Consider the following 50,530-nt stretch of genomic DNA (forward strand, 5'->3'; position numbering starts at 1 on the left):
AGTAATCCATCTCCACAACCAAACGGATCGCCTCCGCTTTTTCCTCAGATGTAACAACCCGATATCCCATGATGATTCCTAAAGTCGACGCTCCTACATCATGGTCCAAAAATATTCGACCACTACACGGCAGCTCCTACAGGTCTACGCGATCCCCTGTAGGAGCTGTCGAGTGAAACGAGGCTGCGATCTTTTGATGTTGCTTCTAATCCCGGGGCTTTTTCGCGATCCGCAATGACTTGGCCTTGGCTTCCACGATCAGGTACATCACCAGGGTAATCAGTAGCGGCAAGATGAAATAGATCGCCCGATAGGCCAGCAATCCGGCCACCAGGCTGCCTCGGGACACTTCATGTTGCAGCAGCGCCACGAACACCGCTTCAAGCACGCCAAGCCCGGCGGGAATGTGCGTAATGACCCCGGCAATCGCGCTGATCAGCAACACCCCAAGCACCAGCGGGTAATCCAGCTTGCTCGGCAGCAGGGTGAAAATCACCGCTGCCATCAGCGACCAGTTCAGCGCCCCGAGCGCCAGTTGCAGCACTGCCATGCGCAGGGACGGCAGGTCGATTTCCACCCCGCGTATCGCCCATTCCCGACGCTTGGAAAACTGACACGCCGCCAGATACCCCGCGCTCACCAGCAGCAACAACACCCCCACACCTTGCAACGCATCAGTGCTCAGCTTCCAGCCTGGCGGCATTCGCACCAGTCCGCTGCTGAACACCGCACCGGCAATCACCATGTAACCGAACCAGTTGGTCGCGAGGCTCAACCCGAGAATTTTCGCGATGTTGCCCTTGCTCACCCCGAGTCGCGAATACAGCCGATAACGCATGGCAATACCGCCGACCCAAGCGCTCAGATTGAGGTTGAAGGCATAGCTGATAATCCCCACCGGCAGGATCTGCTTCCACGTCAGGTCCTGGCGAATGTAGGTACGGCCGATCAAGTCGAAGCAGGCATAGACCAGAAAACTCACCAAGGTCAGACCGGACGCGATGATCAGTGTGCGCACCTTGAAATCTGCGAGGTTGTCGAACACTTCATCCCATTCGATGCGCTGGGCAAGCATCGTGAACAGCACGATCAGCGCCAGGAAGAACAGCATCGTCAGCGGCCGTTTCCAGCGGCTCCAGCGGGATTTGGGCGGTGTCTCGGCGTGGGTCGCCGGTTGTGTATCAGAGTGGCTCATCAGGTGTCACTCCCGGCGGAATGGGAAAAAGGTTTCAGGCGCGGTTTGTGCGCCGGCAGCCAACCGGCCCAGGCGGGGAAGTGCCGCAGGAAGTGAAACACCAGAAAACCGACGGTCATGTGCCAGACCCGCCCGCGCGGGGACTTGTCTGCGGACATGACCTTGCAATGGTTGTCACTCAGGTCTTCGAGGCGCTCGAACAGGTCGCGGTTGAAGGCGCGATCGCGGATCAACACATTGGCTTCCAGGTTCAAGGACAGGCTCAACGGGTCGAGGTTGCTCGAACCGACCGTGCTCCAGTCCTCATCCACCAGCGCGACTTTGCCGTGCAGCGGACGGTCGCAATATTCGTAAATCTGCACGCCGGATTTGAGCAGGTAGTCATAGGTCATGCGCGCCGCGAGTTTGGCCACCCGCATATCGGGCTGGCCTTGCAGGATCAGCCGTACATTGACGCCACGGCGTGCCGCGTTGCGGATCTCGCGCAGCAGGCGATAGCCCGGAAAGAAGTAGGCATTGGCGATCACCACTCGGCGCTGGGCACTGCGCAGCACCTGCCGGTAAACCTCTTCGATGTCGGTCGGGTGCTCGCCATTGTCGCGGTACACCAGACGAACCTGGCCGTCATGATCAGTGAACGCCAGCTCCGAGCGCCGTTGTCTGCGGCGTTGCCACCAGTATTTGGCGCGAGCCGGGCGACCGCATTGCAGCAAGGCGAAGTGATGGATGTCGGCCACCGCCGGTCCTTGCACTTCAACGGAATAATCCTGCTTGGCCTCAGGGCCGAAGTCGGCCAAATGGTCGGCCGAAAAGTTGATGCCGCCGATGAACGCAATCGTGCCATCGACCACCACGATCTTGCGGTGCAGGCGGCGGAACCAGTTAGTGCGGATGCCCAGATGTTTGGGTGCCGGGTCGAAAATCTGGATGCGCACGCCGGCCTCGCTCAGGACGGTGAGGTATCCCGTGCTCAGTTCACCGCAGCCAAAGCCATCGAGACTGGCGGTGATCCGCACGCCGCGTTGAGCGGCGGCGATCAGTACTTCCTGCAGCTCATCACCGACCTTGTCCTCGAACACAATGAAGGTTTCCAGCAGGATTTCAGTCTTGGCCTGACGCATGGCCTCGAACACCCGAGGGAAATACGCTTCGCCGTTTTCCAGCAGCTCTACGCGGTTGTTGCCCTGCCAGCCATATTCGACGTCGACCACGCCCGGCTCACGAATCGGCGGGGTTGGGGATAAGTGCTCCACGTTGGTTTTATCCATCGATGGGCTGCTCATAGCTCGATCTCCACCGACAGCGGTGCGTGGTCGGAAAGGTGTGACCAGGGTCGCGCGGCCAGCACTTGCGGCTGGCTGGCCTTGAGGTTGCGCACGTAGATGCGGTCAAGGCGCAGCGCGGGCAATCGCGCTGGAAAACTGCGCGCCGGTTTGCCATGGAGTTCGGCGAAAACCTCCCGTAAACCACTGGGTTTGAGCAGCGCGTCGGCACGCTGGCGCCAGTCGTTGAAGTCACCGGCAACGATCACCGGGGCATCGCTCGGCAGTTCTTCGAGGCGCTGGGCCAGCAACTTGAGTTGTTCGGTGCGGTGGGTTTCGCGAAGGCCCAGATGCACACAAATGGCATGCACTTCCTGGCCGTCACCGGGCAGGCGCAGCACGCAATGCAGGATGCCACGGTTCTCGTGACCGCTGATGGAAACGTCGAGGTTGTCGTGGCGAATGATCTGGAATTTAGACAGCAGCGCATTGCCGTGATCGCCCGCCGGATAGACCGCGTTGCGTCCATAGGCGAACTGCGGCCACAGGGTGTCGGCGAGAAATTCGTATTGCGGCATCGCCGGCCAATTGCTGTAGCGCTGGGGATGACGCTCGTGGGTGCCGTGGACTTCCTGCAAAAACACCACGTCGGCGGACACGCTGCGCACCGCTTCGCGCAATTCCGGCAGGATGAAACGCCGGTTGAGCGCGGTGAAACCCTTGTGCGTGTTGACCGTCAGCACGGTGAAACTGCGCACGGTGGTGATGATGGGTTGCTGTTCGTCGGTGGTGCCGACCGGTTCGGAAATGCTCATGACAGCACTCCTTCGGCGGCCAGTTCACCGGGACGGGTGGCAAGGTCTCTATCCAGATGAAAACGCTCCAGCAAGCGGCGGGCATCGAAGGGCGCGCGGACTTTGATGTCGTTGTCGAAATAGCAAAACACCTCACGGGACTTGCGCGCCTTGGGCTTTTGCCGCGGTGCGATCAGGTGCGGGTCGGGCGGTTGCTGGCCGTGGTACCAGGCCTCGATCCGGTCGCCCCAGCGTTTCAGCGCTTCGGGGGTATAACCGCTGGCATAAAGTTCTTCGGCACCGTGCAGGCGCAGGTAAACGAAGTCGCTGGTGAGGTCTTCGCGGTACGGCCATTTACCGGCGGTGTCGGCGATAACCAGCGCAGCATTGTGGCGTTTGAGCAGGCGGATGAAGGCGGGGTCAATGAAGCTCTCGTTTCTGATTTCTACGGCATGGCGCAAAGGCTTTTTCCCGTAGGCCTTCAGGCTGGCGTGACCGTTCACGTGCGAATCATGCTGGCGGGCGAGGGCGGCGGCCTCTTCGGTGTTGTGGGGCAACTGCTCCAGAAAGGTCTCGAACAGCTCGGCATCGAATTTGAAGTTGGGCGGGAATTGCCAGAGAATCGGGCCGAGCTTTTCTTTAAGTTCCAGCACCCCTGACGCAAAGAAATTCGCCAGGGGTTTATGGATCTCCCGCAGTCGCTTGATGTGGGTGATGAAGCGCGGGGCTTTGACGCTGAAAACGAAGCCCCTCGGGGTTTCGGCGTACCACTGGGCATAACGTTCAGGCCGTTGCAGGGCGTAAAACGATCCATTGATTTCGATGCTGTTGACCGCCCGTGAGGCGAATTGCAATTCGCGCTTGTGGGTCAGCCCCTTCGGGTAAAAATCCCCCCGCCAGGGCGTGTAGCGCCAGCCTGAAATACCGATGTGGATCGCCGCCATGTCGCCTCCCGTCTTATGGTCCTCGGACTGCCCTGTCTTCTGATGACTGCGGGGCGGGCGAGAAAGTTTCGACGGGACTACGGACGGTTAATGCTTAACAGACCAACACAAAATCAATGTGGGAGCGAGCCTGCTCGCGAATGCAGTGTGTCAGTCACATCGATGCTGGATGTGCTGCCGCCTTCGCGAGCAGGCTCGCACCCACAGGGGTTAGTGGCCGGTGACGATCCGTTGTGAGCCTTCAGCAGGTTCGGCGTACACCGGACCCAACCGATCAAGGCGACCGCTCCACGCGGTCAGTGCCAACGCAACCAATACCACCAGCCCACCAATCCATGCGGTGTGGATCAGGCCCATGTGAGCAACGATCAAGCCACCGCCCCACGCACCGCCGGCGATGCCGAGGTTGAACGCGGCGATGTTCAGGCCCGACGCCACATCCACCGCATGCGGGGTGTGATGTTCGGCCTGGCGCACTACATAAACCTGCAGCCCCGGCACGTTGCCGAACGCAACCGCGCCCCAGACCAGTACGGTGGCCAGGGCCAACCATGGATTGCCAGCGGTGAAGGTCAGTACGAACAACACCGCCGCGAGCAGGGCGAAGATGATTTTCAGGGCGCTGATCGGGCCGCGTTTGTCCGCCAGTTTGCCGCCCCAGATGTTACCGACGGCCACCGAGATGCCGTAGACCAGCAACACCAGGCTGACGGTGCTGGCGCTGAAGCCGGAAATGTCCTGGAGAATCGGTGCCAGAAAGGTGAACGCAATGAACGAGCCGCCGTAACCGACCGCGGTCATGGCGTACACCAGCAGCAGACGCGGCTGCTTAAGCACCTGCAATTGCTGCAACAGTGAAGCCGGTTTGCTGTGGGCAATGTTTTTTGGCACGTAAAGCAGGCTGCCGATGAACGCGATCACACCCAGCGCAGACACCGCGAGGAAGGTTTCACGCCAGCCGAAATGCTGGCCAATGAACGTCCCCAGTGGTACGCCGGTGACCAGCGCCACGGTCAGGCCGGTGAACATGATGGCGATTGCGCTGGCGGCTTTCTCTTTCGGCACGAGGCTGGTGGCGATGGTCGAGCCAATCGAGAAAAACACGCCGTGGGCCAGGCCGGTGACGATCCGCGCAATGATCAGCGATTCGTAGCTTGGCGCTTTCCAGGCCAGCAGGTTGCCGAGGGTAAACAGCACCATCAGTGACAACAGCAGCATTTTGCGCGGGACTTTGCCGGTGAGGGCGGTCAGCACCGGGGCGCCAATGGCAACGCCCAATGCGTAAAGGCTGACCAGCAGGCCGGCGGACGGCAGGCTGACGCCGAGGTCGGCGCCGATGGTGGGTAACAGGCCAACGATGACGAACTCGGTCGTCCCGATGGCGAAGGCGCTGAGGGTCAGCGCGAGCAAGGCAATGGGCATGGCTGCAACTCCGGTGGGATTGATTGATGGAGCGCAGTGTCCGGGTTTGGGTTATGCGGAAAAATACAGGGATGGGCATTTGATATTTGCCTTGCGCGCAAAGATCAAAAGCTACCCCCTCACCCCAGCCCTTTCCCCCAGGGGGGCGAGGGGGAAGGGAGCAGATTTCCATGCTCTTCAAACCTGAGTTCGACTCGATATTTCAGGTCGATGTAGCTCCAAGAGCACCTCGGTAGGCTCCCTCTCCCTCGGGGAGAGGGCTGGGGTGAGGGGTGGCCTTTGATTTCACCCAACCTGCAAGGACCGCTGGATGTGTTTGGTGTCGACAAGTTGGACCTTAACGGCGTGGTGCCGACAACATCAATGCCGGATCAGTTTGTTGTGCAGCTGGGTAGTCGATTGCGGATCCAGCTCCAGCCAGAAAATTTGCTTGTCGGCGATCTCGGCAGCGGCCGGCAGACCATCGCGATACACCAGCCGATTACTCGCCAATGCCGGTACTTTTGCACCCGGTAAAAGCGTCCCGGCGAGGTTCAGCGGATCAACCCCGCACACGGCAATCAAACTCCCGTCATGCGGCCGTCGCCGCACCTCGCGTAGTAATGGAATGGCTTCGGGCAACGCAAACTGTTCACCCGCCAAGCCACTGACAAACCGCCCGCCGCGAATCTCGCCGCGAGCTTCCAGCCGATGGAACGTGCGCAGCAATTCCCGCCAGCTCGGCAACCAATCCGCTTCACGTTCCAACAAGCGCCAGAACACCACGCCGTAGCGCCGGAGCAAGGTCATGGCGATATGTTCAAGGGTGTCGGTCGGCGTCGGTGCCGGACGTTTGTTCTCCACAACCGGAGCTTGCGCCCCGCGTCGCAGCAAGGCCCAGCGCCCGGCATCGTCCATCCCGCCGACAAATGCTCCGCGCCCGCGTCGGCTGCTGCGATTCTGGCGTTTGCTGGCCGGAGTAATCAGCGCTCGCAGACCGGCGAAGCTGTCGGCATTCACCAGCCCGGCGCCGACCAATTCCTGCAACGCGATTTCCAGTTCCGAGCGCAGCAGATGGGCTTCGTGAGTCAGCTCATCGAAAAACAGCGCGCCGTGTTGGCTCAGGGCTTCGTAGACTTTTTGCGTCTTGGGCGACAGTTCGCTGACTGGCGTCTGCTCGGTCAACCCGCTCCACAATCCGACCTGACTGCGCGGTAATAGCAGAATCGGCGTGCTGCGCAGCGCCGTGCTGGCGCTCTTGTTGCGCGCGGTCAGGCGAGTCCAGACCAGTTTGCCGCTGCGGCACAGGTCATCCAGCCAACTCGCTGAATAGTCTTTGATCCGCGCCGGCAAAATATCGCTGTCCCAGGCCGAAGCAGCGGCTGGGTAGCCTTCAAACTGACCGACAATCGCGGGCAACACTGCGCTGCCTTGTCCTTGTGTTGCGGCGGACAGGTGCTGCCAGTCGAACAGGAAACGCATGAAATCCTGCAACGCCACGGGCTCGATTTCCCGCCGCAGGCGCTTGACGGTGTAGCGGTGAATCCGCGCCAGCAGGTGCCGCTCGCACCATTCTTCCTCCGCTGTGCCGGGCGTGAATTGACCGCGTAGCACATAGCCTTCGCGTTCCAGTTGCGCCAACGCCTGGGTGACTTGAGTCGCCGGTAAACCGAGCGGTTCGGCAATCGCATTCAGCGGCAACGGACCGAACGCGCTGAGCCGCGCACGAATCACTTCCAGCACCGCTTCGTCCGGTGCCCAGACTTCATCGAACCCGGGCAACGCCTCCAACGGTGGCTGCAAAATCGCCTGTGGATAAATCGCCCGCAGGCAGGTCAGCCGCTCCAGTGCCAACCATAGCGCTTGCCCTGCATTGACTTGCAAGCGGCTGGCGCGACCACTGTCGGCCAGGGCGTTCAGCCAATCGAGCCAGTCTGGATGGGCCTGGGCCTCGACGTCGGTGATGCACGCGAGGCTCATCAACGCTTCATGCATTTCATCGACGCCAGTCGGCGTTGGCCAGGCTTCCTCGCGCACGGCTTGAATCGCGTCCGCATCCAGCGCACCGAGATCGTCGGTGGACTGCGGATCGCTCCAGCGGCGGTTGAGCACTGCTTGAGTGCGGCGCTCTTCCAGCGGCGCATCGTCGAGAAAGGTGTAGGGCCGGGCACTGAGAATTTCCGCTGCCAGCGGCGAGGGCGCCGGCAGGTCACGGCTGATCAGGCGGATGTCGCCACGTTCCATGCGCCGCAACAACGCCAGCCAGCCTTCGCTGTCCATGGCCTCGTGCAGGCAATCGTCGAGGGTTTGTTCCACCAGTGGATGGTCGGGAATTTCCCGTTCGCCAGCGAGGTTTTCCACACAGGCAATCTGGTCGGGAAACACGCTGGCGATCAGGTCTTCGCTTTTCATCCGCTGGATCTGCGGCGGGACTTTGCGTCCGCCACTGTAGCGCGGCAGCGCCAAAGCGACCCCGGCATTCCAGCGCCAGCGCACACCGAACAGCGGCGCGTCGAGCACGGCTTGAATCAGGGTGTGCTCGGCGCTGTTGCTGTGCAAATAGCGCCAGACATCATCGAGTTCGAAACTGTGGCTGGTCGACAGCGACAGGACGATGGCGTCTTCGCTGGCGGCAGCCTGCAATTCGAAGTTGAAGGTGCGGCAAAAACGCTTGCGCAGGGCCAGGCCCCAGGCGCGGTTGATACGGCTGCCGAACGGCGTGTGAATGATCAATTGCGTGCCGCCGGACTCGTCGAAAAACCGCTCCATCAGCAGCGTGTCTTGTGACGGCAGGGCGCCCAATGTCAGGCGCGCACGGGCGAGGTAATCGACCAATTGTTCGGCACTGGCGAGGCTTAGACCGAGTGTGTCAGTCAGCCAGTCTATCGCGGGCTGCAATTGACCGGGTGTGGCGCCGAGCAGTTCATCAAGTTGCGCTTGCAGGCGGGCCACGGCAAACGACAGTTCTGCGCTGCGCCCCGGCGCTTCGCCGAGCCAGAATGGAATGGTCGGCGGTTGGCCCTGAGCGTCTTCGACCCGGACCTTGCCGGTTTCGACCCGCAGGATTCGGTAGGAGGTGTTGCCCAGTTGGAAGACATCCCCGGCGATGCTTTCCACCGCAAAGTCTTCGTTGACGCTGCCGATGTTCAGCCCTTGGGGCTCGAGTAGAACGCTGTAGTCGGCGTTGTCCGGGATCGTCCCGCCGCTGGTCACAGCGGTCAGTTTTGCGCCCCGGCGACCGCGCAGGGTGCGGGTCACGGCGTCGCGGTGCAGGTAAGCGCTGCGGATGCCCAGGCGACCGTTGTAGCCTTCGGCGAGCATCTGCAGCAGCGCTTGGTAATGTTTGTCGTCGAGTTCGCGGTAGGGCGAGGCGTTGCGGAACATCTCCAGCAGCGCCTGTTCCTGCCATTCCTGGCAACTGACCTCGGCGATGATCTGCTGGGCCAGCACGTCCAGCGGTGCCTTGGGGATCAGCAAGGTGTCGAGTTCGCCACGCCGCACGCAGTCGAGCAGGGCGGCGCATTCGATCAGGTCGTCGCGGGTGGTGGCGAACAAACGGCCCTTGGGCGTGCCGCCGACCTGGTGCCCGGAGCGGCCGACCCGTTGCAGAAACCCGGCAATCGAACGCGGCGAGGCAATCTGGCAGACCAGGTCGACATCGCCGATATCGATCCCCAGTTCCAGGGACGCCGTGGCAATCAACACTTGCAGGTCGCCGCGCTTGAGCCGCTGTTCGGCGTCGAGACGAAACTCCTTGGCCAGACTGCCGTGGTGGGCGGCCACCGCGTCCTTGCCGAGGCGTTCGCTCAAGTGACGGCTCAGGCGTTCGGCGAGGCGTCGGGTGTTGACGAAAATCAGTGTGGTGCGGTGTTCGCGGGCGAGGGCGGCGAGGCGGTCGTAGACCAGTTCCCAGATGTCGTTGGCCATCACCGCCGACAACGGCACGGGCGGCACTTCGATGCCGAGATCCCGCGGGCGGGCGTGGCCGATGTCGATGATTTCGCACGCGCGATCACGGCCAACCAGAAACTGCGAGACGGCTTCGATGGGTTTTTGCGTGGCAGACAGGCCGATCCGCATCAGCGGTTGCGCGCATAACGCTTGCAGTCGCTCGAGGCTCAGGGCCAGGTGACTGCCGCGCTTGCTGGCGGCGATCGCGTGAATTTCGTCGACGATCACCGTGCGGGCGGTACTGAGCATTTGTCGGCCGGAGTCGGAGCCTAGGAGCACGTAAAGGGATTCCGGGGTGGTCACCAGAATGTGTGGGGCGGTTTTGCGCATCGCCGAGCGGTCTTTTTGCGGTGTGTCGCCGGTGCGCACGGCGGTGTTGATCTGCAATTGCGGCAGGCCCATCTCGCGTAACTGCTCGGTGATGCCGGCCAGCGGGTCTTGCAGGTTGATCTGTATGTCGTTGGACAAGGCTTTTAGCGGCGAAACGTAGACCACCAGGGTTTCATCCGGCAGATGGCCGCCGTTGGCCATTGCGCGGTGGACCAGGTCGTCGATGACCGCGAGGAACGCGGTGAGGGTCTTGCCAGAGCCGGTGGGTGCGGCGACCAGGGTCGAACGGTGCTGGCGGATCAACGGCCACGCCCGGGCCTGGGCGGCGGTGACCGTCGGGAAGGTGCTGCTGAACCAGGCGCTGACGGCGGGGTGGAAGCCTGCCAGGGCGCTGTCCGTCGGGATTGGCAGATTCATGTTCTGATTTATGCGGGTGAGTCGGGGAAGTTGCAAGTACCGTTCAAGACCTCTGGTGGTCATTAGGGCCCCTTCGCGAGCAAGCTCGCTCCCACAAGGGATCTGCGGCGTACACAAATCCAGTGTGGGAGCGAGCTTGCTCGCGATAGGGCCGAAACAGGCGCCGCCGTTCTCAGGTATCTACACTTTACGGATGACGGTTGCGCACTAAACCCGCAAAATGCAACGATTCCGGCAACTATCGACGGCATCGCCCGCGAGCGGTGTCGATAAAGCCATTGTTTCAATCAGACTGGGCCTGCTGACTCTATGCGAATGCGCCTTATGTTACTGGGCGGCGGAAATGCCCTTGGGCAGGCGCTGATTCGCCTCGGTGCGGAGGAAGACATCGGCTTCCTCGCCCCCCGCCCACCGCAAGACGGCTGGGACGCCGCGAGCCTGACGCAACTGCTCGACGACACCCGTCCAGACGCGTTGATCAACCTCGCCTATTACTTCGACTGGTTTCAGGCGGAGACGGTCAGCGAACAGCGTCTGGCCGGGCAGGAGCGGGCGATCGAGCGTCTGGCCGAACTGTGCCAGCATCACAACATCGTGCTGCTGCAACCGTCGAGCTATCGCGTGTTCGATGGCTCCCGGGCGACGGCCTACAGCGAAAAAGACGAACCGGTGCCCTTGGGCCTGCGCGGTCAGGCCTTGTGGCGGATCGAACAAAGCGTGCGCGCCACCTGCCCGCAACACGTGTTGCTGCGATTCGGCTGGCTGCTCGATGACAGCCCCGACGGCACCCTCGGGCGTTTCCTCGGCCGCGCCGAACTGCCTGAAGAATTGCTGATGGCCGACGACCGTCGGGGCAATCCGACGCCGGTGGATGACGCCGCCCGGGTGATCATCTCGGTCCTCAAGCAACTCGATTGCTCGGCGCCGCTGTGGGGCACCTACCATTACGCCGGGCATGAGGCGACCACGCCGCTGGCACTTGGGCAGGCGATCCTCACCGAAGCACGCGCGCTGCATCCGCTGGCCATCGAAGCGCCGACCGCCCAGGCTCACGCCGCCCGGCCCGACGCCGCCGAAGAGCCGCAACACGCGGTGCTGGCCTGCAAGAAAATTCTGCACACTTTCGGGATCAAGCCTCGCGCCTGGCGTGCGGCACTCCCGGGCTTACTGGATAGGTTTTATCGCCATGGCTGACGGCCCTGTTTTAATCACCGGCGGCGCCGGTTTCATCGGCTCGCACCTCACCGATGCCTTACTCGCCAAGGGCCATTCGGTGCGCATTCTCGATGACCTCTCCACCGGCAAGCGCAGCAATTTGCCGCTGGACAATCCTCGCGTCGAACTGATCGTGGGCGATGTCGCCGATGCCGCGCTGGTGGCGACTGCGATGATCGGTTGCAGCGCTGTGGCGCACCTGGCCGCGGTGGCGTCGGTGCAGGCGTCGGTGGATGATCCAGTGAAGACGCATCAGAGCAATTTCATTGGCTCGCTGAATGTCTGCGAAGCCATGCGCCAGACCGGCGTCCAACGGGTGCTGTACGCGTCTAGTGCAGCGGTCTACGGCAACAATGGCGAAGGCGAGTCGATCGACGAAGACACACCCAAGGCACCGTTGACGCCTTACGCTTCGGACAAATTGGCGAGCGAGCATTACTTTGATTTCTACCGTCGCCAGCATGGTCTGGAGCCGGTGATTTTTCGCTTCTTCAACATCTTCGGCCCACGCCAGGATCCGTCTTCGCCGTACTCCGGGGTGATCAGCATTTTCAGCGAGCGCGCGCAGAAGGGTCTGCCGATCACTGTGTTCGGTGACGGTGAGCAGACTCGCGATTTCGTCTACGTCGAAGACCTGGTCGACTTGCTGGTGCAAGCGATCGAGAAACCGCAGGTCGAAGTCGGAGCGGTGAACGTCGGCTGGAACCAGGCCACGACCCTCAAGCAAATGCTTGAAGCCCTTGAAGCGGTGGTCGGTCAATTGCCGCCGGTGAGCTATGGCCCGGCGCGCTCTGGTGACATCCGCCATTCGCGAGCGAACAATCAGCGTTTGCTGGAGCGCTTTACCTACCCGGAGCAGACACCGATGCGTGTCGGCCTGGCGCGGTTGTTGGGGCGCTGAGGTTTACGCAGTCATGAAAAAGGCGCCTTTCGAGGCGCCTTTTTTGTGTGGCAGTTTTAGAACTTGTAACCCAGACCAACCATGTAGATGAACGGGTCTACGTCCACATCGACTTTGGCGCGAGTGCCCGGCGCCACTGCGTTATTTTGCACCGTCGCGGTGGTGTCGATGTCGATGTAGCGCACCTGGGCGTTGATCATGATGTTGTCGGTCAGCATGTAGTCGGCGCCGACCTGGAACGCCATGCCCCAGGAGTTATCCGCCTTGAAGTTGCTGAAACCGTTGGCGCTGGCTTCGCTGCCAACGTGCTCGTCGTAGATCCAGGTGTAGTTGATACCGGCGCCGACATACGGCTGAAATACGGACTTCGCGTCCAGTGGGTAATACACAATGCTCAGCGTCGGAGGCAGGTGTTTCAGCGTACCGAGTTTGCCGTTGGCCGCGCCGAGGGCGGTGCCTTTGAGCTTCACGTCATGCTCGAACGGCGAGGCCGCCAGCAGCTCGATCCCCCAGTGGCTGTTGAGCATGTAAGCGAAGTTCAGACCCAGTTGCGTGTCGCTGCTCATGGTGGCCTTGCCGCCCAGATCGGCACCCTTCAGCGGACCCTGATCAACCTTGACGCTGGAGCTGTCGGCTTTCGGGTTGACGGTGATTGCACCGGCACGAACGATGATATCGCCGGCTTCGTGGGCGTAGGCTAGCGGTGCTGCAAGCGCGAGGGCAAACAGCGAAGCGCAGAGCTTGGACTTGTGCATGGATGGCTCCAAAGGACGTTAAAAATGTTCGATGTCCAATGGTACGGAGGCGTCTGGTACGGTCTTTTGACTCAGCTCAATGAAACAGTGATGGGGGACGTCAGTCACTCCGGCAGCTCATACACGTAAATCTTGTCTGCCTGCATCTGATACCCGGCATCCGCCAACTCGCTGGTCGACGCTTTAACCTGCAATGCCCCTTCGATCCAGTACGGCTGATACAACTCGTCGAGCTTCACACCCACCTCGCTTTTGACGTGCACGATCTGGTTCGACGGCGGTGGCGGCACGTGGATGCAGGCGCCGAAATAAGGCACCAGCAGAAACTCGGTGGTGCGACCTTCTTCACTCACTTCCAGCGGCACGATGTAGCCCGGCAACCGAATGTTCTGGCCGTCGAGGCTTTTCACCACCGGTGCATTGGGCATGTCTTGCTTGGCCGCGGGCGCCGATTCGGCGGCCAACGCGTTGCCCATCTGCGACAGGTCGTGCAGCGGCGTCATGTTCGGCACTTCCGGCGCGGCGTCCGGCGGGATCATTTCCGACCAGGTCAGGTCTTTCGGCTCGGCCGCCCACAGGGGCAAGGCGACCAGCATCAACAGCACAAGCGCAGCGCGGGGCATGTTCAACGTCCTCATAAACGGATCGACAGGCCATCGGCCAGGGATTGGCGGTACGCGCGCCAGGCCGGCACGCTGCCCATCAGCAATGCGGCGATCAGGATGCCACCGAGCAGCGTCCATTCATATTCGCTCGGCCAGGCCAGCGGCAGGTACAAGCCGTAATTTGATTGCACATAACCTTGGGCCAAGGCGATGCCCACATACAAAAGACCCACCCCGGCAATCACGCCCGACAGCGCCAGGGCAAACGCCTCCAGCACCAGCAACGTCGCGATGTGCCACGGCCGGGCACCCACCGAACGCAGAATCGCCATCTCCCGGCGGCGTTCGTTGAGACTGGTGAGGATCGCCGTGAGCATGCCGATCAACCCGGTCAGCACCACGAACAGCGACACCACGAACAAGGCTTTTTCCGCCGTGCTCATCAAACTCCACAGCTCTTGCAGCGCCACGCCCGGCAGGATCGCCAGCATCGGTTCACCCAGAAATTCGTTGATTTCACGCTGTAGCGCGAAGGTCGAAATCTTGCTGTTGAGGCCGAGCATGAACGCAGTGATCGCTTGCGGCGTCAGGTCCATGTTGCGCGCCTGATCGGCACTGATCCGACCGTTGCCGCGCGCCGGCACGCCGTTGTGCCAGTCGATGTGAATCGCTTCCATGCCGCCGAGACTGATGTGCAGCGTGCGGTCCACCGGAGTGCCGGTGCGTTTAAGAATGCCGACCACGGTGAACGGCTTGTCGTCGTGCTTGACCAGGCTGATCACTGCCACGCCGTGGGCCAGCACCAGTTTGTCGCCGAGTTTGTAGTGCAGCGCATCGGCCACTTCGGCGCCGAGTACCACTTCGAACGGGTCGGTGGCGAAGGCGCGGCCGTCGGCCAGTTCGAGGTGTTGCTGATGACCGTACTGATAGTGTTCGAAGTACGCCTCGGTAGTGCCCATCACCCGGTATCCGCGATGGGAGTCGCCGAGGGACATCGGGATTGCCCACTTCACTTTCGGGTTGTTGGCGAAGTGTTCGAAGCTGTCCCAGCGGATGTTATTGGTGGCGTTGCCGATGCGGAACACCGAGTACAGCAGCAGGTTCACCGAACCGGAGCGGGCGCCGACAATCAGGTCGGTACCGCTGATGGTGCTGGCGAAACTGGCCTTGGCTTCGGTGCGCACCCGTTCCACGGCCAACAGCAGGCAGACCGACAGGGCAATGGCGAACGCGGTGAGGATCGCGGTGAAGCGGCGGTTAGCCAGGCTGGCCATGGCTAGACGAAACAAATACATCTCAGACCTCGGACGGGGTGGCGGCGCGATTGAGATCGGCCAGCGACAAGTGGCGATCGAACAGCGGTGCCAGGCTCTGGTCATGGCTGACGAACAGCAGGCTCGACCCGGCTTCGCGGCATTCGGCGAACAACAAGCGAAGGAAGTTCTCGCGGGCGTCGTAATCCAGGGCCGAGGTCGGTTCGTCGGCAATCACCAATTCAGGCTGACCGATCAATGCGCGTGCAGCGGCAACCCGTTGCTGCTGGCCGATGGACAGTGAATCGGCGCGACGACTGAGGATGCTTTCATCCTTCAGACCCAAGTGGGCGAGCAGGGTGGCCGCCGCCTGATCGACGCTGCCGTGACGCTGGATCGCCCGTTCGGCACGCAGTTTGGAGAAGTGGCAGGGCAACTCGACGTTCTCGCGCACCGAGAGAAACGGCAGCAAGTTGAACTGCTGGAAGATGTAGCCGGTGTGATCGACCCGGAAGCGGTCGCGAGCGCCGGCCGAGAGTTCGGTCAGCTCCTGGCCCAGCAATCGAATGCTGCCGCGATCAGGCTTCTGCACACCACCGAGCAGGCCCAGCAGGGTGGTCTTGCCGCTGCCGCTGGGGCCTTTGAGGAACAGGGTTTCGCCAGGCATAAGGCGAAACGCCGGGATATCCAGCAGCGGCGGGTGACCGGGCCAGCTGAAGCCGAGGTCGGACAGTTCGATGAGTGCTTGGGTCATTTAACCGGTTTCATGAATGTTGATGCCAGGGGATCGGGGTGAATTTAGAATTTCAGGGCGGCAGCCTTGGCCGTCACTTCAACCCCTTGCTGCCCGCTCGGGCTGATCAGTTGTACCTGAATCTTCTGGGTCGCCGGGAAGGTGTTGAAGATGTTCGCCAAGTCCAGGGTTTTCAGCGCGCCCGGTGCCGAGCAGCTGAATTGATAATGAGCGTGGATTTCGCTGTGGTCGTGGTGATGCTCGTCCTTGCCTTCCTCGTCGTGATCATCATCGGCATCGGGTTTGTCGCCGAACAGCGGACTTTCCAGTTCCTGAGTCGCAACCACGCAGCCAGCGGCTTTCGGCAGGTTGAACAGCACCAGCGGTTTCTCTAGCTGCGCACGAACCGCGGCGACTTTGGCTTTGTCGGCGTCGGTGGTGGCGGTGTGTTCGAAACCCACCAGGTTCATCGCCGGGCTTTCCAGCTCCAGCTCCAGAGTCTGACCGTCCAGCGCTGCGTTCAGGCGTCCGACACCATGTTCGTGGGCACTGAGGCTGCCGTGCTCATGATCATGTTCATCGCCAGCGTGGGCGACGGCCAGCGGCAACAGGGCAAACGGCAGAGCGAGAAGCAGACGGCGCATGGAAGGTCTCCGAAAAGTAAAATGAAGAATTTGTTATGTAATCTTATAACGTAAGTGGCGAGAGTTTGACCGCCTGCTTGGCGTTGCACAAGTCCCATGGGAGCATGCAAGTCAGAAATGTGCAGGAGCAGACTTATGTTGCGTATACGCGGAAGCATCGGCGACTGGCCGGTGGATTTGACGCTGGAGATGGATGACGGCGACTGGGCACGGCTCGGTGCGCAGTTGCAGGTGGTGAAACCGGAGGCCAGTGCAGCGCCGGCAAAACCGATCAATCAGGATGATGCGCTGTGGCAGATCGCCAAGGATTTACTGCGCAAAGCCGGGCAATTGAGCGGGCCGGATTTGCTGGATCAGTTGGAAGGACTGACCGGCAGCGCGGCGTCGGGCAAACGCTTGCTGGTGCGTTTGCGCCACTGCTCTGATGTGAAGGTGACGAGCGGCGGGGATACGCCGCTCTACAGCTGGATCAACGCAGGTTAATACAGCGCAGCAAACAACTTGCGGCGGTACGTGGTCACCAGCGGGTGATCGTTGCCCAGCAGTTCGAACACCTGCAGCAAGGTCTTGTGCGGCAAACCTTCGCTGTAGCTGCGATTGCGCACGAACAGCTTGAGCAACGCATCCAGCGCCGCGTCGTACTGTTGGCGGGCCAGTTGCTGGATCGCCAGTTGATAAACCGCTTCATCGTCCTGCGGATTTTTCGCAAGGCGCGCTTTCAGGTCTGCCGCATCCGGCAAATCCTTGGCCTGGCCGAGAAACTGGATCTGCGCCTTGGCGCCGGCCAAGGCAGCTTTGTGCTCATCGCTCGTGACCGCATCGAGCACGATTTGCGCTTCACCCAGCTCGCCACGTTCAGTGAGGCAACGGGCGTAGAGGATCAGCGCCTTGGCATTGGTGTTGTCTTCGCCCAGCAGCACTTTCAGTATGGCTTCGGCATCGGCAAAGCGGTTGTCATCGAACAACGCCTGAGCTTGCTCAAACGGATCGGCAGCAGCTGGCGGCGGCATTTGCACGTGAGGCTCAAGCATCGCGCGCACCGCAGATTCCGGCTGTGCTCCGGCAAAACCATCCACCGGCTGACCGTCCTTGAACAGCACCACCGTCGGCAGGCTGCGAATGCCGAAGCGCGAAACGATGTCCGGCTCGACGTCGCAGTTGACCTTGGCCAGCAGCAACTCGCCCTGATAGCTCTCGGCGATGGTTTGCAGCATCGGCATCAAGGCCTTGCACGGCGCACACCATTCGGCCCAGAAATCCACCAGCACCGGTTTGTGGAAAGAGTTCTCGATCACCGACTGCTCGAAATCGGCAGTCGTGGCGTCGAAGATGTACGGCGTTTCCTGACTCATGGGGGATCTCGTAAAAGCGTGAATGGGGCAACTATACGACTTGGTGGGGGCTGGCCGGAAGCGGTGTGGTCGTTGGAGATGTGTTGGCTGACAGGGCGCCTTCGTCGGAACGCCGCCCGGAGCAAGCCCGCTCCCACAGGGGAATGCGGTCAACTGTGGGAGCGGGCTTGCTCGCGAAGCTTTTAGCCGCGCCGCGCGTGGTAGAGGCTCACATGCCGAAACTCTTCGGGCTCGGCCAGATCGGGCAAGGTCATCGCTTCCAGCATCTCGATACGTTGATAAAGCGGGTGCCTGAAATCCCTCACTCGGGAATCCGCCACCAACGCTTCCTGGCCGCGACTCAAGAATTCATCGAGCAACGGCAGATTCGCCCGGTCGTACAGCACGTCGGCCACCAGAATCAGATCAAACCGATCCGACTCGGCGAAAAAGTCCGTTGAGTAGTTGAGGTGTACGTCATTGAGTTCGGCATTCGCCCGACAGGCGGCAATCGCCAGCGGGTCGAGGTCACAGGCCACCACTTCCAGCGCTCCGGCCCTGACTGCTGCGATCCCCGCCACCCCGGAACCGGCTCCGAAATCCAGCACCCGTTTGCCTTTGACCCACTCAGGGAATTCGGCGAGATAGCGGGCGACCGCCAGACCACTGGCCCAGCAGAAACTCCAATAAGGCGGCTCATGCAGAATCCGCCGGGTTTCTTCCGGGCTGAACGCGCGGTCCATGTTGTCGCCGTCGATCAGCCAAAGCTTCAGATCGGTGTCCGGCAATTCACAGGCAACCAGTTGTGCGTCGCCGAGCAACTCACCCAGCGCTTGTTGAAGGTCGAGCGGTGCAATCATGGCGCTTTGACGAATTGCAGCTGACCCAGCGCTTGCGTCGTTGGCTGGCTGATGACCTGCGACGGCAGATGCAAAATCAGCTGGCCGGACTGGCTGGCGCGGCCACGCAGTTCAACGCGGGCGCCGACCGGAAAGGATTCCGGGTTGAAACGCAGGTGAAACGGCAAAATCTGATTGGTGCCGATCAGGCTGGAACTGGCCAGCAATTGTTGCGGGCGGTCCTTGTCGTCGATCACCAGCAGCGCCAGTTCGACTTCGGCACCGGCCGGCACGCCTTGCAAGGTGCCGCTCAATTCACGCTGATACGCGGGCAGCGGGCCGAGGTTGGCCGATTCCTTGGCTTTCTTCTGTGCCTGCTGTGGCGCGGGGCCTGGCGTCGGCGGCTGGGGCTTGGGCGCATCGCTGCTGCAGGCCACCAGCAGGCTGAAAAGACTGAGCAAAACGAGCGGTCTTAGGGACATTTTCGGCTCCAGCAAGGTGAAATCCATGGATCTAGCTCTATAGCCCGTCTGTATACCGCAAACCCTATGGCTTGTCTTGCCACGGGGATGCGCTACCATGGCCCTCCCTTTTTTTGTTGCCTGCCACCATGCACTGTCCCTTCTGCGGTGCCAACGACACCAAGGTCATCGACTCGCGTCTGGTCGCCGAGGGCGAACAGGTACGCCGCCGGCGTGAATGCCTGGCCTGCGGCGAGCGTTTCACGACGTTCGAGACGGCCGAACTGGTGTTGCCGCGCCTGATCAAAACCGACGGCAGCCGCCAGCCGTTCGACGAAGAAAAACTCCGCGCCGGCATGCAGCGTGCGCTGGAGAAGCGCCCGGTGAGTGTCGAGCGCCTGGAATCGTCGTTGGTGCACATCAAACACAAACTGCGCGCCACCGGTGAGCGAGAGGTTAAATCCCTTGTCGTCGGTGAACTGGTGATGGCCGAGCTGCAAAAGCTCGACGAAGTCGCCTACATTCGTTTCGCCTCCGTGTATCGGCGCTTCCAGGACCTCAACGAGTTCCGCGAAGAGATCGATCGCCTGGCCCGTGAGCCGGTGAAAGAATGACCACCTCTGCCGAACAAGCCATCCTCGACGCCCATTACATGGCTCGTGCCCTGGAACTGGCGCGCAAAGGTCATTACACGACACACCCCAACCCTCGGGTAGGCTGCGTGATCGTGCGGGACGGGCAGATTGTCGGCGAAGGCTGGCACGTGCGCACCGGCGAACCCCACGCCGAAGTCCACGCCCTGCGCGCCGCCGGCGATAAAGCTCGAGGCGCCACCGCTTACGTGACCCTCGAACCTTGCAGCCACCACGGACGTACGCCGCCCTGCGCCGATGCGCTGGTGAATGCGGGTGTGGCTCGGGTCGTCGCGGCGATGCAAGACCCCAACCCGTCGGTTGCAGGTCGTGGCATGCAGCGTCTGGCCCAGGCCGGCATTGCTACCGAAAGCGGCGTGCTGGAAGGCGAAGCGCGCAAGCTTAATGAAGGTTTCCTCAAGCGCATGGAGCACGGCTTGCCGTTCGTGCGGGTCAAGTTGGCCATGAGCCTCGACGGCCGTACGGCGATGGAAAGCGGCGAAAGCCAATGGATCACCGGTCCTGCGGCGCGTTCGGCGGTACAACGCCTGCGCGCTCAGGCCAGCGTAGTGTTGACCGGCGCCGACACGGTGCTGGCAGACAACGCCCGTCTCACTGTGCGTGCTGATGAACTAGGCCTGGATCCTGAGCAAACGGCCCTGGCCATGAGCCGTCCGCCGCTTCGCGTGCTGATTGATGGCCGCCTGCGGGTGCCGCTGGACGCACCGTTCTTCAAGGCCGGGCCTGCATTGGTCGCCACGTGCATGGCGATCGAGGAGCAATACGCCAATGGCCCAGAGTGCCTGATCGTGGCGGGCGAGGATGGCTTGGTCGACCTGCGTAAACTGCTGGTCGAACTGGCCGCCCGTGGGGTCAACGAAGTACTGGTCGAAGCGGGGCCGCGGCTGGCCGGGGCTTTCGCTCAGCAAGGCCTGGTCGACGAGTTCCAGATTTTCATCGCTGGCAAGTTTTTAGGTTCGTCTGCGCGTCCGTTGCTGGATTGGCCGCTCGCGCAAATGAAGGATGCGCCTGAACTCAAAATCACCGAAATTCGCGCGGTTGGCGATGACTGGCGAGTCATCGCCATTCCTTCGCCAGCGGCAAGCGTATAATTCCGGGCCTGCGCCACGCGACGGCCCTGTTCTCGAGGAGGACTCCATGTTTACCGGCATCATCGAATCCATCGGCAGTATTCGTGCATTGACCCCAAAAGGCGGAGATGTGCGGGTACACGTAGAAACCGGCAAGCTCGACCTGAGCGACGTCAAACTGGGCGACAGCATCGCAGTCAACGGCGTTTGCCTGACCGCGGTTGAGTTGCCAGGCAACGGCTTTGCGGCGGACGTCAGCCGCGAAACCCTCGACTGCACCGCCATGAATGATCTGAAAAGCGGCAGCCCGGTGAATCTGGAAAAAGCCCTGACCCCGACCACTCGCCTCGGCGGGCATCTGGTCAGCGGCCACGTCGATGGCGTGGGTGAAGTGGTTGCCCGTACCGAGAATGCTCGTGCGGTGGAGTTCCGCATCCGCGCGCCTGCCGATCTGGCCAAGTACATCGCCCATAAAGGCTCGATCACCGTCGACGGCACCAGCCTGACCGTGAACGCGGTCGATGGCGCCGAGTTCTTGCTGACGATCATTCCGCACACCCTGAGCGAAACCATCATGGCGTCTTACCAGCCAGGTCGCCGGGTGAATCTTGAAGTTGACTTGCTGGCACGTTATCTGGAACGCCTGTTGTTGGGCGACAAGGCCGCAGAGCCTACGTCCAGTAACATCACCGAAAGCTTTCTGGCCGCCAACGGCTACCTCAAATCCTGACCCAAGGGGGTGCCTTGTGGCGCTCAATAGCATCGAAGAACTGGTTGAAGACATCCGCCAAGGCAAGATGGTCATCCTCATGGATGACGAAGATCGCGAGAACGAAGGCGACCTGATCATGGCCGCCGAGTGCTGCCAGCCTGAACACATCAACTTCATGGCCAAGCACGCCCGTGGCCTGATCTGCATGCCGATGAGCCGCGAGCGCTGCGAACTGCTGAAGCTGCCCTTGATGGCGCCGCGTAACGGTTCCGGCTTCGGCACCAAGTTCACCGTGTCCATCGAAGCGGCCACCGGCGTGACCACCGGCATTTCCGCCGCCGACCGTGCGCGCACCGTGCAGGCCGCTGCCGCGAAAGACGCCAAGGCTGAAGACATCGTCAGCCCCGGCCACATCTTCCCGCTAATGGCTCAGGCCGGCGGAACGCTGGCTCGCGCCGGCCACACCGAAGCGGCGTGCGACCTGGCGCGCATGGCCGGTTTCGAGCCGAGCGGCGTGATCTGCGAAGTGATGAACGACGACGGCACCATGTCCCGCCGCGCGGAACTGGAAGCGTTTGCTGCCGAACACAACATCAAGATCGGCACCATCGCCGACCTGATTCACTACCGGATGATCCACGAACGTACCGTTCAGCGGATTGCCGAGCAGCCGCTGGACAGCGAACTGGGCCAATTCAACCTGGTGACCTATCGTGATTCCGTGGAAGGCGACGTGCACATGGCCCTGACCCTGGGCACCGTGTGCGCCGAAGAGCCGACCCTGGTTCGGGTGCACAACATGGACCCGCTGCGTGACCTGTTGATGGTCAAGCAGCCTGGCCGCTGGAGCCTGCGCGCCGCGATGGCCGCGGTTGCCGAGGCTGGCAGCGGTGTCGTGCTGTTGCTCGGTCACCCGCTCGATGGTGACGTGTTGCTGGCGCACATCCGCGAAACCGCGGAGCACGTACCGGCGAAAAAACCGACCACCTACAGCATCGTGGGTGCCGGTTCGCAGATCCTTCGGGACCTGGGCGTACGCAAAATGCGCCTGATGAGTGCACCAATGAAATTTAATGCGATATCCGGTTTCGATCTGGAAGTTGTAGAATACGTGCCCTCCGAATAATGACCGGTTGTTTCCAGTCCTTGATTCGCGGTTAACACATCACTGAGGGACGCGTAGAAAACGCGTCCCGGCTCTTTAAGAGATCTAACGAATGACCCTGAAGACCATCGAAGGTACCTTCATCGCCCCTAAAGGCCGCTACGCTTTGGTAGTAGGCCGTTTCAACAGTTTCGTCGTTGAAAGCCTGGTCAGCGGTGCAGTTGATGCCCTGGTTCGCCACGGCGTGAGCGAAAGCGACATCACCATCATCCGCGCACCTGGCGCCTTCGAAATCCCGCTGGTTGCGCAGAAAGTCGCTCAGAAGGGCGAATACGCGGCAATCATCGCCCTGGGCGCGGTCATTCGTGGCGGTACTCCGCACTTCGAATACGTGGCTGGCGAATGCACCAAGGGCCTGGCCCAGGTGTCCATGGAGTTCGGCGTTCCAGTCGCATTTGGCGTGCTGACCGTTGATTCCATCGAGCAAGCCATCGAACGTTCCGGCACCAAGGCCGGTAACAAAGGTGCTGAAGCTGCCCTGTCCGCTCTGGAAATGGTCAGCCTGCTGGCGCAGTTGGAGGCCAAGTGATTAGCGACGAAAGCGATCGTTTCAACCCGCGCGATCCAAAGCCTGCGGATGCCGGCAAGCCATCGAAAAGCGTCAAGCGTCGCGAAGCCCGTCAGCTCGCGACTCAGGCGCTGTACCAGTGGCACATGGCCAAGCAATCTTTGAACGAGATCGAAGCGCAGTTCCGGGTCGATAACGATTTCAGCGATGTCGATGCCGCTTACTTTCACGACATCCTGCACGGCGTTCCGGCTCACAAGCCTGAGATCGACGCTGCACTGACGCCGTGCCTGGACATCACGATCGAAGAGCTGGACCCGGTTGAACTGGCCGTCCTGCGCCTGTCGACCTGGGAACTGCTCAAGCGCGTCGACGTGCCGTACCGCGTTGTGATCAACGAAGGTATCGAGCTGGCGAAAGTCTTTGGTTCCACCGACGGCCACAAGTTCGTCAACGGTGTACTCGACAAGCTGGCCCCGCGTCTGCGTGAAGCTGAAGTGAAGGCGTTCAAGCGCTAATCGGCGCTTGAGTTGCTGCCAATGGGCGAGTTTGAGCTGATCCGCAATTTCTTCGCCGCCGCGCCCTGTGCGCAAGGCGGCGAAGGCGTTGCCCTTGGGATTGGCGATGACTGCGCCTTGCTGGCTGTTCCCCCCGGGGAGCAGTTGGCCATTTCCACCGACACGCTGGTTGCCGGTGTGCATTTCGCAGATCCTTGCGACCCGTTTCTGCTTGGTCAGCGCTCGCTGGCCGTGGCCGTCAGCGATCTGGCTGCCATGGGCGCCACTCCCGTTGCCTTTACCCTTGCCCTGACCTTGCCGACGGTGACCGCCGATTGGCTGGACGCCTACGCCCGTGGTTTGAACATCATGGCGCAGCGCTGTGGTGTGGCGCTGGTGGGCGGTGATACCACCCGTGGACCATTGAGCCTGACAATGACCGTGTTCGGTCGTGTGCCGGCAGGTTTGGCGTTGACCCGCAGCGGTGCGCAGCCAGGCGACTTGCTGTGCGTTGGCGGTGAACTTGGCAACGCGGCGGGGGCATTACCGCTGGTGCTCGGTCAGCGGACGGCTGAAGCCGCCATCGCCGATCCGCTGCTGGCACATTACTGGTCGCCGCAGCCGCAGCTTGGGTTGGGAATGGCGCTGCGCGGTAAAGCCACCTCGGCGCTGGACATCTCCGACGGCCTGCTCGCGGACTGCGGGCATATTGCCCTCGCGTCACAGGTCGGCATTCAGGTTGAACGGGACACGCTGCCATTGTCGAAAGCTTTAGTCGCCTTCCTCGGCCAGTCGGGTGCCGAAAAAGCGGCCCTGAGCGGTGGTGATGATTACGTGTTGGCCTTTACCTTGCCGTCCGTCGAGTTGCCGCAATTGTTGAGCGACGGCTGGCCGATCCATGTGGTCGGCCGTGTTGTGACGGGGCAGGGCGTGGTGCTGCTGGACGCCGATGGACAAGACATCACCCCGCAAACCCGGGGCTATCAACATTTTCGGGAGACACCGTGACAGATCATCCCAAACAGGTCCCGGCGGAATTCGTACCGCCTTCGGTCTGGCGCAATCCGTGGCATTTCCTGGCGTTCGGCTTCGGCTCGGGCACCTTGCCAAAAGCACCGGGCACTTGGGGTTCGTTGGTTGCGCTACCCTTTATCCCGTTGTGGCAGATGCTGCCCGATTGGGGTTACTGGCTGATGCTTGGCATCACCATGCTGTTCGGCTTCTGGCTGTGCGGCAAGGTCGCCGACGATTTGCGGGTGCACGACCATGAAGGCATCGTCTGGGACGAAATGGTCGGGATGTGGATCACCTTATGGCTGGTGCCGGAAGGTTGGTACTGGTTGCTGGCGGGGTTTCTGATGTTCCGCTTCTTCGACATCCTCAAGCCGTGGCCGATTCGCTGGATCGACCGGCATGTGCATGGCGGCGTCGGGATCATGCTCGATGACGTATTGGCCGGGGTGTTTGCGTGGTTGGCGATGCAGGGACTGGTATGGATTTTTGCCTGACGGGCGAAACTGGGGACTAGGGATGGCTCGACGCTGGTTGGCTGTGATGATTTTCGCGATGTTTTGCTCACTCACCCAGGCGAGTGACGAGGGCACGACGCCGTCGGTGATTCATCTGGCCAGCGAAGACTGGGAAGACTACACCGCCGCCGATGGCCACGGTTTGGGCTGGGATGTATTGCGGGAAGTCTTCGAGCCGGCGGGGGTCAAACTGGACATCCGCAGCGAACCGTACGTGCGTTCCATGGGCCTGGCCCAGCGCGGCGAAGTGGATGCCTGTGTCGGCTCCTATCTTGATGGGTCCAGCGATCTGCTCTATCCGCGCTGGAACTTCGATACCGATCACATCTATGCCTTGGGCCTGGCCAGCAACCCCGCACCGACCCCGGAAACCCTGGGCAACTATCGACTGGCCTGGGTCCGTGGCTACGACTTTCAGGATTACCTGCCCAACGTACGCCGCTATAACGAAGTCATGCGGCGTACCGGGATTTTGTCGATGTTGACCCGCAACCGCGCCGACTATTACATCGACGCGCTGACCGAGGTCGACTATGTCCTCAGGTGGGCCAAGGATCCGTCGCAGTTCCGTCGTACCCACATCGCTGAATTACCGCTGTATCTGTGCTTTGCCAAGACCCCCAAGGCCCGAACGCTGATGGCCCTGTTCGATCAGCGTATGGAGCAATTGGTGAAAAGCGGTCAGCTGAAACCGATCTTCGAGCGCTGGAAACAACCCTATCCGTTCGACTCAAACTGAACACGGTCAATGTGGGAGCGGGCTTGCTCGCGAATGCGGTGTATCAGTTAACATTCATGCCGGCTGACATACCGCATTCGCGAGCAAGCCCGCTCCCACACGGTCGACAGCAGGGCCGATATCTAACTTTTTGATTGTTATGCCCCATAATTCAGCCTAAGCGTCTGTCGGAACGTGCTGTTACAATGCCGCGTCTGCGAATCTCCAGTACTTATTGATCAGGAGCACACCGGTGCCTGTCGTTTTTGTCGCCGCTTCCAAGCTGCCAACGCCTTTTGCGCAATTCACCATGCACGGCTTTCTCGATGAAGAAAACGGGCGCGAGCACGTTGTGCTGAGCCTGGGTGAGTTCGTCGACGGTGCCCCGGTACTCGGCCGGTTGCACTCCGAATGCCTGACCGGCGATGCCTTGTTCAGCCAGCGTTGCGATTGCGGCTCGCAACTTGAAGCAGCCTTGCAGGCCATCGCCCGTGAGGGTCGTGGCGTGTTGCTGTACTTGCGTCAGGAAGGTCGCGGCATTGGCCTGCTGAACAAGATCCGCGCCTATGAATTGCAGGATGGCGGCGCCGATACCGTTGAAGCCAACGAGCGTCTGGGCTTTGCCGCCGATCAGCGTGACTACGCCATGTGCCTGCCGATGCTGGAGCACCTGGGCGTGAAGTCCCTGCGTCTGATGACCAACAACCCACGCAAGGTCAAAGCCTTGACCGACATGGGCATCGTGGTCGCCGAGCGCGTGCCGCTGCACACCGGCCATAACCCGCATAACAAACTCTACCTGGCCACCAAGGCCAGCAAGCTCGACCACATGATGGGCAACGAGCACCAGGGTGAGGCAGACCGGGCGTGACCCGCGGTCAGGTTCGGCGGCGACTGTCCGTCAATTGGTGGCAATACCTGGCGCTGGCCTTGGTGCCGCTGTTCGTGATCAACGGCGTATTTGGCCAGAGCGAGGCGATCCTGCCGGTGCTGGCGATGCCGTTGTTCATCGCGGGTGTGGCGTCGATGTTTGTCAGCCTGAAATTCTTTGGCGGCTACAAACACGCGCTGATCGCCACTCAAAAAGCCCTCGACACCCCTGAAGAACCAGCTGCCTGGATCGCCCTGGCGGCCAAGCGTCGCACGGCGTTCCTGGCTGCCAGCCTGCCGGCCTGGATCGGTGCGCTGGCAGTATTCGTCGGCCTCGAAGCCGTGCCGTTGATGCTGCTGTCGCTGTCGACCCTGGTGCTGTTTTACCTCTACCGTATCCCGCGTCAACTCGGCTGATGCGACCCGTCTGGCTGGCGGTTTTGCTGCTGGCCGTCAGTGGCCCGGCGGCTGCGGTCGAACGCGTTGTCAGCCTCGCGCCTTCTCTCACTGAAATCGTTATTGAACTGGGTTCAGCCGACCTGCTGGTGGGTGTGCTGGATGCCGGTGAGCGTCCGGCCGAGCTCAAAAACCTTCCTTCGGTTGGCCGCTACGGTCAGCTGGACATGGAGCAGTTGCTCAGTCTCAAACCCGATCTGCTGTTGCTCTGGCCCGGCAGCGTTGGCCCGGCCCAGCGTGAACAGCTCAAGCGGTTGAATCTCCCGACCTACGTTGCCGAACCCCACAATCTCGATCAACTCACTGCGCAGATTGAGGCGATTGCCTCACAGCTCGGCCGACCGGAGCGAGGCGTTTCATTGGCTGAAAATTTGCGTCAGCGACTGGATTCGCTACGCCAGCGTTATCGTCGGGATGTGCCATTGCGGGTGTTTTATCAGGTCTGGGATCGGCCGCTGTACACCGTTGGCGGCGGGCAGATCATCAGCGATGCGCTTGAGGTGTGCGGGGCGCGCAATGTGTTTTCCGACCTGGCGTTGCCGGCGCCGCAGGTCAGTATTGAGGCGGTGTTGCAGCGTAATCCAGAAGTGATTCTGGCCAGCGATCAGGCGCAACTCGATGCGTGGAAAGCCTGGCCGCAGGTGACGGCGGTGGCGCAGGGGCAATTGCTGTTGGTGACGGATAAAGGTCTGGAGCGGCCGAGTGGGCAGATGATCGAAGCGACCACAAAGTTGTGCCAGTTGATCGCGCCTTCACGCTGATCGCTCAGAGTTCCGGCGTCCACGTCACCCCAAACATCCACGCCCGACCTTCTTCACGATACCCATACTGACTGCCATCATGGCTGTACAGCGCCCGGCTATAACCCTTGTCCAGCAAGTTATCGACCTTCAGCTCAAGCTTGACCTCACGATTCAATTCCCAGCTGCTGCGCAACCCCAGCAACGCGTACCCGCCCAATGGCTGCTGATTGTTCTCATCGTCATAGCTGCTGCTCACCGCTTGCCAGCTGGCGCCGAGCCCTAGTTGGTCAAACTGTCGATCCAGATCCAGGCTCAAGGTCCGCCGCGCGCGCCGAGCCAGGGTGTGCCCACTGTCACGATCGCGCGGGTCGATGATCGCTACGCCGAGATTGCTCTGCCAGCCGAGCAGTTCCTGTTTCAATGCCGCTTCGAAACCATTGATGCGTGCCGAGGCGACGTTCTGCGGCCGTGAGTTGCTGCCGAAAATAATCGCGTCTTCCAGGTCCGTCCGGTACAGAGAAGCTTCCAGGCGAGCGGTGTCGGTCAGTTGACTGCGCCATTGCAGCTCATAGCTTTTCGACGTCTCGGGTTTCAGATCGGGATTACTGAAATCGGGGTAATACAGGTCATTGAACGTCGGCGCGCGGAAGCCTTCGCTGTAGGTCAGCAGCACATCGTTGTCCGGATTCAGCGGCAGGGTGAAGGTGCCGCTCCAGCTGTTCTGGCCGCCGAACTGCTGGTTCTGATCCCGGCGCAGACCCAGTTCGGTGGAGAAGCTGTCCGCCTGGTAATGATGCTGAATGAACGCCGCACGGTTCCAGCGGCTGTCCTCGTCGAATGGCGTGTTGCTGTTGATCCGGTCCTCATACCAGTCGCCGCCGAGGATCAGGCTGTTGCGCTCATCGAGGGTCAGGTCGTTCTGCCAGTTCACCGAGTCGCGATACGTGTTGAACACACTGCGTTCGTCGCTGAGCTTGTCGAGGGTCTTCTCGCGGTTTTCACTGTGGCCGAACTCGGCGCGGGTTTTCCACAGGTCATTGATACGCGCATCGACGTAACTGCTGAGACTGCTCACCGCGAAGTCGCTGTAGGGCTGCTGCTGGACTGTCTCGAACGTGTCCATGTCGAAGCGGCCGAACGGATTGTCGAACTCACTTTTGCCACGGTTATCCAGCAGGTTGGCGCCGATTTCGATGTCATCAGTGAGGGCGTGACTCAGGCTCAAGCTCACCGATTTGTTGCGGTATTCGTCATGATCGTCGTCACTGGGATAGGACTCGTGGGTGCGATTGATTCCGGCGCTTTCATCGAGGCTGGCGCCGAGGTTGAATCGGGTCTGCTCGTCGCCGCCGGACAGCCCGAGGCTGCGTTCCCAGGTCTGGTTGCTGCCAAAGCCCACGTGCATTCGCGGTTGCAGGCCGGGTTCGCCGCCACGACGAGTGAAGATCTGGATCACCCCGCCAATCGCATCGCTGCCATAAATCACCGAGCGGGAACCGCGCAACACTTCCACGCGCTCGACCTGTTCGATGTTGATGTGTTGCAGGTTGCTGTCGCCCGAGGTGGAGTTGCCGATGCGCTGGCCGTCGACCAGCACCAGGCTTTGGGCCGACTTGGTACCGCGAATGTAAATCCCCGGCAGACTTCCGCGCCCGCCGGTTTGTCCGACCTGCACACCCGGCACACGACGCAGCAAGTCAGTCACGCTGCTCGGTTGCAGACGATCAATGTCTTCGCGGGTGAACACGGTGTTGGCGGCGCTGCTGTCATTGCGCGCTTCGACCTGACGGTTGGCGCTGATCAGCACGTCGGGAAGTTTCAGGGCCTGGTCGCGTTCGAAGGTGTCGGCCAGCAGTTGGCCGGCCGGCAGCAGGGTCAGCGTCAGGGCGAGGCGGGACAGTTTCATCGGTAATCCATCGACGCGTTAGAGCGAACACAAATCAAATGTGGGAGCGGCGGTGCGGCGATCCGACTTGCTCGCGAATGCGGTGTGTCAGTCAACATTGATGCCGACTGACACACCGCATTCGCGAGCAAGCCCGCTCCCACAAGGGGTTTTGCATAAGTCTGAGATTTAGATGCTCAGCAGTTGCAGGCGCTCACGCACCGAAGCCTCGATCCCGGCCTCATCCAACCCGCACTCGGCCAGCATTTGCGCAGGCTTGGCGTGCTCGACGTAACTGTCCGGCAAGCCCAGGTGCAGCATCGACTTGAGGATGTTTTCGCGGGCGAGAAATTCGCTGACGGCGCCACCGGCACCGCCCATGATCGCGTTCTCTTCGATAGTCACCAGCAGCTCATGGCTGCCGGCGATGTCGCGAACCAGTGCTTCATCGAGCGGTTTGACGAAGCGCATGTCGACCACGGTTGCATCCAGCGTCTCGGCGACTTTCAGCGCCTCGGCCAGTTGCACGCCGAACACCAGCAGGGCGACTTTGCTGCCCTGACGACGAACCACACCCTTGCCGATTTCGATCGGTTCGAGGTCTTTCTCGATCGTCGCGTTCGGGCCAGAGCCGCGCGGATAACGCACCGCCGCCGGGCCGTTGAACAAGTGGCCGGTGGTGAGCATTTTGCGCAGTTCGTTCTCGTCGCTCGGGGTCATCACCAGCATGCCGGGGATGCAGCGCAGGAACGAAAGATCGAAGCTACCCGCGTGAGTCGGGCCGTCTTCGCCCACCAGGCCCGCGCGGTCGATGGCGAACAGCACGTCGAGGTTTTGCACCGCGACGTCATGAATCAATTGGTCGTAGCCACGTTGCAGGAACGTCGAATAAATCGCCACCACCGGTTTCGCGCCTTCGCAGGCCATGCCGGCAGCGAGGGTCACGGCGTGTTGTTCGGCAATCGCCACATCGAAATAGCGCAGCGGGAAACGCTCGCTGAAGGCCACCAGATCGGAGCCTTCTTTCATCGCGGGAGTGATGCCCACCAAACGCGGATCAGACGCGGCCATGTCGCACAGCCATTCACCGAACACACCGGAATACTTCGGCCCGCCAGCTTTCTTCGGCGCGGCGGCCGGAGCGTCCAGCGGTTCAAGTTTGGTGATCGCGTGGTAACCGATCGGGTCGACTTCCGCCGGGGCGAAGCCTTTGCCTTTCTTGGTGACGACGTGCAGGAACTGCGGGCCTTTCAGATCGCGCATGTTGCGCAAGGTGGCGATCAGGGTCGGCAGGTCGTGGCCATCGATCGGGCCGATGTAGTTCCAGCCCAGCTCTTCAAACAGCGTGCCGGGAACCAGCATGCCTTTGGCGTATTCTTCGGTGCGACGGGCGATTTCCCAAGCGCCGGGCAGGCGCGACAGGACCTTTTTGCTGCCTTCACGCATGCTTGCGTAAGTGCGGCTGGAAAGGATCTTCGCCAGATAATTCGACAGCCCGCCAACGTTGCGCGAGATCGACATGTCGTTGTCGTTGAGGATCACCAGCATGTTGGCGTCCACTTCCGGCGCATGGTTCAGCGCCTCGAAGGCCATGCCGGCGGTCAGTGCGCCATCGCCGATCACGGCGATCGCCTTGCGATCACTGTTCTGCAGGCGGGCGGCAATGGCCATGCCCAGCGCTGCGCTGATCGACGTGCTGGAGTGGCCGACGCCAAAGGTGTCGTACTCGCTCTCGGAGCGACGCGGGAAGGCCGCGACGCCGTCCTTCTGGCGCAGGGTGCCCATGCGCCCGCGACGGCCGGTGAGGATCTTGTGCGGATAGGCCTGATGACCCACGTCCCACACCAGCCGGTCGTCCGGGGTGTCGAAGACGTAATGCAACGCGATGGTCAATTCGATGACGCCCAGGCCGGCACCGAAATGCCCGCCGGTCTGACCGACCGTGTAGAGCAATTCCAGGCGCAACTCATCGGCCAGGGTTTCCAGCTCGGCTTCGCCTAACCGGCGCAGGCCGTCCGGCGTGTTGGCACGGTCGAGCAGGGGCGTGGTCGGGCGCTTGCGGGGAATCTCATGAAACGTCGTGGGCATCAGGCGAATCGTTATAGGTATAAAAGATGCGGCAGTTTACCTGATGCATCGCCCCCTGCCCACGCGTTGGTTTTAACTTGGCGGATACGCCGTCAGCTGCGCCGGTCGACGATGTAGCGGGCCAGGTCGCGCAACGGCTCGGCCGCCGCGTCAAACGGTCGCAGCGCGTGCAAGGCTTGATCGCGCAGTTCCAGGGCGTAGGCCTTGGCAGCGTCGAGACCGAGCAGGGCCGGGTAGGTCGGCTTGTCGCGTGCGATGTCGGCGCCTTGGCGTTTGCCGAGGGTTTCGGTATCGCTTTCGACGTCGAGAATGTCGTCCTGCACCTGGAACGCCAGGCCGATGGCCTGCGCATAAGTCTGCAAAGACTTCAGTTCGTCTTTCTCGGCACGACCACTGGCCAGGGCGCCGAGTTTGACGCTGACCTCGATCAACGCGCCGGTCTTGTGCCGGTGCATGGTTTCGAGGGCTTTTTGATCGAGCTTCAGACCGACCGAACCGAGGTCGATGGCCTGACCGCCGACCATGCCGGCCGGGCCCGCGGCCAATGCGAGAGCGCTGACCATTTGCAGACGAGTTTCCGCGTCTGAGTTGCTCAGGCGAGGGTCGAGCAGGGCGCTGAAGGCCAGGCTCTGCAAGCCATCGCCGGCCAGAATCGCGCAAGCTTCATCGAATTTTTTGTGAGTGGTCGGCTGGCCGCGACGCAGATCGTCGTCGTCCATGGCCGGCAAATCGTCATGCACCAGGGAATAAGCGTGTATCAGCTCCACCGCGCACGCCGCGCCGTTGGCTTGCTCGGCCTTGCCGCCCAGCGCTTCGCACGCGGCGTAGGCCAGCAGCGGGCGAACCCGTTTGCCGCCATTCATCACGCTGTAGCGCATGGCCTCGTACAGACGCGCGAGCTCAGGGCTCGGCGCGTTGAACAGGGTTTCCAGTGCAGCGTTGACGCGGGCCTGGCTGGTCGCCGAATACGCTGCAATCATTCTGGCTGATCCGCGTCGAAGGGTTCCTCGGCCAGCTCGCCATCACGCTCGAGCAGCACTTGAACCTTTTGCTCGGCCTGGGCCAGCGCCGCCTGGCAATCGCGGGTCAGACCGATGCCTTGCTCGAAAGCCGTCAGCGAGTCTTCCAGCGACAATTCGCCGTTCTCCAGACGCTCCACCAGCGTTTGCAGGTCAGCGAGAGATTGTTCGAAATCCAGTGCAGCTTTTTTGCGGGCCATGGCGGCTATTTCCGGTTGACGTTAAACCGGCGCGACACTAGCAGACATGGGGGTTATGGGCAAATGGGCCGGGTGTTTCGGCCATTGTGTTTCGGGGCGAACGCGGTTTCTGTGGCGAGGGAGCTTGCTCCCGCTGGGGCGCGAAGCGTCCCTAAACCAGACGCCGCATTTCGTTAAAATTCTCATATTCGGCGGTTTGCGACTGCTTCGCCCGAGCGCGGACCGGCCGGCGGGAGCAAGCTCCCTCGCCACAAAGGGATGTCGCGTCTGAAAGTGATGGGGATTATTCGGCTCACTTTATGAGCCGAATAACCTCGCTATTCGGCTCACGCCCAACAATCACCGTGATTCCTGCCGCAAATATAGATGTATCCGATTGTTAAAAAACCGCCGAATGGCTAATCTTCGCGCCTTCTACGACCCGATAGTCATGGGTCTTTCTGACGAAACGCAGTTTTTGGATCTGTAACGCGCCGAGGATCGGGCGCAAGGTTTCGTTATGCATGGCAGGAGGCGTCACATGCGTTCATTTCTTCTATTGCTGATGGGGCTCGTCTGCGCGACCGCGGCGTTGGCCGAGCCTTCGGCCGAGGTGTCGGAACCGGTGGGTGGCTGGCGTTATTCCGGCCTGCTGGACCGCAGTGAACATCCTCAAGTCGCTTATCCCACGCCACCCATTGATCGCGGTGTGCAGCGCAATCGCACCATGATCCAGGGCCAACTCAAGGCCATCGGCACTCAGCGAGGGCCGCACACCCTGGCCGTCAACGGCAATCCGCTGAATCTGTACACCGACGACCAGGGACGTTTCGCCCGGCCGTATGCATTTGGCGCCGGCTCCAACAGCGTCGAAGTGCGCAGCTCCGAAGGCAAATCGCTCAAGCGCGTTCAATTCTATGAAGCCAACAACCTGCGTACCCCGGCGCGGATTCGCGTGGTGCTGGGTTGGGATGACCCGAAAGCCGAACTCGACCTGCACATCATTACCCCCGACGGCCAACACGCGTTCTGGGCTCGCCCGGCGATGAGCAACGGCGGCGGTCTGGATCCGGACGGCGTCGATGGCCCCGGCCCGGAAATGTTCACCATGACCGCGCCGATGCATGGCACCTATCTGGTTTACGTGAACTATTGGGGCAACTTCGGCAGTGGCGGCTATAACTTCGATGAGACCAGCAACCAGAACGAGGTGATCACCTCGCAGATCAACCTGGTGCTCAACGAAAACACCGTCGACGAAAAACGCGAGACCTTCATCGTGCCCCTGCGGGCCATCGGTGACCTGCTGCTGGTCAAGACTTTCAACTATTAAGCATCCCGCTCCACGGATGACATCGGGTTTTGTGAACATGAGCGATAACACTGTTTCTCCGGCCGCTGACGCACCGGCTGCCAAACCTTCCCGGCGCTGGCCAGCCGTCCTGATCGGGCTGTGCCTGGTGGTCGGCGTTGCGGCCGGGTTGGGCTGGTTCATGCACAAACCCAAGGCGCCCCCGGCGGCGTTGGTCAGCGACAAACTGGGCATGAGCCGGCCGGACGGTCTGCTCGAAACCCATTCCTTGAGCCAGTTGCCCAAGGACTTGCTGGCGGTGCCGTTCCTCAAGGAAACCCTGACCGAAGATTTCGTCTTCTATTACGAAGCGCATGCCGATCGCCTCGGCTTGATCGGCAGTCTGCGGCGGATTATTTACGAACATGACCTGAAGTTGCAGGACAGTTTGATCGAGCAGCTCTTCGATCAACCGGCAGACGTGGCGTTGTGGCGTGGGGCGGATGGTCGCCTGAAAGACTTTTTGCTGGTGATGGATCGCGGTGGGCTGGCCAAGGTGCTGGAGCCTTTGGCCAAAGTCGCGCTGGATGATTCGCAGTTGACCAAGCTCGGTGACGTGAAAGTCGGCGCTGACGATGTGGCGCTCTATCAACTCAACTACAACGCCAGCAAAGCCCTGGTGTTCGCCTCCCACGGCGACAAACTGGTGGTGCTGTCGAACCCGACCAAACTCTACGATGCGGAAAGCGGCTCATCGGAAGAGCCAGGCAGCGTTTCGACCAAGGCCATCGCCGCGTTGCTCAATGGCGACAAACTGTTCCCCGAAGCCTTCGGCCTGCCACCGCGCACGCCCGAGGTGAAACAACGCCTGTCGGTGAATTCCAGCGTCCTGGCCATGGGATACCAGCGTTTCATCCCGAACTTCGCCGGCCTGCGCTTCGACATGGACGACAAGGGCTGGCACAGCTTCCTCGCCATGGACGAACTGGACGACCAGCCGGACTTCGATTTCAAACCGATCTGGCAAGCCATGCCGATGGGCGCCAGCGCCTGTGTGGCGCTGCCGCTCGCCGCCGAACAACAGAAACCATTGCTGGTAAAACTCGGCGCCGAAGAAACAGTGGCCCAGGCCCTGACCGAACACATGGCCGGTGCCGCCGGCCTGTGCTGGTACGCCGATTCGCGGTTGTACACGCCGCTGTTGGTGGCCAGCCTGAACGATGATGACAGCGCCAAACTCGACGGCGACCTGGGCAACCTGTTCAGCTCGATGGTCGGTGCCTACGAAGGCAACGTCGAAGAGCACGCATTCCCGGTGGTCGAGAAACAGGAAGGCCCAACCCACCAATGGCAGCGCCAGGTCAGCTCCAACTTCGGCCCTTACAAGGCCAAAGACGCCGAGCAACCGGATGCGATCACCGGGAAGGCGTTCATGAAAGTCAGCTTGGCGCGCCACGGTTCGACGCTGCTGTTTTCCCTCGACGACAAGCTCGTGGACAAGGCCCTCGGTACTCTCGACAAACGCTTCCCGCCGATGGCCGACGTGGTGCCGAAAGACCTGCTGATGCCGGTCTACTTCGGCCCGGATTCGATGGCGCAACTGATGCAACAGGAAACCCTCGACAGCCTGCCGCAGGACATGGAACCGGTGTTTTACAACGCTGCGCAAACCTACCTGATCCCGAAACTGCGCAAGCTCGGCGGCTACGGCAAATACGCCCTGACCTTGCCCGAAGGCAGCGAACCCGATGGCCACTGGCAATGGCTGCCGCTGGAATGGAAAGCCCTGTGACAGCACTCATCCGAGGCCTCGGCTTGCTGGCGTTGCTGCTGGGCACCCGGGCATTTGCCACTGAGGCGCCGCCGCTGGACGTGCAGCAATCCCAGGTGTTCCGCGCCTGGTTCGTGCGCATCGCCCAGGAACAACTGACCCAAGGTCCGAGCCCGCGCTGGTATCAACAGGACTGCGCGGGCCTGGTCCGTTTCGCCGCCAACGAAGCGCTGAAAGTTCATGACGACAAATGGCTGCGCAGCAATGGCCTGTCCAACCGCTACCTGCCGCCGGAACTGCAACTGAGCGAGGCCCAACGCGGCCTCGCCCAGCAATGGCAGCAGGGCGGCGGCAAGGTCGGGCCGTACGTCAACGCGATCAAACTGATTCAGTTCAACAGCCATTTGGTCGGCCGCGATCTGGCGCAAGCCCGGCCCGGTGACCTGATGTTTTTCGATCAGGGCGACGACCAGCACCTGATGATCTGGATGGGCCGTTACATCGCCTATCACACCGGCACCACCACCCCGACTGACAACGGCATGCGCTCCGCAAGCCTGCAGCAACTCATGACATGGAAGGACACCCGATGGATACCCGACGCAGCCAACCCCAACTTCATCGGCGTCTATCGACTGAACTTTCTCTCCCAATGATCGGTGCCCGCATGCTGCGTTTTCTGCCTCTGCTGTTGGTCTTAGTGTTGCCTTTTTCGGAGGTCAACGCCGAAGACACCGTCGAGCCAAGCGGCTACACGCCGGTGGCCGGTGAAAGCTTTTTCCTGCTGGCCGACAGCAGTTTTGCCAGCGACGAACAGGCGATGGTTCGCCTCGAAGCGCCCGGCCGCGACTACCGTCGGTTCCGCATGGAGCCTTACGGCGGCGCCGACATTCGCGTGTACCGCATCGACAAGCCGCTGGATTTTCTCAAGCGCCAAAAGAACCTGCACCGCGTGGTCAGCGACGGCCAGTTCAAGGGCGAAGGCCTGTCGAACACCCTCGCGTATTTGTGGGACAACTGGTATCGCAAATCCCGTCGCGTGATGCAGCGAGCGTTCTCCTACGAATCGCGCAAACAAGTCACCGAGGAAGTCCCGGAACTGAAGATGGGCGCCGCGATGGCCGCGCCAACGCCTTACGACGCTCAGCCGCAATTCGCGCTGATTCCGGGCTTGCCGGTGGTCAGCCAATTCCGCTATCCGCTGTGGCAAGCAAAACCGATCCAGCCGCCGGAAGGCGTTAACCTGGCCGGTTCTTCCAGCGAGTTCGTCAGTGTCTCGCCGGGCAACGTTTACATTCCTTTGGGCAACCTGAAACCGGGTCTGTACCTGGTGGAAGCGCTGATCGGCAAGTACCGTGCGACCACCATGGTCTTCGTCTCCAACACCGTGGCCGTGAGCAAGATTGCCGGTGATGAACTGCTGGTATGGGCCGCGCGCAAACACCAAGGCAGTTCGGTGCCGAAGGTGAATGTGCTGTGGACCGATGGCCTCGGCGTGATGAGCAGTGGCGCCACCGATGCCGATGGTTTGCTGCGACTGAAACACGTCAGCCCCGAGCGTTCGTTCGTGATCGGCGAGGACGAAGAGGGCGGGGTGTTTGTCTCCGAAAACTTCTATTACGACAGCGAAATCTACGACACCAAACTCTATGCCTTCACCGACCGGCCGCTGTATCGGCCGGGGGATTGGGTGTCGCTGAAAATCGTCGGTCGTGAGTTCAAGAACGCCCGCGACTCTGTGCTGCCGACTGCGGCCGACGTCAACGTGACCGTGCTCGATGCCACCGGCACGGCGCTGCAATCGCTGGCGCTGAAACTCGATTCCAAGGCGGGCACTCAAGGTCGGTTCCAGTTGCCGGACAACGCTGTGGCGGGCGGTTACGAGCTGCGTTTCAGCTACAAGGATCAGGCCTACAGCAGCGCCTTCCGCGTCGCCGAATACATCAAGCCGCACTTCGAGATTTCCCTGAACCTGGCCAAGCAGGACTACCGCACCGGCGAACCGGTGAAGGGCAGCCTCGTGCTGCTGTACCCGGACGGTAAACCGGTGGCCAACGCCAAGTTGAGCCTGAGCCTGCGCGCCCAACAACTGTCGATGGTCGACAACGAACTGCAATACCTCGGGCAATTCCCGGTTGAGTTGACCAGCACCGAACTGACCACCGATTCCAAGGGCAACGCGACGCTGGATCTGCCGGCTGCCGAGAAGCCGAGTCGCTACATGCTCACCGTGTTCGCCAGCGACGGCGCGGCGTATCGGGTCAAGACCACCAAGGAAATCCTCATTGACCGCGGCGCGGCGAGTTTCAGCCTGCATGCGCCTCAGCGGTTCAGTGCGGTGGGTGACAAGGTTGCGTTCAGTTATTTGAATGAAGGCGGCAGCGAGCAAAGTAAAGCAGTCACGCCAAGCAGCTACAGTTGGGTGCGCCTGGAAGACCAGAGCACCGGCGAAGGCAAGCTCGCCGCGAAAGATAAAGGCTTCACCTTGGCCTTCGACCGTCCGGGTACTTACAACCTGACGTTGAAGGATGACCATGGTCGCGTGGTGGGAGCCACCGGTCATTCGGTCACTGGCGACGGCGTCAAAGCCGTGCCGGGCACCGTGGAAATCGTCCTAGATAAACCCGAGTACAAGGCTGGCGACGAAGCCCTCGCATTGATCACGTTCCCTGAGCCGATCAGCGATGCACTGCTGTCGCTGGAGCGCGACAAGGTCGAGGCCACAGCGCTGCTGTCCAAGGGCGGCGACTGGCTGAAGATGGAAAAACTCAGCGAAACCCAATACCGCGCGCGGATCCCGGTGAAGGACAATTTTGCGCCGAACCTGACGTTCTCGGTGCTTTACACCAAGGGCGGTCAGTACAGCTTCCAGAACGCCGGCATCAAGGTGATCGCGCCGCAAATCGACGTGGCCATCGCCACCGACAAAGAGTCGTATCAGCCGGGCGATACCGTGTCGGTGGACTTGACCACGCAATTCGCCGGCAAGCCTGTTCCCGCGCACCTGACGGTCAGCGTGGTGGACGAAATGGTCTACGCGTTGCAACCGGAAGTCGCGCCGACCATCGACCAGTTTTTCTACCACCCGCGCCGCAACAACGTGCGCACCAGCGCCAGTCTGTCGTTCATCAGCTACGACGTGGCATTGCCGGGCAGCCCTGGCGCGCCGGGCAAAGCCAACCGTAGCGAGCGGGGCGTGAAAGTGCTGGAGCGGCCGCGTCGTGAAGACGTCGACACTGCCGCGTGGCAGCCGGAATTGCTCACCGACGCCAACGGCAAAACCCGTTTCACCTTCAAGATGCCGGACTCGCTGACCCGCTGGCGCATCACCGCCCGGGCCATCGCCGATGACGGTCAGGTCGGGCAGAAAAAGCAATTCGTACGCTCGGAAAAACCGCTGTACCTGAAGTGGAGCGGGCCAACCAAATTCCGCACAGGCGACAAACCTGATCTGGGTGTGTTCGCTTTCAGTCAGGCCGAGAAACCGGTCAAGGCTGAGCTGGTGATTCATTACGCTGGCGCCGAACAACGCGTCCCCATGACGCTGAATAACGGCATCAACTACATCGCGCTGCCAGCGTTCGCGTTGGCCAGTGGCGAGTGGACAGCTGAGCTGGTGCTGGACGGCAAAACGGCTGATGCATTGGCTGTGCGGCTGATCGCGACCGGCGAAGGTTGGCAGGTGACCCAGAGCCAAAGCCTGGACGTGGCCAGCGGTGATACGCCGCTGACTTTGCCGGCAGATGCGAGCGATATTCGCCTGCGTCTGGACGACAGTCCACAAGCGCTGTTCCGCTCGGCACTCGACGATCTGTTGAGTTATCCGTACGGCGGCGTCGAACAAACGGCCAGTCGTTTGCTGCCGCTGAGCATCGCGTATCCGACCTTGTCGTCGAACCCACAGATCCGTGATCGCTTGCGCCTGATCATGCAGAACAGCCGTCTACGCCTGGTGCAAATGGCCGGGCCTTCGGCGAGCTTCACCTGGTGGGGCATGGACGGTGAGCCGGATGCATTCCTCACGGCTTACGCTTACTACGCCGACTGGCACGCCAGTAAAGTGCTGGAGTTGAGCCTGCCGCCGGAGCATTGGCAGCGGGTGCTGGAGGTTTATTCGAAGCAGGCCAAAAACACACCGCTGTTGCAGCGGGCGCTGATTCTGTCGTTCGCCAAACAGATGCAATTGCCGGTGAACACCTTGCTCAGCGGTTTGATGGATGATCTGTCGAAAGCGGGCGAGGGCAATGCGGCGAACCTGATGGACGATGGCGAAGACAGCATCGTCATGAGCGATCCGGATTCGGCGCTCGGTCTGGCTGCTGCTCGTGCATTGACTGCCTCGTTGGCGAAGCAATCGAAGGTGACTCTGCCGGACGCATTCAGTCGTCAATTGCCAGACGCGCAACAACGATTGGCGGTCAGTTCGCAGCCGTTTGCCGAAGCCTTGAACCTGTCGCTGCAAGCCTTTGATCAGGCTCGCGCGGTAGCGTTGTTGCAGCGTTTGCTGCCACAGCAATCGACCCTGGAACGTGCGTTGGCGCTGACATGGTTGCAACGCAGCATCGAGCAGGCCTCGCCGACCATCGCGCTGGCACCGGGTGAAGGCTGGAAGAAAAAATACGGTGATACCGGGGAGACTTATTGGACGTGGCAGGGGGCTTCGCCAGTGCCAGCAGTGCTGTCGCTGACCGGTGCGCAAGAGCGTCCGTTGCGAGCGGCTTTGAGTTTCCAGACCAAGCAACCGCTGGTAGATCCGATGGCCGTGACCATCACCCGTCGCCTGTCGCGTCTGGTGCCGGGCGACGAAGCCTTCACCTTCAAACTGGAGGCGGTCGGCAACAAACCGTTGTCCAGCGACAGCCTGTATCTGGACGAAGTGATCATCACCAGCAAAGCGGCCAAACCGCTGCGCTACGGCATGCTTGAAGTGCCGCTGCCACCGGGCGCCGATGTCGAGCGCACCACGTGGGGTATCAAGCTGATGGGCAAGGCAGGGACCGAACCGTCCGCGTTGGAGAAAGCGCGTTTCGAGCCGGGACAAATGGCTTACGCGATTCCGGTCGACGCCTTGAGTGGCGAGTTGCGTCTGCGTCATCTGGTGCGCTTCTCGCAGAAAGGCCAGTTCAACCTGCCGCCGGTGCGTTTCACTCAGGTCTACGCGCCACAGCATCAGGCGCAAGAGCAAAAAACGGCGCTCGGCCAGGTCACGGTCAACTGACATGACCCGGCGTTTGCTCTGGTGGTGGCTGTGTCTGATTCCTGCGCTGGCGACAGCGCAGGAGGAGCCGCTGCGGCTGGCTTTTAAAGGTGAGTTGCTGTCGTTGAGCCGGACTCAGGTGATCGCGCGCGAGCCGTTGCCGGCTGATTTGCAGACTCCGCTGGGCAGTGTGTGGAAGTTGTTTGTCTACGGCTGGCTGGTGGATACCGGTGCCCATGAGCCAGCTTACGAATGTCGCGGTCAGTCGAAAGATGAAGTTTATTGCTGCACGGCGGGCGGCAAGATTGAGCGCGATCAGGCGTTGGTGAAGTCTTGCGGTTTGTATTTTGAACCGCAGCGGCTGGGCATTGCTCGCGCTGACTGGCGCACGTATTGGCAGGCGCGGCAGGCACCGGAGTGGTTACTGGATTTGGCTTCGTTGCAGCCTTCCACGCGCGTGTCAGTGACTGAGTTGCTGCGAATGCTGGCCGTGATGCCGGCGCAGGATCAAGCGCGGCGGGTGCTGCTGGATGTGGTATTGAATGCGGCTGACGGCAATGTTGTGGGCGAACTCGGTGGCCGGTTGCGGGTGAAAACCTGGAGCTGGTTGGGGGATCAGGACCCTTCGTCGCGTCAGGGTGGTTTTGCCGGGTGGACGGCGGACGGTACGCCGATTTGGGCCGGTGGACGTGGGACCAGTCAAATGGTCTTGCGTCACTACGGTGGGGCGTTGGCTTCGGTGTTGCCGGTGGATTGGCCTTCGGAGGCGGGACGCTGTGTCGAGGTGGGGCTGTTTTCACGCTATCCCGTCCGACGCGTTCTGGCGGGGGATCGTGTTGTTGAATCCGGGCCCTTGCAAGGCGACTACCGCGTCGAATTCACCAACGGCAATCAACTCGATATCCACAGCGACGGCGAACTGTTTTTGGTCAAAGACAAACTGATCGCCCGTCTGGACCGCGAAGAGTACGTCGCCCGCGTCCTCCAGCGCGAAGCCAGATCCGAACCCGCCGAGGCCGCCAAAGCCCTGGCCATCGCGATCCGCACGTACCTGCTGCAAAACGCCACCCGCAACGGCAACTGCCTGAGCATCGACGACAGCAGCAGCCGACAACGCGTCGCGCCACGTCCAGCTACCGCCGAATCACGCAACATCGCCGCCTGGACCAGCGACCTGGTCCTCGCCGGCAGCACCGTCACCTACCACTCCGACCAGCCCGGCCCGGACAAGCTCTCCTGGCAGCAAGCCGTCGAACAAGCCAACGCTGGCCAACGCTACGACGCCATTCTGCTCCACGCCTACCCTCGCGCCAGCCTCAGCCGCTGGGACAATCCAGTCGCTTCCTGCGAAGCACTCCCCGCCGCGCAGGACTGGCTGCTGAACCAACGCCGCGGCTGGCGTCCGCGGTTGGAAAGCGAGGTTGGCTACAACGAAGTCAGCACCTTCGCCGTCTGCCGCCTGGCCTTCGGCCGCCCCTACGTCGACCGCGAACGCCAGCGCATCTACGTGCGCGGTGTGTTGTCGCTGCAAGACCGCCTCGACCTGACCCACGAATACCTGCACCTGGCCTTCGAAGCACACCCCAACGGCCAGGATGAAACCTACATCGAAGGGCTCGCCCGCCACCTCTTGCTGGAATAGGCCATGAAACTCCGTTATCCACAGGTCTTCCTGTTCCTCTGCTCCTTTTGCGTATGGCCGACGACGTTCGCCGCCGAAAGCGCCGCCAAACTCGACACACCCGTTGGCGGCTGGCGCACCGGCGCGCCTGAAGGCGAAGGCGAAAGCTTTCGCCAGATCGTTAACTACCCGGCCTCCTCGGTGAACACCCCAGTCGGCCAAGCCAATACCGCCCGCATCACCGGGCAAATCAACGCGACGCCCAAGTCCGGTGAGCCGGGCCGGTTGATCGTCAACGGCGTCAGCATGCCGCTGAAGATTGATCCTGCCGGCCGTTTTGATCGCCCGTTCTCGTTTCCCAACGGCAGCAACAGCGTCGAAGTCCGCAGCCCCGATGGCCAGCAACGGCATCGCACGCAATTCCTGAACGCCAGCGGCGGGGCGACTCCGGCGAAGTTGCGGGTGCTACTGGCTTGGGACAGTGATGGCACCGACCTCGACTTGCACCTCATCACCCCCGACGGTGCCCACATCTGGTACGGCGACCGCGTTGCTCCCAATGGCGCTGCGCTCGATGTTGACGTGACGACGGGCTATGGGCCGGAAATCTTCGCCATGCCGGCGCCGATCAAAGGCCAATACCTCGTCTATGTGAACTACTTTGGGGGCGGGTATCGCAGTGATGATGAGGGGCAGGAGGAGGCAGTTCAGCCGCTGACGACGGCGCAAGTCACGGTGATTACAGAGGAAGGGACGCCGAACGAGAAGATGGAAACGTTTCTGGTGCCGATGCGGGCGGTGGGGGAGTTGACGTTGGTTAAGGGGTTTAGTTATCCGTGAGGAAATAGCCTCAGCAGTGCTGAGACTATTAAATTGGTCAGCAGGTTGCTGACCAATTGCATGAATGGTGACGCTGACTCAAAACGCAGGCATTAAAAAGCCGGCTTGTGGCCGGCTTCTCGGGGACTGGCTTGGTTCATTTTTGGTAAACCGCGCCAGCCTTCAAAACGTACACCCGGATCTTGCGTCCGGCTGTGGGACTCGGCGAGAAAATCATCTGCCTTGTCGGTGCGATCTGACGCCGCGAGGCGGGTCGATGCGCAAATGTGGGGCGCAGCATACTGATTTTTTTGCAGAATTCCCAGCGTGGCGTGCGCCCTAGAGCGATTGCGGTTACGTGTAGCAGCGGGCTGCGCCAGCTGCTACACAGTTATGTGTTTACAGAAAAGGTATGGGTGGCCTGCGTTTATTCAGGGTCGACCACCAGAACACCCATCCCAGAACCCTTATGTTTTGTTCTTCGATTTGTGGAGGTCTGAAAACTTCATCCGGGTATTCGGAGCTGTTGTGGCTGCGCATGCGTATCGCGTTGCCTGGTACCCGGCTCAGGTATTTGATGCGCAACATGCCGTCGTGCTCGATTGCGTAAATCTCTCCGTCGACAATTTGCGTGAGCCCGCGGTCGATGGCGACGATGGAGCCATCTTCAATTTTTTCGGCCATGCTGTTGCCAACCATGCGGGCGCAGATAGCATCGGCGTGGTTGATTTCCAGGGAGTCAAGATCGCTGCGCGGCAGACGGATCGATTCGCTGGGGTCTTTGATGACATGGGTTTTGTCGGAGCCGGGGGCAGTGGTCGCTTCTTTGTAAAAGGGTAGTTCGATGTCGACTGGGTCGATGACCCGATAGGTGCCCCGGATTGATTGGGCGTCGAAGGTATTGCCGGAGGCATCGATCAGATGCAATTCCCTGGCGTCTTGCGGTCCTTCGCCGGTTTTCAGCCATTCAGTGTTCACGGACAGTCTTCTGGCGACATCTTCCATGCGGTAGTCAGGAACTCCGCGGGTATACCAGTTATGGACAGTTTGAGGGTCGGAAATACCCAGGAATTCGGCAAATCTCGTTGTCGTGATTTGTAGCTCTCTCAGGAGCATTCTGAATCGTGGGCCGCAGGTTTTGTTCTTTTTCATAAACACGAGTCTAGCCGTGCGGCATAAGGCTTTGATTCAACAAAACGTTCAAATCTGGCGTGAAATTTAAGTCCTGATGTAAGACGTCTTTTGTAAAAATTAAACAAGAAAAAACCGGTTTGCCCGCCAGTTAAATGTGCTGTTGAAGGTGATTTTCAAACGCCCACAAAAAACCCCGGATCAACCGGGGTTCTTCGTTACAGCCGTTCGTGAGAGACGGCTATCAGCCTTTATAGGCAGCAACCGACTTCATGATCTCGGTGCGAGCGGCTTCTGCGTCGCCCCAACCTTCGATTTTCACCCATTTGCCTTTTTCGAGGTCTTTGTAGTTCGCGAAGAAGTGCTCGATCTGCTGGATCAGCAGCTGTGGCAGGTCGCTGCATTCCTTCACGTCGACGTACAGCTGGGACAGCTTGTCGTGTGGCACTGCGATGACTTTGGCATCGCCGCCGCCGTCGTCGGTCATGTGCAGGATGCCGATTGGACGGGCGCGGATAACCGAACCTGGAGCAACCGGGTAAGGGGTCACGACCAGCACGTCGAGGGGGTCACCGTCGTCAGCCAGGGTGTTCGGGATGAAACCGTAGTTGGCCGGGTAGAACATCGGGGTGGCCATGAAACGGTCAACGAACAGGCAATCGCTGTCTTTGTCGATTTCGTATTTGATCGGGGCGTGGTTGGCCGGAATCTCGATCGCGACGTAGATGTCGTTCGGCAGGTCTTTGCCAGCCGGAATCTTGCTGTAGCTCATTGGGCGGTGCCCCCGTTAGTTGACCAAAAACACTTGGCCGGATTGACCAAAAAGTGGCGGCGATTATAGGCATATTCCGCCGCCGTTGCTATGTACCAGAGGTCGTAGAGACCTTAGTCGTGTGCCTGATAGACCGGGTCTTCGGCCAGAAGTTGCCGCAGCCGGGCCAGAGGGTCCTGACGATAAAACATCTTCAGCTGCTCATAGACCTGAGGATACGCCTCGTGCAGCAAATCCGGGGCGCTGAAGAAATATTCGCTGGTGACCGCGAAGAATTCGGCCGGGTTTTCCGCAGCGTACGGGTCGATGGTTGTGTCTGCGTCGGGATTGCGATCCAGTTGCCGATCAAGGTCGTCGTAGGCCTCTTGCATGACCTTGGCCCAGTCGCTGACCCGCATGTCGGCGTGCAGCGGCGGCAGGCCGTTGGCGTCGCCGTTGAGCATGTCGAGTTTATGCGCGAGTTCGTGGATCACCAGGTTATAGCCTTCCCAGCCACCGCTGGCCATCACGCCGGGCCACGCGAGGATGATCGGGCCTTGCTGCCAGGCTTCGCCGCTGTGTTCGCCGTCCCATTCGTGCTCGACGCCGCTGGCATCGCGATGGCGCTGGGGGCTGAGAAAGTCGTCGGGGTAGAGGACGATTTCGTGGAAACCCTGATACCAGTTCAGATCGCCCAGGTGTAGCAACGGCAATTGCGCCTGGGCGGCAAGCAGCAGGCGCTGTTCCTGGTGGAGTTCGACGCCGGGCAGGGCGGTCAAATGTTTGTCCTGGAGGAACAGCACGCTGGCTTCACGCAGCCACCGGTCTTCAGCGGCGCTGAGGCCATCGAGAAAACTCAGGTGATGGCGCACCCGCTGCCACATGTCGTCGGCAATCGGATGTTTGGCCAAGGTGCGCCGGCGACGCCAGGCGCTAAGGGACCACATGGTGAATCAGCGCGATTGGGCTTTGGACGCGGCGTTAGCAAGGCGACTGCGGATCATGCCGATGATCATCGGCACCAGCGACAGCAGGATGATGCCCACGACCAGCAGCGACAGGTTTTGCTTGATGAACGGTACGTTGCCGAAGAAGTAACCGAGGGTCACCAGGCCACCCACCCACAGAATAGTGCCGAGGACGCTGAAGGCGAAGAAACGCGGGTAGGGCATTTTGGCCACGCCGGCGACAAACGGTGCAAAGGTGCGAATGATCGGCATGAAACGCGCCAACGTCACCGTTTTGCCGCCGTGTTTATCGTAGAAGTCGTGGGTTTGCTGCAGGTAGTCGCGGCGGAAGATTTTCGAGTTCGGGTTACTGAACAAACGCTCACCCGCCGTTCGTCCGATCAGGTAGTTGGTGCTGTCGCCAAGGATTGCCGCCAGCATCAGCAGGCCACCCAGCAGCACCGGGTCCATGCCGCCGCCGGCGGCAACTGCGCCAGCGATGAACAGCAGGGAATCGCCCGGCAGGAATGGCATCACCACCAAGCCGGTTTCGCAGAAGATCACCAGGAACAAAATGGCGTAAATCCATGGCCCGTAGTTGGTTACCAGCAAATCGAGGTACACATCGAGATGCAGAATAATGTCGAGCGGGTTGAAATCCATGGAGAGCACCTGTGGTGACGGCCCGACTCGGCAGGCCTGTGCGGATGACTTCGCGAAAGCCTACAGACGGGTGTAGTTTTTCTTACAAGCCGGAAGGTCGGCATTATACGGGCTGACAGGTGAAAATCGCGTTGAGTTTGTAGCGGGGGATGTCCAGGGAGCCACACCGGATGGAGTGGTGCAATCGATTCCTGTGGGAGCGAGCTTGCTCGCGATTCAGGCACCTCGGTGTATCAGTCATCCCGAGGAGAAGCTATCGCGAGCAAGCTCGCTCCCACAATGTTCGATGCGGATCAGAGCTCGTCGCTGATCGGCAACACGTAGTTCTTGAACTCGGTGTCTTCCTTGAACCCGATGGATTCGTAGGTTTTCCGCGCGACTTCGTTGTTGCTGCTGGTGGAAACGCGCATGCGTACAGCGTTGGTTTCCTTGGCCATTTTCTTTGCGGTGCGGATGAGGTTGTCGGCCACCAACTGGCGGCGGGCCTCTTCGGCGACGTAGATGTCGTTGAGAATCCACACGCGCTTAAGCGAAAGGGACGAAAAGCTCGGATATAACTGACAGAAACCCATCAGTTTGTTGCTGTCGTCATCGGCCAGGGCCAGGTAGATCACCGACTCCTTGCGACGCAGGCGCTTTTCAAGGAACGCCCGGGACGAGTCCGGATAAGCCAGGGAGCCATAAAACTCGCGATATTTGACGAACAACGGGGTCAACAGGTCCAGGTGTTCGAGGGTCGCTTGAATAATCCGCATGGTAGGTCTCGTCTTCAAGTGGCTGTCTTCACGTACTGTGACGGCGAACGGTTCTCACTCGGGCGGCCGTGTTTCGATCCTGCCTGAAACTGGATCAGAAACGCAATGCGGAAACGGTTCAGGCATCCGACGAACTCAGTAGGAAATTACCTTTCATGCCTGCTCCAGCGTCCGACTCGAGTGTCTGAACTTGAGCCTCGTCCTTCAGATTGACCCCTGACAACTGTCGCCGACAGGCTTCGCGCATTAAATACAGCAAACGGTGTGCCGCCATGCCGTAACTCAGGCCTTCGAGCCGGACATTGGAGATGCAGTTGCGATAGGCGTCCGTCAGCCCGACCTTTGGATTGTAGGTGAAATATAGCCCCAGGCTGTCCGGGGAGCTGAGACCAGGGCGTTCGCCGATCAGGATCACCACCATTTTTGCACCCAGCAGTTCACCGATCTCGTCGGCTACGGCGACCCGGCCCTGTTCCACCAGAATGACCGGTGAGACGGACCAGCCGTCGCTCACAATCTGATCTTCCATCCGCGCCAGAAACGGCAGGGTATGGCGATGAACGGCCAGCGCCGACAACCCGTCAGCAACGACAATGGCCAAATCGACACCGCCGGGATTGGCCAATGCGTAATCGCGCAGTGCCTGAGCCGACTCTTCACTCAACTTTCGCCCCAAATCGGGGCGTTGCAAATAACTGTTCCGGTCCGTAGCGGCGCTGTGTAGCAGCAAACTGGCGCGCCCGCGTTCAGCCAGTTGTGAGCTGAGCCCCGCATGGTCGAACGGCAAGTGCACCGCATCCCGCGCCTGAGCGTGGGCGTACTGGAAATCCAGTTGCGCGCTGGTCGGCATGCTGGTGCCGGTTCTACCCAAGGCGATCCGCGCCGGCGTCAGGCGACGCAGTTCCAGCAACGGGTTCTGTGGGTCAACGGGTGGTTTATCCATTTCAACACTCATCCCAGTTGCCCCATCGCTTGGCGGAAAGCCGGCGGCAGGCTGTCGCCGAAGTGAATCTTGCCGTCCGCCTGGGTGAAAATACCCATTCTCGCCAGCCATTGTTCGAATTCCGGCGCCGGTTTCAGGCCCAGGGTCTGACGGGCGTAAAGGGCGTCGTGGAACGAGGTGGTCTGGTAGTTGAGCATGATGTCATCGGAGCCGGGGATGCCCATGATGAAGTTGATCCCGGCCACGCCCAACAGGGTCAGCAGGGTGTCCATATCATCCTGGTCGGCTTCGGCGTGGTTGGTGTAACAGATGTCGCAACCCATGGGCACGCCCAGGAGCTTGCCGCAGAAGTGGTCTTCGAGGCCGGCGCGGATGATCTGTTTACCGTTGTAGAGGTATTCCGGGCCGATGAATCCTACGACGGTGTTCACCAGGAACGGTTTGAAATGTCGCGCCACAGCGTAGGCGCGGGTTTCGCAGGTCTGTTGATCGATGCCGTGGTGGGCGTTGGCTGACAGGGCGCTGCCTTGGCCGGTCTCGAAATACATCAGATTCTGGCCCAGCGTGCCGCGATTCAGGCTCAAACCGGCGTCGTAGCCTTCCTGCAGCACGTTCAGGTTGATACCGAAACTGGCGTTGGCCGCCTCGGTGCCGGCGATCGACTGGAACACCAGGTCCAGCGGAACGCCGCGATTTATTGCCTCGATGGACGTGGTGACATGAGTCAGCACGCAGGCCTGGGTTGGAATCTCGTAGCGCTGGATGATCGCGTCGAGCATTTCCAGCATGGCGCAGATGGAAGCGATGCTATCGGTGGCCGGGTTGATGCCGATCATCGCGTCGCCGTTGCCGTACAGCAGGCCATCCAAAATGCTCGCGGCGATGCCGGCCGGTTCATCGGTGGGGTGATTGGGTTGCAGGCGTGTGGATAACCGGCCGCGTAAACCCATCGTTCCGCGGAATTTTGTTACAACACGGATTTTTTGCGCCACCAGCACCAGATCCTGCACGCGCATGATCTTCGACACGGCAGCGGCCATTTCCGGGGTCAGGCCGGGCGCGAGGGCGCGCAGGCTCTGTTCGTCGGCTGCATCGCTGAGCAGCCAGTCGCGAAAGCCGCCGACGGTGAGGTGGCTGACGGCGGCGAATGCTTGTTTGTCGTGAGTGTCGATGATCAGTCGGGTGACTTCATCGGCCTCGTAAGGAATGAGTACTTCTTGCAGGAAGTGGCTGAGCGGGATGTTGGCGAGGGCCATCTGCGCGGCCACACGCTCACCATCGTTGAGGGCGGCGACGCCGGCCAGAAAGTCCCCGGAACGCGCCGGACTGGCCTTGGCCATGACCTCCTTGAGGCTCTCGAAGCGATAGGTCTGGGCGCCGACGGAATGGGCAAATGCGGCCATGGGACGGAGTCCTCCTGATTCTATAAACAACTCAAATACACCACCGAACCCCTTGTGGGAGCGGGCTTGCTCGCGAAAGCGGAGTGTCATCCAGTACATGTGTCGGATGACACAC

Annotated in this window: 46 protein-coding genes; 21 read left to right on the top strand and 25 right to left on the bottom strand. The window is 60.9% G+C overall.

Features of this window, described 5'->3' with window-relative positions; genetic code table 11:
* Positions 1-205: 205 nt before the first annotated feature.
* The 6 genes from KGB23_RS24520 to KGB23_RS24545 all read right to left on the bottom strand — a co-directional run bounded on the left by KGB23_RS24520 (position 206) and on the right by KGB23_RS24545 (position 10,294).
* The gene (locus tag KGB23_RS24520; protein WP_223432909.1) at positions 206-1,195 is read right to left on the bottom strand and encodes a lysylphosphatidylglycerol synthase domain-containing protein; all 990 of its coding nucleotides are present in this window, start codon (positions 1,193-1,195) and stop codon (positions 206-208) included.
* Entirely contained in the window at positions 1,195-2,478 is a 1,284-nt protein-coding gene (gene clsB, locus KGB23_RS24525; RefSeq protein WP_223432910.1) for a cardiolipin synthase ClsB, read from the bottom strand. The genes KGB23_RS24520 and clsB overlap by 1 nt, the downstream gene beginning before the upstream one ends.
* Positions 2,475-3,272, bottom strand: coding sequence for an endonuclease/exonuclease/phosphatase family protein (locus KGB23_RS24530; protein WP_223432911.1), 798 nt, complete (start codon positions 3,270-3,272; stop codon positions 2,475-2,477). Before KGB23_RS24530 ends, clsB begins: the two co-directional genes overlap by 4 nt.
* Positions 3,269-4,195 carry a DUF72 domain-containing protein gene (locus tag KGB23_RS24535; RefSeq protein ID WP_223432912.1) on the bottom strand — a complete coding sequence of 309 codons (927 nt, stop codon included), beginning with the start codon at positions 4,193-4,195 and terminating at the stop codon, positions 3,269-3,271. The genes KGB23_RS24530 and KGB23_RS24535 overlap by 4 nt, the downstream gene beginning before the upstream one ends.
* A gap of 210 nt (positions 4,196-4,405) precedes the next feature.
* Positions 4,406-5,617, bottom strand: a complete 1,212-nt coding sequence (locus KGB23_RS24540; RefSeq protein ID WP_223432913.1) for an MFS transporter — start codon at positions 5,615-5,617, stop codon at positions 4,406-4,408.
* Positions 5,618-5,977: 360 nt separating this feature from the next.
* Positions 5,978-10,294 (bottom strand): DEAD/DEAH box helicase, encoded by a 4,317-nt coding sequence (locus tag KGB23_RS24545; RefSeq protein ID WP_223432914.1) that lies wholly within the window; start codon positions 10,292-10,294, stop codon positions 5,978-5,980.
* A gap of 309 nt (positions 10,295-10,603) precedes the next feature.
* On the opposite strand from KGB23_RS24545, the gene KGB23_RS24550 reads away from it, so the two are divergent.
* Together KGB23_RS24550 and KGB23_RS24555 are read left to right on the top strand one after the other, a co-directional pair.
* Positions 10,604-11,488, top strand: coding sequence for a sugar nucleotide-binding protein (locus tag KGB23_RS24550; RefSeq protein ID WP_046047341.1), 885 nt, complete (start codon positions 10,604-10,606; stop codon positions 11,486-11,488).
* Positions 11,481-12,410, top strand: a complete 930-nt coding sequence (locus KGB23_RS24555; protein ID WP_223432915.1) for an NAD-dependent epimerase/dehydratase family protein — start codon at positions 11,481-11,483, stop codon at positions 12,408-12,410. The genes KGB23_RS24550 and KGB23_RS24555 overlap by 8 nt, the downstream gene beginning before the upstream one ends.
* A gap of 56 nt (positions 12,411-12,466) precedes the next feature.
* On the opposite strand, the gene KGB23_RS24560 is transcribed toward KGB23_RS24555, so the two are convergent.
* From KGB23_RS24560 to KGB23_RS24580, 5 genes are all read right to left on the bottom strand, one after another.
* Positions 12,467-13,165, bottom strand: coding sequence for an OmpW/AlkL family protein (locus KGB23_RS24560; protein ID WP_223432916.1), 699 nt, complete (start codon positions 13,163-13,165; stop codon positions 12,467-12,469).
* A 104-nt stretch (positions 13,166-13,269) separates the two neighbouring features.
* The gene (locus KGB23_RS24565) at positions 13,270-13,788 is read right to left on the bottom strand and encodes a DUF3299 domain-containing protein (RefSeq protein ID WP_223432917.1); all 519 of its coding nucleotides are present in this window, start codon (positions 13,786-13,788) and stop codon (positions 13,270-13,272) included.
* An 11-nt stretch (positions 13,789-13,799) separates the two neighbouring features.
* A complete protein-coding gene (locus tag KGB23_RS24570; protein ID WP_150658313.1) occupies positions 13,800-15,065 on the bottom strand; it encodes an ABC transporter permease in 1,266 nt (421 codons plus the stop codon).
* 1 nt (position 15,066) lies between these two features.
* Positions 15,067-15,777: an ABC transporter ATP-binding protein gene (locus KGB23_RS24575; protein WP_056743679.1), complete on the bottom strand. Its 711-nt coding sequence runs from the start codon at positions 15,775-15,777 to the stop codon at positions 15,067-15,069.
* A 44-nt stretch (positions 15,778-15,821) separates the two neighbouring features.
* On the bottom strand, positions 15,822-16,400 hold the full coding sequence (locus KGB23_RS24580) for a DUF2796 domain-containing protein (RefSeq protein WP_223432918.1): 579 nt from the start codon (positions 16,398-16,400) through the stop codon (positions 15,822-15,824).
* Between the two features lie 135 nt (positions 16,401-16,535).
* Between KGB23_RS24580 and KGB23_RS24585 the strand changes: the two genes are divergently transcribed.
* Positions 16,536-16,883, top strand: coding sequence for a hypothetical protein (locus tag KGB23_RS24585; protein WP_223432919.1), 348 nt, complete (start codon positions 16,536-16,538; stop codon positions 16,881-16,883).
* On the opposite strand, the gene trxA is transcribed toward KGB23_RS24585, so the two are convergent.
* The 3 genes from trxA to KGB23_RS24600 all read right to left on the bottom strand — a co-directional run bounded on the left by trxA (position 16,880) and on the right by KGB23_RS24600 (position 19,052).
* Positions 16,880-17,752 (bottom strand): thioredoxin, encoded by an 873-nt coding sequence (gene trxA, locus KGB23_RS24590; RefSeq protein ID WP_223432920.1) that lies wholly within the window; start codon positions 17,750-17,752, stop codon positions 16,880-16,882. The two genes, KGB23_RS24585 and trxA, sit on opposite strands and share 4 nt — an antisense overlap.
* Positions 17,753-17,934: 182 nt before the next feature.
* Complete coding sequence (locus KGB23_RS24595) at positions 17,935-18,591, bottom strand: class I SAM-dependent methyltransferase (protein WP_223432921.1); 657 nt, start codon at positions 18,589-18,591, stop codon at positions 17,935-17,937.
* Positions 18,588-19,052 (bottom strand): YbaY family lipoprotein, encoded by a 465-nt coding sequence (locus tag KGB23_RS24600; protein WP_223432922.1) that lies wholly within the window; start codon positions 19,050-19,052, stop codon positions 18,588-18,590. The genes KGB23_RS24595 and KGB23_RS24600 overlap by 4 nt, the downstream gene beginning before the upstream one ends.
* A gap of 128 nt (positions 19,053-19,180) precedes the next feature.
* Here KGB23_RS24600 and nrdR point away from each other — a divergent pair, with 128 nt between their 5' ends.
* The 12 genes from nrdR to KGB23_RS24660 all read left to right on the top strand — a co-directional run bounded on the left by nrdR (position 19,181) and on the right by KGB23_RS24660 (position 27,970).
* Positions 19,181-19,645 carry a transcriptional regulator NrdR gene (gene nrdR, locus KGB23_RS24605; RefSeq protein ID WP_003228656.1) on the top strand — a complete coding sequence of 155 codons (465 nt, stop codon included), beginning with the start codon at positions 19,181-19,183 and terminating at the stop codon, positions 19,643-19,645.
* Positions 19,642-20,775, top strand: coding sequence for a bifunctional diaminohydroxyphosphoribosylaminopyrimidine deaminase/5-amino-6-(5-phosphoribosylamino)uracil reductase RibD (gene ribD / locus KGB23_RS24610; RefSeq protein WP_223432923.1), 1,134 nt, complete (start codon positions 19,642-19,644; stop codon positions 20,773-20,775). Before nrdR ends, ribD begins: the two co-directional genes overlap by 4 nt.
* A gap of 46 nt (positions 20,776-20,821) precedes the next feature.
* Entirely contained in the window at positions 20,822-21,484 is a 663-nt protein-coding gene (locus KGB23_RS24615) for a riboflavin synthase (protein ID WP_223432924.1), read from the top strand.
* Positions 21,485-21,500: 16 nt separating this feature from the next.
* Entirely contained in the window at positions 21,501-22,592 is a 1,092-nt protein-coding gene (gene ribBA / locus KGB23_RS24620; RefSeq protein ID WP_033059428.1) for a bifunctional 3,4-dihydroxy-2-butanone-4-phosphate synthase/GTP cyclohydrolase II, read from the top strand.
* A gap of 91 nt (positions 22,593-22,683) precedes the next feature.
* A complete protein-coding gene (gene ribE, locus KGB23_RS24625; protein WP_003185938.1) occupies positions 22,684-23,160 on the top strand; it encodes a 6,7-dimethyl-8-ribityllumazine synthase in 477 nt (158 codons plus the stop codon).
* Positions 23,157-23,657, top strand: a complete 501-nt coding sequence (gene nusB, locus KGB23_RS24630) for a transcription antitermination factor NusB (protein ID WP_008153530.1) — start codon at positions 23,157-23,159, stop codon at positions 23,655-23,657. Before ribE ends, nusB begins: the two co-directional genes overlap by 4 nt.
* Before the next feature lie 21 nt (positions 23,658-23,678).
* Positions 23,679-24,644 (top strand): thiamine-phosphate kinase, encoded by a 966-nt coding sequence (gene thiL / locus KGB23_RS24635; protein WP_223432925.1) that lies wholly within the window; start codon positions 23,679-23,681, stop codon positions 24,642-24,644.
* Positions 24,641-25,144 carry a phosphatidylglycerophosphatase A gene (locus KGB23_RS24640; RefSeq protein WP_003228639.1) on the top strand — a complete coding sequence of 168 codons (504 nt, stop codon included), beginning with the start codon at positions 24,641-24,643 and terminating at the stop codon, positions 25,142-25,144. The genes thiL and KGB23_RS24640 overlap by 4 nt, the downstream gene beginning before the upstream one ends.
* A 22-nt stretch (positions 25,145-25,166) precedes the next feature.
* Positions 25,167-25,904 carry a substrate-binding periplasmic protein gene (locus KGB23_RS24645; RefSeq protein ID WP_223432926.1) on the top strand — a complete coding sequence of 246 codons (738 nt, stop codon included), beginning with the start codon at positions 25,167-25,169 and terminating at the stop codon, positions 25,902-25,904.
* 232 nt (positions 25,905-26,136) lie between these two features.
* Positions 26,137-26,754: a GTP cyclohydrolase II gene (gene ribA, locus KGB23_RS24650; protein ID WP_033059420.1), complete on the top strand. Its 618-nt coding sequence runs from the start codon at positions 26,137-26,139 to the stop codon at positions 26,752-26,754.
* Positions 26,751-27,170, top strand: coding sequence for an MFS transporter (locus KGB23_RS24655; protein ID WP_223432927.1), 420 nt, complete (start codon positions 26,751-26,753; stop codon positions 27,168-27,170). Before ribA ends, KGB23_RS24655 begins: the two co-directional genes overlap by 4 nt.
* Complete coding sequence (locus KGB23_RS24660) at positions 27,170-27,970, top strand: cobalamin-binding protein (protein WP_223432928.1); 801 nt, start codon at positions 27,170-27,172, stop codon at positions 27,968-27,970. The genes KGB23_RS24655 and KGB23_RS24660 overlap by 1 nt, the downstream gene beginning before the upstream one ends.
* A gap of 4 nt (positions 27,971-27,974) precedes the next feature.
* On the opposite strand, the gene KGB23_RS24665 is transcribed toward KGB23_RS24660, so the two are convergent.
* The 4 genes from KGB23_RS24665 to KGB23_RS24680 form a co-directional block, all read right to left on the bottom strand.
* Entirely contained in the window at positions 27,975-29,858 is a 1,884-nt protein-coding gene (locus KGB23_RS24665; RefSeq protein ID WP_223432929.1) for a TonB-dependent receptor domain-containing protein, read from the bottom strand.
* A 168-nt stretch (positions 29,859-30,026) separates the two neighbouring features.
* Complete coding sequence (gene dxs, locus KGB23_RS24670) at positions 30,027-31,925, bottom strand: 1-deoxy-D-xylulose-5-phosphate synthase (RefSeq protein ID WP_223432930.1); 1,899 nt, start codon at positions 31,923-31,925, stop codon at positions 30,027-30,029.
* A 92-nt stretch (positions 31,926-32,017) separates the two neighbouring features.
* On the bottom strand, positions 32,018-32,905 hold the full coding sequence (gene ispA, locus KGB23_RS24675) for a (2E,6E)-farnesyl diphosphate synthase (RefSeq protein WP_223432931.1): 888 nt from the start codon (positions 32,903-32,905) through the stop codon (positions 32,018-32,020).
* Positions 32,902-33,144 carry an exodeoxyribonuclease VII small subunit gene (locus KGB23_RS24680; RefSeq protein WP_007894317.1) on the bottom strand — a complete coding sequence of 81 codons (243 nt, stop codon included), beginning with the start codon at positions 33,142-33,144 and terminating at the stop codon, positions 32,902-32,904. Before KGB23_RS24680 ends, ispA begins: the two co-directional genes overlap by 4 nt.
* 520 nt (positions 33,145-33,664) lie before the next feature.
* Here KGB23_RS24680 and KGB23_RS24685 point away from each other — a divergent pair.
* The 6 genes from KGB23_RS24685 to KGB23_RS24710 are packed head-to-tail and all read left to right on the top strand — an operon-like array spanning position 33,665 to position 43,843.
* The gene (locus tag KGB23_RS24685; RefSeq protein WP_223432932.1) at positions 33,665-34,456 is read left to right on the top strand and encodes a YfaP family protein; all 792 of its coding nucleotides are present in this window, start codon (positions 33,665-33,667) and stop codon (positions 34,454-34,456) included.
* Between the two features lie 37 nt (positions 34,457-34,493).
* Positions 34,494-36,206: a DUF2138 domain-containing protein gene (locus KGB23_RS24690; RefSeq protein ID WP_223432933.1), complete on the top strand. Its 1,713-nt coding sequence runs from the start codon at positions 34,494-34,496 to the stop codon at positions 36,204-36,206.
* Positions 36,191-36,841, top strand: coding sequence for a DUF1175 domain-containing protein (locus KGB23_RS24695; protein ID WP_095131398.1), 651 nt, complete (start codon positions 36,191-36,193; stop codon positions 36,839-36,841). Before KGB23_RS24690 ends, KGB23_RS24695 begins: the two co-directional genes overlap by 16 nt.
* Complete coding sequence (locus KGB23_RS24700; protein WP_223432934.1) at positions 36,838-41,403, top strand: alpha-2-macroglobulin family protein; 4,566 nt, start codon at positions 36,838-36,840, stop codon at positions 41,401-41,403. The genes KGB23_RS24695 and KGB23_RS24700 overlap by 4 nt, the downstream gene beginning before the upstream one ends.
* 1 nt (position 41,404) lies before the next feature.
* Positions 41,405-43,024: a DUF2300 domain-containing protein gene (locus KGB23_RS24705; RefSeq protein ID WP_223432935.1), complete on the top strand. Its 1,620-nt coding sequence runs from the start codon at positions 41,405-41,407 to the stop codon at positions 43,022-43,024.
* Between the two features lie 3 nt (positions 43,025-43,027).
* Entirely contained in the window at positions 43,028-43,843 is an 816-nt protein-coding gene (locus tag KGB23_RS24710) for a YfaP family protein (RefSeq protein WP_223432936.1), read from the top strand.
* Positions 43,844-44,221: 378 nt separating this feature from the next.
* On the opposite strand, the gene KGB23_RS24715 is transcribed toward KGB23_RS24710, so the two are convergent.
* From KGB23_RS24715 to KGB23_RS24745, 7 genes are all read right to left on the bottom strand, one after another.
* Entirely contained in the window at positions 44,222-44,974 is a 753-nt protein-coding gene (locus KGB23_RS24715) for a S24 family peptidase (RefSeq protein ID WP_223432937.1), read from the bottom strand.
* A gap of 223 nt (positions 44,975-45,197) precedes the next feature.
* Entirely contained in the window at positions 45,198-45,725 is a 528-nt protein-coding gene (ppa, locus tag KGB23_RS24720; RefSeq protein ID WP_095130801.1) for an inorganic diphosphatase, read from the bottom strand.
* Between the two features lie 113 nt (positions 45,726-45,838).
* Positions 45,839-46,651, bottom strand: coding sequence for a zinc-dependent peptidase (locus KGB23_RS24725; protein ID WP_223432938.1), 813 nt, complete (start codon positions 46,649-46,651; stop codon positions 45,839-45,841).
* A 6-nt stretch (positions 46,652-46,657) separates the two neighbouring features.
* Positions 46,658-47,314 carry a DedA family protein gene (locus KGB23_RS24730; protein WP_223432939.1) on the bottom strand — a complete coding sequence of 219 codons (657 nt, stop codon included), beginning with the start codon at positions 47,312-47,314 and terminating at the stop codon, positions 46,658-46,660.
* 293 nt (positions 47,315-47,607) lie between these two features.
* A complete protein-coding gene (locus tag KGB23_RS24735) occupies positions 47,608-48,069 on the bottom strand; it encodes a GNAT family N-acetyltransferase (protein ID WP_008153569.1) in 462 nt (153 codons plus the stop codon).
* 118 nt (positions 48,070-48,187) lie between these two features.
* A complete protein-coding gene (gene eutC / locus KGB23_RS24740; protein ID WP_223432940.1) occupies positions 48,188-49,012 on the bottom strand; it encodes an ethanolamine ammonia-lyase subunit EutC in 825 nt (274 codons plus the stop codon).
* 8 nt (positions 49,013-49,020) lie between these two features.
* Positions 49,021-50,415, bottom strand: coding sequence for an ethanolamine ammonia-lyase subunit EutB (locus tag KGB23_RS24745; protein ID WP_223432941.1), 1,395 nt, complete (start codon positions 50,413-50,415; stop codon positions 49,021-49,023).
* Positions 50,416-50,530 lie beyond the last annotated feature (115 nt).

The organism is Pseudomonas sp. GL-B-26, from assembly GCF_019947405.1.
GTDB lineage: Bacteria > Pseudomonadota > Gammaproteobacteria > Pseudomonadales > Pseudomonadaceae > Aquipseudomonas.

Excerpts from the sequence above, each read along its gene's own strand:
- KGB23_RS24520 (WP_223432909.1), bottom strand. The coding sequence starts at position 1,195 with ATGAGCCACTCTGATACACAACCGGCGACCCACGCCGAGACACCGCCC.
- clsB (WP_223432910.1), bottom strand. The coding sequence starts at position 2,478 with ATGAGCAGCCCATCGATGGATAAAACCAACGTGGAGCACTTATCCCCA.
- KGB23_RS24530 (WP_223432911.1), bottom strand. The coding sequence starts at position 3,272 with ATGAGCATTTCCGAACCGGTCGGCACCACCGACGAACAGCAACCCATC.
- KGB23_RS24535 (WP_223432912.1), bottom strand. The coding sequence starts at position 4,195 with ATGGCGGCGATCCACATCGGTATTTCAGGCTGGCGCTACACGCCCTGG.
- KGB23_RS24540 (WP_223432913.1), bottom strand. The coding sequence starts at position 5,617 with ATGCCCATTGCCTTGCTCGCGCTGACCCTCAGCGCCTTCGCCATCGGG.
- KGB23_RS24545 (WP_223432914.1), bottom strand. The coding sequence starts at position 10,294 with ATGAATCTGCCAATCCCGACGGACAGCGCCCTGGCAGGCTTCCACCCC.
- KGB23_RS24550 (WP_046047341.1), top strand. The coding sequence starts at position 10,604 with ATGCGAATGCGCCTTATGTTACTGGGCGGCGGAAATGCCCTTGGGCAG.
- KGB23_RS24555 (WP_223432915.1), top strand. The coding sequence starts at position 11,481 with ATGGCTGACGGCCCTGTTTTAATCACCGGCGGCGCCGGTTTCATCGGC.
- KGB23_RS24560 (WP_223432916.1), bottom strand. The coding sequence starts at position 13,165 with ATGCACAAGTCCAAGCTCTGCGCTTCGCTGTTTGCCCTCGCGCTTGCA.
- KGB23_RS24565 (WP_223432917.1), bottom strand. The coding sequence starts at position 13,788 with ATGCCCCGCGCTGCGCTTGTGCTGTTGATGCTGGTCGCCTTGCCCCTG.
- KGB23_RS24570 (WP_150658313.1), bottom strand. The coding sequence starts at position 15,065 with ATGTATTTGTTTCGTCTAGCCATGGCCAGCCTGGCTAACCGCCGCTTC.
- KGB23_RS24575 (WP_056743679.1), bottom strand. The coding sequence starts at position 15,777 with ATGACCCAAGCACTCATCGAACTGTCCGACCTCGGCTTCAGCTGGCCC.
- KGB23_RS24580 (WP_223432918.1), bottom strand. The coding sequence starts at position 16,400 with ATGCGCCGTCTGCTTCTCGCTCTGCCGTTTGCCCTGTTGCCGCTGGCC.
- KGB23_RS24585 (WP_223432919.1), top strand. The coding sequence starts at position 16,536 with ATGTTGCGTATACGCGGAAGCATCGGCGACTGGCCGGTGGATTTGACG.
- trxA (WP_223432920.1), bottom strand. The coding sequence starts at position 17,752 with ATGAGTCAGGAAACGCCGTACATCTTCGACGCCACGACTGCCGATTTC.
- KGB23_RS24595 (WP_223432921.1), bottom strand. The coding sequence starts at position 18,591 with ATGATTGCACCGCTCGACCTTCAACAAGCGCTGGGTGAGTTGCTCGGC.
- KGB23_RS24600 (WP_223432922.1), bottom strand. The coding sequence starts at position 19,052 with ATGTCCCTAAGACCGCTCGTTTTGCTCAGTCTTTTCAGCCTGCTGGTG.
- nrdR (WP_003228656.1), top strand. The coding sequence starts at position 19,181 with ATGCACTGTCCCTTCTGCGGTGCCAACGACACCAAGGTCATCGACTCG.
- ribD (WP_223432923.1), top strand. The coding sequence starts at position 19,642 with ATGACCACCTCTGCCGAACAAGCCATCCTCGACGCCCATTACATGGCT.
- KGB23_RS24615 (WP_223432924.1), top strand. The coding sequence starts at position 20,822 with ATGTTTACCGGCATCATCGAATCCATCGGCAGTATTCGTGCATTGACC.
- ribE (WP_003185938.1), top strand. The coding sequence starts at position 22,684 with ATGACCCTGAAGACCATCGAAGGTACCTTCATCGCCCCTAAAGGCCGC.
- thiL (WP_223432925.1), top strand. The coding sequence starts at position 23,679 with ATGGGCGAGTTTGAGCTGATCCGCAATTTCTTCGCCGCCGCGCCCTGT.
- KGB23_RS24645 (WP_223432926.1), top strand. The coding sequence starts at position 25,167 with ATGGCTCGACGCTGGTTGGCTGTGATGATTTTCGCGATGTTTTGCTCA.
- KGB23_RS24660 (WP_223432928.1), top strand. The coding sequence starts at position 27,170 with ATGCGACCCGTCTGGCTGGCGGTTTTGCTGCTGGCCGTCAGTGGCCCG.
- KGB23_RS24665 (WP_223432929.1), bottom strand. The coding sequence starts at position 29,858 with ATGAAACTGTCCCGCCTCGCCCTGACGCTGACCCTGCTGCCGGCCGGC.
- dxs (WP_223432930.1), bottom strand. The coding sequence starts at position 31,925 with ATGCCCACGACGTTTCATGAGATTCCCCGCAAGCGCCCGACCACGCCC.
- ispA (WP_223432931.1), bottom strand. The coding sequence starts at position 32,905 with ATGATTGCAGCGTATTCGGCGACCAGCCAGGCCCGCGTCAACGCTGCA.
- KGB23_RS24680 (WP_007894317.1), bottom strand. The coding sequence starts at position 33,144 with ATGGCCCGCAAAAAAGCTGCACTGGATTTCGAACAATCTCTCGCTGAC.
- KGB23_RS24685 (WP_223432932.1), top strand. The coding sequence starts at position 33,665 with ATGCGTTCATTTCTTCTATTGCTGATGGGGCTCGTCTGCGCGACCGCG.
- KGB23_RS24690 (WP_223432933.1), top strand. The coding sequence starts at position 34,494 with ATGAGCGATAACACTGTTTCTCCGGCCGCTGACGCACCGGCTGCCAAA.
- KGB23_RS24695 (WP_095131398.1), top strand. The coding sequence starts at position 36,191 with ATGGAAAGCCCTGTGACAGCACTCATCCGAGGCCTCGGCTTGCTGGCG.
- KGB23_RS24700 (WP_223432934.1), top strand. The coding sequence starts at position 36,838 with ATGATCGGTGCCCGCATGCTGCGTTTTCTGCCTCTGCTGTTGGTCTTA.
- KGB23_RS24705 (WP_223432935.1), top strand. The coding sequence starts at position 41,405 with ATGACCCGGCGTTTGCTCTGGTGGTGGCTGTGTCTGATTCCTGCGCTG.
- KGB23_RS24710 (WP_223432936.1), top strand. The coding sequence starts at position 43,028 with ATGAAACTCCGTTATCCACAGGTCTTCCTGTTCCTCTGCTCCTTTTGC.
- KGB23_RS24715 (WP_223432937.1), bottom strand. The coding sequence starts at position 44,974 with ATGAAAAAGAACAAAACCTGCGGCCCACGATTCAGAATGCTCCTGAGA.
- ppa (WP_095130801.1), bottom strand. The coding sequence starts at position 45,725 with ATGAGCTACAGCAAGATTCCGGCTGGCAAAGACCTGCCGAACGACATC.
- KGB23_RS24725 (WP_223432938.1), bottom strand. The coding sequence starts at position 46,651 with ATGTGGTCCCTTAGCGCCTGGCGTCGCCGGCGCACCTTGGCCAAACAT.
- KGB23_RS24730 (WP_223432939.1), bottom strand. The coding sequence starts at position 47,314 with ATGGATTTCAACCCGCTCGACATTATTCTGCATCTCGATGTGTACCTC.
- KGB23_RS24735 (WP_008153569.1), bottom strand. The coding sequence starts at position 48,069 with ATGCGGATTATTCAAGCGACCCTCGAACACCTGGACCTGTTGACCCCG.
- eutC (WP_223432940.1), bottom strand. The coding sequence starts at position 49,012 with ATGGATAAACCACCCGTTGACCCACAGAACCCGTTGCTGGAACTGCGT.
- KGB23_RS24745 (WP_223432941.1), bottom strand. The coding sequence starts at position 50,415 with ATGGCCGCATTTGCCCATTCCGTCGGCGCCCAGACCTATCGCTTCGAG.